Origin of the sequence: Vibrio aestuarianus (genome assembly GCF_012395185.1) — a bacterium.
Taxonomy (GTDB): domain Bacteria; phylum Pseudomonadota; class Gammaproteobacteria; order Enterobacterales; family Vibrionaceae; genus Vibrio; species Vibrio aestuarianus.
On the sequence record NZ_JAAZTU010000012.1, the window covers coordinates 57,672 to 110,491 of the forward strand.

The 52,820-nt window shown below is 42.8% G+C and carries 49 protein-coding genes and 2 pseudogenes (1 of these 51 only partly in view); 27 read left to right on the forward strand and 24 right to left on the reverse strand.

Translation table 11 applies throughout. The features are described 5' to 3' along the window. Nucleotides 1-438, forward strand: partial view of a magnesium transporter gene (locus HGG78_RS07790; RefSeq protein ID WP_172532533.1) — the 3' portion only. It extends 909 nt beyond the left edge of the window; the window shows 438 of its 1,347 coding nt (coding positions 910-1,347); the start codon falls outside the window, past its left edge; the stop codon is at nucleotides 436-438. Between the two features lie 191 nt (nucleotides 439-629). Here the strand turns inward: HGG78_RS07790 and HGG78_RS07795 are convergent, their stop codons facing one another. From HGG78_RS07795 to HGG78_RS07820, 6 genes are all read right to left on the reverse strand, one after another. After that, entirely contained in the window at nucleotides 630-2,060 is a 1,431-nt protein-coding gene (locus HGG78_RS07795; RefSeq protein WP_172532534.1) for an aspartate kinase, read from the reverse strand. 82 nt (nucleotides 2,061-2,142) lie between these two features. Then, a complete protein-coding gene (locus tag HGG78_RS07800; protein ID WP_172532535.1) occupies nucleotides 2,143-2,529 on the reverse strand; it encodes an ectoine synthase in 387 nt (128 codons plus the stop codon). Between the two features lie 9 nt (nucleotides 2,530-2,538). Further along, nucleotides 2,539-3,804, reverse strand: a complete 1,266-nt coding sequence (ectB, locus tag HGG78_RS07805) for a diaminobutyrate--2-oxoglutarate transaminase (RefSeq protein WP_053311065.1) — start codon at nucleotides 3,802-3,804, stop codon at nucleotides 2,539-2,541. An 11-nt stretch (nucleotides 3,805-3,815) separates the two neighbouring features. Beyond that, nucleotides 3,816-4,382: a diaminobutyrate acetyltransferase gene (ectA, locus tag HGG78_RS07810; protein WP_172532536.1), complete on the reverse strand. Its 567-nt coding sequence runs from the start codon at nucleotides 4,380-4,382 to the stop codon at nucleotides 3,816-3,818. 425 nt (nucleotides 4,383-4,807) lie between these two features. Next, on the reverse strand, nucleotides 4,808-5,299 hold the full coding sequence (locus tag HGG78_RS07815) for a hypothetical protein (RefSeq protein WP_172532537.1): 492 nt from the start codon (nucleotides 5,297-5,299) through the stop codon (nucleotides 4,808-4,810). A 40-nt stretch (nucleotides 5,300-5,339) separates the two neighbouring features. Beyond that, nucleotides 5,340-5,852, reverse strand: coding sequence for a nicotinate-nicotinamide nucleotide adenylyltransferase (locus HGG78_RS07820; RefSeq protein WP_172532538.1), 513 nt, complete (start codon nucleotides 5,850-5,852; stop codon nucleotides 5,340-5,342). Between the two features lie 105 nt (nucleotides 5,853-5,957). On the opposite strand from HGG78_RS07820, the gene nadE reads away from it, so the two are divergent. Then, a complete protein-coding gene (nadE, locus tag HGG78_RS07825) occupies nucleotides 5,958-6,788 on the forward strand; it encodes an ammonia-dependent NAD(+) synthetase (RefSeq protein ID WP_168524254.1) in 831 nt (276 codons plus the stop codon). A 93-nt stretch (nucleotides 6,789-6,881) separates the two neighbouring features. Here the strand turns inward: nadE and HGG78_RS07830 are convergent, their stop codons facing one another. After that, on the reverse strand, nucleotides 6,882-7,343 hold the full coding sequence (locus HGG78_RS07830; RefSeq protein WP_053311070.1) for a TetR/AcrR family transcriptional regulator: 462 nt from the start codon (nucleotides 7,341-7,343) through the stop codon (nucleotides 6,882-6,884). 497 nt (nucleotides 7,344-7,840) lie between these two features. Between HGG78_RS07830 and HGG78_RS07835 the strand changes: the two genes are divergently transcribed. Continuing rightward, the gene (locus tag HGG78_RS07835; RefSeq protein WP_053311071.1) at nucleotides 7,841-8,143 is read left to right on the forward strand and encodes a YfcZ/YiiS family protein; all 303 of its coding nucleotides are present in this window, start codon (nucleotides 7,841-7,843) and stop codon (nucleotides 8,141-8,143) included. Between the two features lie 132 nt (nucleotides 8,144-8,275). Continuing rightward, nucleotides 8,276-8,881 (forward strand): hypothetical protein, encoded by a 606-nt coding sequence (locus tag HGG78_RS07840; RefSeq protein ID WP_168524255.1) that lies wholly within the window; start codon nucleotides 8,276-8,278, stop codon nucleotides 8,879-8,881. Nucleotides 8,882-9,091: 210 nt separating this feature from the next. Here the strand turns inward: HGG78_RS07840 and HGG78_RS07845 are convergent, their stop codons facing one another. Beyond that, nucleotides 9,092-10,198: a 1-acyl-sn-glycerol-3-phosphate acyltransferase gene (locus HGG78_RS07845; RefSeq protein ID WP_172532539.1), complete on the reverse strand. Its 1,107-nt coding sequence runs from the start codon at nucleotides 10,196-10,198 to the stop codon at nucleotides 9,092-9,094. Between the two features lie 176 nt (nucleotides 10,199-10,374). On the opposite strand from HGG78_RS07845, the gene HGG78_RS07850 reads away from it, so the two are divergent. Both HGG78_RS07850 and HGG78_RS07855 read left to right on the forward strand, forming a co-directional pair. Then, nucleotides 10,375-10,983, forward strand: a complete 609-nt coding sequence (locus HGG78_RS07850; RefSeq protein WP_053311074.1) for a hypothetical protein — start codon at nucleotides 10,375-10,377, stop codon at nucleotides 10,981-10,983. A gap of 107 nt (nucleotides 10,984-11,090) precedes the next feature. Continuing rightward, nucleotides 11,091-12,959 carry a methyl-accepting chemotaxis protein gene (locus HGG78_RS07855; protein ID WP_172532540.1) on the forward strand — a complete coding sequence of 623 codons (1,869 nt, stop codon included), beginning with the start codon at nucleotides 11,091-11,093 and terminating at the stop codon, nucleotides 12,957-12,959. A gap of 93 nt (nucleotides 12,960-13,052) precedes the next feature. Here the strand turns inward: HGG78_RS07855 and HGG78_RS07860 are convergent, their stop codons facing one another. Continuing rightward, entirely contained in the window at nucleotides 13,053-14,405 is a 1,353-nt protein-coding gene (locus tag HGG78_RS07860; RefSeq protein WP_168524259.1) for an alpha-amylase family protein, read from the reverse strand. Between the two features lie 259 nt (nucleotides 14,406-14,664). Here HGG78_RS07860 and HGG78_RS18915 point away from each other — a divergent pair. Next, nucleotides 14,665-14,742, forward strand: a pseudogene (locus tag HGG78_RS18915) (disulfide bond formation protein DsbA); the annotation flags it as partial. 193 nt (nucleotides 14,743-14,935) lie between these two features. Here HGG78_RS18915 and HGG78_RS07865 read toward each other — a convergent pair. Both HGG78_RS07865 and HGG78_RS07870 read right to left on the reverse strand, forming a co-directional pair. Then, nucleotides 14,936-15,136, reverse strand: a complete 201-nt coding sequence (locus tag HGG78_RS07865) for a restriction endonuclease subunit S domain-containing protein (RefSeq protein ID WP_172532541.1) — start codon at nucleotides 15,134-15,136, stop codon at nucleotides 14,936-14,938. 58 nt (nucleotides 15,137-15,194) lie between these two features. Continuing rightward, nucleotides 15,195-17,111 (reverse strand): methyl-accepting chemotaxis protein, encoded by a 1,917-nt coding sequence (locus HGG78_RS07870; RefSeq protein ID WP_172532570.1) that lies wholly within the window; start codon nucleotides 17,109-17,111, stop codon nucleotides 15,195-15,197. Nucleotides 17,112-17,390: 279 nt separating this feature from the next. Between HGG78_RS07870 and HGG78_RS07875 the strand changes: the two genes are divergently transcribed. From HGG78_RS07875 to HGG78_RS07915, 9 genes are all read left to right on the forward strand, one after another. After that, nucleotides 17,391-18,347 (forward strand): AAA family ATPase, encoded by a 957-nt coding sequence (locus tag HGG78_RS07875; protein ID WP_172532542.1) that lies wholly within the window; start codon nucleotides 17,391-17,393, stop codon nucleotides 18,345-18,347. Nucleotides 18,348-18,361: 14 nt separating this feature from the next. Next, on the forward strand, nucleotides 18,362-19,330 hold the full coding sequence (locus HGG78_RS07880) for a DUF58 domain-containing protein (protein ID WP_172532543.1): 969 nt from the start codon (nucleotides 18,362-18,364) through the stop codon (nucleotides 19,328-19,330). Then, nucleotides 19,327-19,797, forward strand: a complete 471-nt coding sequence (locus tag HGG78_RS07885) for a DUF4381 domain-containing protein (RefSeq protein WP_172532544.1) — start codon at nucleotides 19,327-19,329, stop codon at nucleotides 19,795-19,797. The genes HGG78_RS07880 and HGG78_RS07885 overlap by 4 nt, the downstream gene beginning before the upstream one ends. A 7-nt stretch (nucleotides 19,798-19,804) precedes the next feature. Further along, nucleotides 19,805-20,773, forward strand: a complete 969-nt coding sequence (locus HGG78_RS07890) for a vWA domain-containing protein (protein WP_172532545.1) — start codon at nucleotides 19,805-19,807, stop codon at nucleotides 20,771-20,773. Next, nucleotides 20,766-22,715 carry a vWA domain-containing protein gene (locus tag HGG78_RS07895; RefSeq protein WP_172532546.1) on the forward strand — a complete coding sequence of 650 codons (1,950 nt, stop codon included), beginning with the start codon at nucleotides 20,766-20,768 and terminating at the stop codon, nucleotides 22,713-22,715. Before HGG78_RS07890 ends, HGG78_RS07895 begins: the two co-directional genes overlap by 8 nt. 2 nt (nucleotides 22,716-22,717) lie before the next feature. Then, the gene (locus tag HGG78_RS07900; RefSeq protein ID WP_216835500.1) at nucleotides 22,718-24,367 is read left to right on the forward strand and encodes a BatD family protein; all 1,650 of its coding nucleotides are present in this window, start codon (nucleotides 22,718-22,720) and stop codon (nucleotides 24,365-24,367) included. 75 nt (nucleotides 24,368-24,442) lie between these two features. Beyond that, complete coding sequence (locus HGG78_RS07905) at nucleotides 24,443-25,162, forward strand: SIMPL domain-containing protein (protein ID WP_172532548.1); 720 nt, start codon at nucleotides 24,443-24,445, stop codon at nucleotides 25,160-25,162. A 98-nt stretch (nucleotides 25,163-25,260) separates the two neighbouring features. Beyond that, on the forward strand, nucleotides 25,261-25,740 hold the full coding sequence (locus tag HGG78_RS07910) for a L,D-transpeptidase family protein (RefSeq protein ID WP_172532549.1): 480 nt from the start codon (nucleotides 25,261-25,263) through the stop codon (nucleotides 25,738-25,740). Between the two features lie 276 nt (nucleotides 25,741-26,016). Then, nucleotides 26,017-27,009, forward strand: coding sequence for a sensor domain-containing diguanylate cyclase (locus tag HGG78_RS07915; protein ID WP_172532550.1), 993 nt, complete (start codon nucleotides 26,017-26,019; stop codon nucleotides 27,007-27,009). Nucleotides 27,010-27,092: 83 nt separating this feature from the next. Here the strand turns inward: HGG78_RS07915 and HGG78_RS07920 are convergent. Further along, nucleotides 27,093-27,212, reverse strand: a pseudogene (locus HGG78_RS07920) (putative quorum-sensing-regulated virulence factor); the annotation flags it as partial. 368 nt (nucleotides 27,213-27,580) lie between these two features. Here HGG78_RS07920 and HGG78_RS07925 point away from each other — a divergent pair. Continuing rightward, a complete protein-coding gene (locus HGG78_RS07925) occupies nucleotides 27,581-28,315 on the forward strand; it encodes a hypothetical protein (protein ID WP_172532552.1) in 735 nt (244 codons plus the stop codon). Between the two features lie 376 nt (nucleotides 28,316-28,691). On the opposite strand, the gene HGG78_RS07930 is transcribed toward HGG78_RS07925, so the two are convergent. Beyond that, on the reverse strand, nucleotides 28,692-31,139 hold the full coding sequence (locus HGG78_RS07930; protein ID WP_172532553.1) for a beta-mannosidase: 2,448 nt from the start codon (nucleotides 31,137-31,139) through the stop codon (nucleotides 28,692-28,694). A gap of 365 nt (nucleotides 31,140-31,504) precedes the next feature. Here HGG78_RS07930 and HGG78_RS07935 point away from each other — a divergent pair, with 365 nt between their 5' ends. Further along, nucleotides 31,505-31,744 (forward strand): hypothetical protein, encoded by a 240-nt coding sequence (locus HGG78_RS07935; protein WP_053311091.1) that lies wholly within the window; start codon nucleotides 31,505-31,507, stop codon nucleotides 31,742-31,744. 85 nt (nucleotides 31,745-31,829) lie between these two features. Further along, nucleotides 31,830-32,414: a hypothetical protein gene (locus HGG78_RS07940; RefSeq protein ID WP_172532554.1), complete on the forward strand. Its 585-nt coding sequence runs from the start codon at nucleotides 31,830-31,832 to the stop codon at nucleotides 32,412-32,414. A 317-nt stretch (nucleotides 32,415-32,731) separates the two neighbouring features. Here the strand turns inward: HGG78_RS07940 and HGG78_RS07945 are convergent, their stop codons facing one another. From HGG78_RS07945 to HGG78_RS07955, 3 genes are all read right to left on the reverse strand, one after another. After that, a complete protein-coding gene (locus HGG78_RS07945) occupies nucleotides 32,732-34,183 on the reverse strand; it encodes a Tle-like phospholipase domain-containing protein (protein ID WP_172532555.1) in 1,452 nt (483 codons plus the stop codon). 336 nt (nucleotides 34,184-34,519) lie between these two features. Continuing rightward, complete coding sequence (locus HGG78_RS07950; RefSeq protein WP_172532556.1) at nucleotides 34,520-35,629, reverse strand: hypothetical protein; 1,110 nt, start codon at nucleotides 35,627-35,629, stop codon at nucleotides 34,520-34,522. Nucleotides 35,630-36,193: 564 nt separating this feature from the next. Beyond that, nucleotides 36,194-36,409, reverse strand: coding sequence for a DUF3820 family protein (locus HGG78_RS07955; protein WP_053311095.1), 216 nt, complete (start codon nucleotides 36,407-36,409; stop codon nucleotides 36,194-36,196). A 214-nt stretch (nucleotides 36,410-36,623) separates the two neighbouring features. Between HGG78_RS07955 and HGG78_RS07960 the strand changes: the two genes are divergently transcribed. Continuing rightward, nucleotides 36,624-36,968, forward strand: coding sequence for a YajD family HNH nuclease (locus tag HGG78_RS07960; RefSeq protein WP_053311096.1), 345 nt, complete (start codon nucleotides 36,624-36,626; stop codon nucleotides 36,966-36,968). A 70-nt stretch (nucleotides 36,969-37,038) separates the two neighbouring features. Here HGG78_RS07960 and HGG78_RS07965 read toward each other — a convergent pair whose 3' ends face one another. Then, nucleotides 37,039-37,329 carry a YkgJ family cysteine cluster protein gene (locus HGG78_RS07965; protein ID WP_172532557.1) on the reverse strand — a complete coding sequence of 97 codons (291 nt, stop codon included), beginning with the start codon at nucleotides 37,327-37,329 and terminating at the stop codon, nucleotides 37,039-37,041. Nucleotides 37,330-37,557: 228 nt separating this feature from the next. Here HGG78_RS07965 and HGG78_RS07970 point away from each other — a divergent pair, with 228 nt between their 5' ends. After that, entirely contained in the window at nucleotides 37,558-38,196 is a 639-nt protein-coding gene (locus tag HGG78_RS07970) for a tRNA (adenine(22)-N(1))-methyltransferase (protein ID WP_254068166.1), read from the forward strand. Nucleotides 38,197-38,324: 128 nt separating this feature from the next. On the opposite strand, the gene HGG78_RS07975 is transcribed toward HGG78_RS07970, so the two are convergent. From HGG78_RS07975 to HGG78_RS07985, 3 genes are all read right to left on the reverse strand, one after another. Further along, nucleotides 38,325-38,579 carry an HP1242/YdcH family protein gene (locus tag HGG78_RS07975; RefSeq protein WP_171375523.1) on the reverse strand — a complete coding sequence of 85 codons (255 nt, stop codon included), beginning with the start codon at nucleotides 38,577-38,579 and terminating at the stop codon, nucleotides 38,325-38,327. Between the two features lie 184 nt (nucleotides 38,580-38,763). Then, a complete protein-coding gene (tdh, locus tag HGG78_RS07980) occupies nucleotides 38,764-39,795 on the reverse strand; it encodes an L-threonine 3-dehydrogenase (RefSeq protein WP_171981223.1) in 1,032 nt (343 codons plus the stop codon). Next, a complete protein-coding gene (locus HGG78_RS07985; protein WP_172532559.1) occupies nucleotides 39,792-40,988 on the reverse strand; it encodes a glycine C-acetyltransferase in 1,197 nt (398 codons plus the stop codon). Before HGG78_RS07985 ends, tdh begins: the two co-directional genes overlap by 4 nt. Before the next feature lie 296 nt (nucleotides 40,989-41,284). Between HGG78_RS07985 and HGG78_RS07990 the strand changes: the two genes are divergently transcribed. Next, on the forward strand, nucleotides 41,285-42,214 hold the full coding sequence (locus HGG78_RS07990) for a LysR family transcriptional regulator (protein ID WP_172532560.1): 930 nt from the start codon (nucleotides 41,285-41,287) through the stop codon (nucleotides 42,212-42,214). Between the two features lie 3 nt (nucleotides 42,215-42,217). Continuing rightward, nucleotides 42,218-42,604 carry an SMU1112c/YaeR family gloxylase I-like metalloprotein gene (gene gloA2 / locus HGG78_RS07995; RefSeq protein ID WP_172532561.1) on the forward strand — a complete coding sequence of 129 codons (387 nt, stop codon included), beginning with the start codon at nucleotides 42,218-42,220 and terminating at the stop codon, nucleotides 42,602-42,604. Here the strand turns inward: gloA2 and HGG78_RS08000 are convergent. Beyond that, entirely contained in the window at nucleotides 42,581-42,979 is a 399-nt protein-coding gene (locus HGG78_RS08000) for a hypothetical protein (protein ID WP_171981232.1), read from the reverse strand. The genes gloA2 and HGG78_RS08000 overlap by 24 nt on opposite strands. Nucleotides 42,980-43,324: 345 nt before the next feature. Between HGG78_RS08000 and uhpT the strand changes: the two genes are divergently transcribed. From uhpT to uhpC, 4 genes are all read left to right on the forward strand, one after another. Beyond that, on the forward strand, nucleotides 43,325-44,719 hold the full coding sequence (gene uhpT / locus HGG78_RS08005; protein ID WP_172532562.1) for a hexose-6-phosphate:phosphate antiporter: 1,395 nt from the start codon (nucleotides 43,325-43,327) through the stop codon (nucleotides 44,717-44,719). Nucleotides 44,720-45,010: 291 nt separating this feature from the next. Beyond that, complete coding sequence (gene uhpA / locus HGG78_RS08010) at nucleotides 45,011-45,616, forward strand: response regulator transcription factor UhpA (RefSeq protein WP_053311105.1); 606 nt, start codon at nucleotides 45,011-45,013, stop codon at nucleotides 45,614-45,616. Continuing rightward, entirely contained in the window at nucleotides 45,616-47,139 is a 1,524-nt protein-coding gene (gene uhpB, locus HGG78_RS08015) for a signal transduction histidine-protein kinase/phosphatase UhpB (RefSeq protein ID WP_172532563.1), read from the forward strand. The genes uhpA and uhpB overlap by 1 nt, the downstream gene beginning before the upstream one ends. An 8-nt stretch (nucleotides 47,140-47,147) precedes the next feature. Further along, complete coding sequence (gene uhpC, locus HGG78_RS08020) at nucleotides 47,148-48,485, forward strand: MFS transporter (RefSeq protein ID WP_172532564.1); 1,338 nt, start codon at nucleotides 47,148-47,150, stop codon at nucleotides 48,483-48,485. Between the two features lie 36 nt (nucleotides 48,486-48,521). On the opposite strand, the gene HGG78_RS08025 is transcribed toward uhpC, so the two are convergent. The 3 genes from HGG78_RS08025 to HGG78_RS08035 all read right to left on the reverse strand — a co-directional run bounded on the left by HGG78_RS08025 (nucleotide 48,522) and on the right by HGG78_RS08035 (nucleotide 52,680). Continuing rightward, nucleotides 48,522-48,908, reverse strand: coding sequence for a cytochrome b562 (locus HGG78_RS08025; RefSeq protein ID WP_172532571.1), 387 nt, complete (start codon nucleotides 48,906-48,908; stop codon nucleotides 48,522-48,524). A gap of 100 nt (nucleotides 48,909-49,008) precedes the next feature. Next, a complete protein-coding gene (locus HGG78_RS08030) occupies nucleotides 49,009-49,752 on the reverse strand; it encodes a phosphatase (RefSeq protein ID WP_172532565.1) in 744 nt (247 codons plus the stop codon). 171 nt (nucleotides 49,753-49,923) lie between these two features. Further along, a complete protein-coding gene (locus HGG78_RS08035) occupies nucleotides 49,924-52,680 on the reverse strand; it encodes a glycoside hydrolase family 18 protein (RefSeq protein WP_172532566.1) in 2,757 nt (918 codons plus the stop codon). Nucleotides 52,681-52,820 lie beyond the last annotated feature (140 nt).

Genomic DNA, 52,820 nt, shown 5'->3' on the forward strand with positions numbered 1-52,820 from the left:
TTATTTGAGGATGTGATTTCGCAAGTCGTGGCCTTAGCGGTACTTATGCCAATCGTTGCTTCCATGGGTGGCATTGCGGGCAGTCAAACCTTAACCTTAATGGTTCGCGCCATGGCATTAAACCAAATTACGCCGGGTAACCGTTTCGCTCTACTCAAAAACGAAATTGGTATTGGTTCTATTAATGGATTGCTATGGGCATTAATCATCGGCGCGTTAGCTGGCCTGTGGTTTCAATCCACCATGATCGGCGCAACCATTTCCCTCGCTATCGTTGTGAACATTATAACAGCGGCAATGTTTGGTGTTTTAATCCCGATTACTTTAGATAAATTCAAACTGGACCCAGCGCTTGCAGGATCTGTAATTTTGACTACGGTAACAGACGTCGTCGGCTTTTTCGCTTTTTTAGGCACTGCTAGTTTAGTGATGTTGTAGATAAAAAACAGGTTGTTCTATACCCAAACCATTTGAAGTTGCAGGTAGGCGGCAAGTAAGTTCATCCCCATGAGCATAGATAAACTATGTGATTGGGGTGAGCGAATGTAGCCAACACCGCTGCAGCTTCAAGTAGGAAGGGTATAATGAACAGCCTGCTTTTATTCAAACAAATGAGTTGATACTTAAGCTTAAGCTGCCGCTTTATTTTCTGACGATACTGCTTCTACTTTATTAACAATCAACATCTGATGCAGCGCACAAATTGCACTGTTGTAATCTTGATCTTCTACTACAAATTGCGCATTAACGTTACGCATCGAAGAGTGCGCGGCAATAGGATTAACATCCGCTTTGGTTAGAGCTTGCATACCTTGGCTTAATGCAGCATTGGCATTAATAGAAGCACCAATGGCAGAAATCAGTGCCACCATTTTTCCTGATACCGATGCATTTGGGTAACTCTTTTCTACCTTGTATAACACGTGATTCAAATTTTCACTATTACCGCTCAGATAGTAGGTCATCGAATTGGCATTCATCTCTTTCCCAACTAAATACACCTTAGCATCTGCAATAACTTCCATTAATTCATAGCTCGCATTGTCAATCTTTCCAACCATACTCTGATCAAAGATGTGTAAAGCGAATACTTTATTGCGACCTGCAATAATTTCTACTTTATTGTCGACGGGTTGGTGAGCATTGGTAATTAAAGTCCCTTCATGTTCAGGTTCGAAGGTATTCTTGATGCGCAACTCAATACCTTTTTTACGCAAACCCGCAGCCGCATTCGGATGAATGGCTTCCATGCCAAGGTTAGCCAGTTGGTCTGCAACATCAAAGTTAGTCAGTCCCATCGGGCTCACTTTTTCAGGACCGACAACACGGGGATCAGCAGAACTCAAGTGGTATTCTTTATGAATGATCGCTTGGGTTGCTTCAGTCAGTGCTGCAATACGGCTAAATGTCATTTCACTGTAGCCACGATCATAGGTTTTCATTAGTCCTTCATCGCAATACGCATAACCAGTCACAATTGGCAGTTCGGTGCTCACATCAATGTCCGAAAAAGCCATAAGAATCACTTCATCCAAAGTTCCCGCTTGTCCACTATTCCAACCTGACAGGTCTACAAATCGGGCATTTACCCCAAGAGTTTTTAGCTTCAGACTCGTATTGTAAGCACTGTGTGCTTCTCCTATCGAAGATAAAAATTCTCGTATTTGCGGTAAATAATGACGCAGAGAAAACTGCCCGTACTGACATGTTTCCAAAATATTAGTGATACAATTTACAGCTTCTGCAATGCGCGATCGAATGAACTTATCAGCGCGAATACGGCTAATCGGATCAGCAAACAGATTGTCGTTGATCAGTAACATTCGTTGCTCAAGTTGATGTATGGCATCTTTCCATTGCGCATCATGCTTAGCGATCATTTGATAAATTCCCGGTTTACCCGTTCGCTTACACTCTAATAATGCATCGGTGATGGTGGCATATGCCGACACCACAAACACTCGCTGATAGGGGTCATTAGGTCGTAATAAAATATTGTCCAGAACAGCGTCAAACGCGCTCATCGAAGTTCCACCGATTTTCTCTACGGTGTAAGACATGAGATCTCCTTTGGTTATTAAATACACTTTATAAATCAATAATTCATGAAATAGATTGACGACGAATTGTGTTCAGAAAACCCTATTCTACGATGGGGTACACACCATTTTCGTCATGAACTTCAGCACCTGTAATCGGTGGGTTGAAAACACAAGCCATGACCATGTTTTCGTCTTTATAAGCCCTTAAATAGTGCTCATCGTGTTTATCTAAAATATACAAAGTCCCAGGCTGAATCGGATACGTTTCACCATCAACGACTTCGATTTCACCCTCACCAGATATACAAAACACAGATTCCAAATGGTTTCGGTAATGAATGTGGGTTTCGCTATCTTTAAAGATGGTAGTGATATGGAATGAGAATCCCATATTGTCATCTTTCAAAAGCATGCGAACGCTTTCCCACGTCGGTGCAACAACACGGCGTTCACTTTGGCGGCATTCATCTAATGTTCTTACAATCATCGTTTATCCTTATGATGCTTTTTTAATCAATTGAGCGGCAATATCTTCTACCGCTTGTTCAAAAATATCCAAACCCTGCTCTAATTCAGCTTCACTAATGGTCAGTGGACAGAAGAATTTAATCACTTCATCTTCCGGTCCTGCGGTTTCAATCACTAGGCCAAGTTCAAAACAACGCGCGGTAATTTTGCTTGCGAGTTCACCACTACAACATTCAATTCCTTGCATTAACCCTCGGCCTTTTTGGCGGTTAAATAGCGTTGGCTCTCGGCGTAACGTCATTTGAATACATCGAGTAACCTGCAGCGCTCGCTGCTGGATATGATTTGAAAGATCATCGTTTGACCAGTAAACCTCTAACGCTTTCGCTGCGGTGACAAAAGCATGGTTATTACCTCGAAAAGTACCGTTATGCTCTCCTGGTTTCCATTCATCTAATTCAGGACTAAATAAGACGATAGCCATCGGTAATCCATAACCACCAATCGACTTTGATAGCGTAACAATATCGGGTTTGATACCTGAAGGTTCAAAGCTAAAGAAAGTCCCTGTTCGACCACAACCCGCTTGAATATCGTCAACGATCAGTAAGATATCGTATTGTTTACAGATCTGGCTTAAACGTTGTAACCACTGGTCTGATGCGACATTAAGTCCACCTTCACCCTGCACAACTTCCAACAAAACTGCTGCTGGTTTATCAAGACCAGAAGAGTTATCGCCCAGCATGCATTCAAACAGTGTTAGACCATCGATATCGGCATAGCCATCGTAAGGAATACGAGTTATTCCTCCTAGACTGATACCAGCGCCACCTCGATGATGCTGGTTACCTGTAGCAGCAAGTGCTCCGTATGAGCAACCATGGAATCCATTAGTGAACGCCACCACATTGGTTCTTTTCGTTACCTTACGTGCGAGTTTCAATGCCGCTTCAACTGCATTAGTACCCGTTGGCCCTGTAAACTGGACTTTGTAATTTAAATCTCTTGGCATCAAAATACGGGCTTGTAGCGCCTTCAGAAAATCGGCTTTCGCTGATGAGTGCATGTCTAGACCGTGGGTAATACCATCTTTATCAATGTAATCTAATAACGCCTGTTTTAAGATCGCATTATTATGTCCATAGTTCAGTGAACCCGCTCCAGCTAAGAAATCTAGGTATTGTTCTCCCTCTTCGGTGTATAACCAACTGCCTTTCGCGGTAGAGAAAACCACAGGAAAGTGGTTAGCATAAGATTGAACGTTTGATTCTTTCTTTTTAAAAATATCCATAACGTTTGAAATTATCCTTCGTTTTTAGAGTGTTGTTTTAGCGGAATTCGGTAAAGGTATTCAGTCGCATGTTGGCCATTAAAGTGTCGAGTCTGGTCGAGGAATGTTGAAACTTCACCATGCTGACCATGCGCTTTATCAAGCTTCTTAAATAAACTCCATGATCCCTGATTATCTCGTGTGATTGTCGTCTCCAATGTGCTCACATCCTGCAGCGCATCCCTCTCTAAGAGTTCATTGAGCATTTGAAAGGCAAGGCCAAGGCCACGTGCATCTGGGTGTACCGCAACTTGCCAAACAAACAGTTCATGTAAGTTATCGGGTTTTAAATACGCAGAAATAAAACCGACCACTTCACCATCTCGTTCAGCAACAATGCATGTATCTTGAAAATGAATCGCCTGTAAAAAATTGCAATAGGCCGAGTTTTCATCGAGTGGAGGAGACAGCGCAACCAAATCATGAACTTTTTGTCCATCAGCTTGGTTTGGTGTACGGAATGTCCATCTATCATCCTTCATGTGCATAATTTCAGGGTATGCGACCCAAGGTGCTGCTGTAATCATTGCTCGCCACATAAATAGTTAGAACTCTAATGAATTTTCTTTATACCTTAACAACACTAACGATAAATTCAACTATAAAATTCATAAAAATGACCAAAGAAAAAATAACTTACTGTTTTAAAATAAGTTAAATAACATGACGAACAAAAATGACAGAACGAATTTATTTAGATGTGTAAATATATTTCAATTAAAAGGAATACTATGAAGTGAGAGTATTCGGATTTCTCTCCATTTCTCAGGCAGAGACCATCACTAGCGGAGAAAAATCGATTCAATAAGGTGGTAGCGGATAAGGGAGTGATCAGAAATAGCGTAGAGAAATGATTGAGTATTTAAACAAATTAGAATGAACTCATTTGCCGCATCCCTGCAGCTTCAAGTGGTTTGGGTATATGGGGCGAGTATTAACAAATGATAAGAAAAGTATTAAACAACTAGAAAGGAACTTCAATTTGCATCATTACGTCGAGATCGTAATCTTCATGCCAGCGATAATCAATACGCATGCGAGGCTCGCCAATTTTCTTTTCACCAAACCCAAAGCTTATTTGAATACCATGGCTCATTAGCCATTCTTCGGTAGACATTTTACTCTTTTCTTCATGCAGCTCTTGAGGCATCCACACCCCAAAACCGATGTAGCTTGTCGCTAACTTTTGAGTGAAAATTGGATCATCGTCAGTTTTTAAAACCCAGTCAGACCAATATAAAGAATTTGTGGATTTATTATCATCCGTCAAACCGAGAGCCGAGAGTTGAGCCGAGCCATAGTCGATACCGTCCAGCATCGAAAAACAGATACCCGATGCTTGAAACATTACAGAACTGCTGGTGCCTTCTTCTAAAAATGAGTTTGAATAGAGATCGCACGCTTTCGTTACTGACGAAAACAAGATCAATACTAAAACGGCAACATTTAATTTCATTAACAACAACTACTCCGACCACTTTGAGGTTGTGGATTTTCTAGTATAGGCGCCTTTGTTGCAAGATCATTTCCACAGACTTGGTTGTCAAACCACTAATATCAGAATTCTCTGACAGACAATGTCGAATATCCGTACTTCTTATTGCCACTTTTTCAGGGCACGCCATCACCGACCAACGCTGTAAAATTTCCCGAGCCTTATAAAATTTGTCAAAATTAAACAGATTATCAGGGCCAATAACAAAAGTAATGTCAGCGTCAGGAAATTGTTTTTGCAGTAATGACAAAACCGCATAAGTCGTCACACTTTCACCAGGTTGCTGTAAATGCTCTTCAACTGTCGATCTTTTTACATTACTTAATGCTAAATCACTAATAAAAGCATCAATAAGTTCACAGCGGGTCTCATAATCTAGCATTGATTTACCCCAAGCGTGTGAAATGCTCGGCACCAGAAGCACCAAGTCAAAATGGCTTAAAGAATCAATCACACTTTTATGACCTAAGCTCGGCGGGTTAAAAGCACTTCCAAAGACAGCGATTTTTGTCATAGCAATCCTTATTCAACGTTGAAAACTACTTTCTCGGTTTTCTAATTTCGTGATTTAGGTATGATACACGAAAGATTTATTTTGCTTGCAGGAAAAGGAACTCTAATGGAAAAAATGATCCGTGATGAGATGCGCGTTCTCCCATCCATTGACCCAGCGTATGAAGTAGAACGCCGAGTCGACTTTATTAAACGTAAACTTGTTGAATCTGGCTGCAAATCGCTCGTGCTCGGTATTAGTGGCGGTGTCGACTCAACCACATGTGGTCGTTTAGCTCAACTTGCGGTTACACAGCTAAACCAAGAACACAATGTTAATGACTACCAATTTATTGCCGTACGTTTGCCTTATGGCGAACAGAAAGATGAAGAGGAAGCACAAATTGCCCTTTCTTTCATTCAACCGACGCATTCTGTTTCCGTTAACATTAAAGCGGGAGTTGATGGCTTACATACAGCTTCTCTTGAGGCACTGCAAGGGACCAGTTTAGTTCCAACCGATGCGGCTAAAGTTGATTTCGTGAAAGGAAATGTCAAAGCACGTGCACGTATGGTTGCACAGTATGAAATTGCTGGTTTTGTTGGAGCCTTGGTTCTCGGTACCGACCACTCAGCCGAAAACATCACAGGTTTTTACACCAAATTTGGCGATGGCGCATGTGACCTTGCTCCTTTATTTGGCCTAAGTAAACGCCAAGTACGCGCCGTAGCAGCTCAATTGGGTGCTCCGCAATTATTAGTACAAAAGACACCCACAGCGGATCTAGAAGAGCTTGCACCTCAGAAAGCCGATGAAGATGCTTTAAACCTAACTTATGACCAAATTGATGATTTTCTTGAAGGTAAGCAGGTAGCGCAGCATGTCGTGGAGCGTCTAGTCGCTATCTATAAGATGACTCAGCATAAACGCCAACCGATCCCGACTATATACGATTAAGCCATTAATCGATTTGGCTATCCATCAAATTGGTAGCGTAAACAATAAAGCCAACCGGATGGTTGGCTTTATTTTTCGAATCTGAATGACAAATTATTGACTCATTTTGATCAATGATTTACCCACCAGCCATTCAAGCTCTCTTGCACTTTCGTTACCAAATTGTGCTGCCGTCGTTTTGTATAAGCGGTCAATACCATTTGCAGCGAATTCATCAGCACATTCGCTCGTGACAATGTGATGAAAAAGCAATCGCAAAATAGCTAAAAACTGCGCATTATTTAATGCTGTGATCCAACTCTTTGAAAATTGAGCAAGATCATTTTCAAAATCTAAATATTCAACGAAAAGTTTGAAAATTCGACCATCTAACGCGGCCGTAAAATCCGTTTTCTTTGGAAAGTGATGGCTAATCCCTGTACGAGATACACCCGTTTGTTGACTCAAAGTGGTGTATGACATTTTGTCATAACCCAATCTCAATAGCTGATCAACAACAGCATCCATTATTTTTTGGATGGTGATTTCAGTATCTTCTTTACTACGCTTTGGCATGGTTTAAGCTCTTCTATTTATTAATCCATCAATTGTGATGATAGTGTTATTAAACGTCTCATCATTGCAGTGCGTTTTCCCTGTCTAAAAATCGCACAAAAAAAATAGCAACGCCTATCCAGAGCATTTTGCTAAGTCATATCTGCTAGTTTGGTGTTACTTTCCTTTAGCAATCGCTAATAAAGTTAACCTACTCCGTAATATCAACCAGTAAACGAATGAATTAGGCGCAATTTATAATAGTAATAATTACATCAATCGCATAATCTAACAATCACTGCCAATTCGCAACGAACTCAACACTGTTCTGACAAAATAATGACACGAAAACTAGTGATTCTTTGACTGCCATCACACTCTATGGTTACATTATCTTTCAATATAGTTTCAAACCATCAACATGACGTACTGTTTTAATGTAGATATGTTCTGCTTTTTTGTAGCTAGTCGACCATTTGCTCGCTAGAATAACCACACACTAAATATGAGGATTCGAAATGAGTATCGAAAACGACGTAGATATCCAAGTCTGTGAAGCATGCGGCTGCGCTGGCGAAATTGGTTTTATTATCAAAGAAGGTGATGAAGTTGCAGAGGTCATGGTTATGGCTCCTAACAAGATTCAGCTTGAGGCCGAGTTTGAAAAATACTTAGCATTAGCCCAACAAGTATCAAGCAACGTTGAATATGAAGCATCTCCTATCGAGGAAAATTCAACTGAACTGCACGCGCGTTTTAAATTTGAAGTCAGTGCAGAAAAACTCATTTTCGAATTAAAGTCACGATCTTTGGCTCGCTAATTACGCCTTGATAATAATGACCAAAAGCGAGCAACTATCAGCTCGCTTTTTTTCTATTTGCACTAAACAGATATTGAAGCAAAGTAGCAATCGGCCGATACTGTTAGCAAGTGTTTTGGATAAGTGAATGCTATGAACGGAATCCGGCTTTTATTTTTATTATTCACCCTCATTTTTTCCAGTTTTAGTTGGTCACAATCCTTGGATCAATACAAAATCCTCAACCACCTCGATAACTACGGTAATTTGGATTTACGTAATAAACCTTATACCTCCCTACCTGATGATCTCACGCTCAAAGGCAATTTAAACATAGCGAAAACTTCTATTCTGTCATTACCTAAGGCGCTAAACGTACAAGGTAGTTTAGATGCATCAAATAGCTTGTTAAAAAACGTACCTAAGGGAACCACCATCCGTGGTTACGCCAATTTACTCGGTAGCCAAATCAAATCGTGGCCAGGAGGGATAAAGGTTGGTGGCTACATCAATTTCACCGATACTCAACTCGAGAAATTACCCGCTAATTTCAAAGTAAAAGGTGATCTCAGTGTCATTCGCACCCCATTAACCACTCTACCGGAAGGGTTAACAGTTGAAGGCAGTTTGTTTATTGGTGGGTCTAAAATAACAGAATTCCCAGACACCATGACCGTCAATGGGAATATCTACTTAGGGGGCAATGTTATCAGTAAGTGGCCAACTACTTTAACACTAGGTGGTGCTGTAGCACGCTAGTAAAAACATACGCAGATCGCAGCAACAAGAAACAAACTATACCCAAACCACTTGAAGTTGCAGGTAGGCGGCAAGTGAGTTAATCCCCATGAGCATAGATAAACCATGTGATTGGGGTGAGCGAACGTAGCCAACACCGCTGCAACTTCAAGTAGGAAAGTAAAAGAGAAGCGCCTCACTCCTCTTTTCTATTAGGGCGTGTTGACCCCGTTATAACTGATTTTTTGCTGGATTTGCATAGCTATCGAGCAGATAACGTTGAGCCCCTTCTGGTATCTGAGTCAACTTACGCTCTAAATGTGCTCGGACATCAGGGGTGATATCACTACTTTCCATACCCGCTGCTAATTTATTGATTGGAAATAGCTCATAGTTTGCGTGTATTTGGCGATCAATCTCTTGCGCGAGTGCATCTGGCGTCTCAAACGCTTGATCTATAACCTCACCAAACGCGACATGAACACGACCTTTCTCTCCAACGATCCCTTGAACGATGCTTTCAATATCTTCAAACTCACCTTTTTCATAGCGACCGCTAGAGGCTTTTTCGTACAATTCACACGCTTTTGCAATATCACAAGGATCATTCTCATAGGAAATCGCAACCGGCACGATCCTCAGAGACTGAATGTAGCTGGCAAAATCAATTTTCTGCTTACGTCCTTCAACATGAAACATTTTCAAAATGGCGGGATCAGTGAAATCATTGCCATCTTTAGCTCGACCTTCTTTTTGAGCTATCCATATCGAATTACCAGTATCCAAGGAATGCTTAATGTAGGCCGATAGTGTCCCTAATGCCTTCATCATTTCACGAGGCCCTTTCGCAGAACGTTTTACAATGAAGCTTTTATTTAACCTCATTAATTCTGTCGTGCAGGGTTTTTTCAATAGATTGTCACCAATAGCAATCCGCACCGTTTTGTGGCCAGAGGTATTAAGACCATAGTTAACCAACGCTGGGTCCATCGCGATATCGCGATGATTAGAGACAAATAAATAAGCCGTCTGCTTATCCAGTTTGTCCAAGCCACTAAAGGTAACCCCTTGAGTAGTCGATGCTAATGTCTTAGTTAAGTATTTCTTAACTTCCAACTGAATGGCTTCAACTGACTTTAACTTTGACCATTTAAATTTTAGATACACTTTCACAAACGGACTAAGCATTGATTTTAGCCAAGCAGAACGCTTATCAAATCGATGTTGCAAAATCGCTGCAATAAATTCTTCATCATTAATCAAGCGGTCAATCGCCGCCGGAATTTCATCGTCATTGTATGGACGGATGTCTACATAAGGATCAGTTGTGGTGGTCATATTTTTATACATCAAATAAAAAACTGGCTTATTCTACGCGTAGTTGGCGCAGCTCGCAGCTACAGTCGTAACAGATTCGTGAAGGTCAGACCAGACTTAGTGCAAATTAGTTCGTCTATTTGGCATTTTCTGTGAGACAAGGTACTCTTAGCGCCCCGAAATTGGTGAGAACAAACATGAACTACGCGATTCATTTTGAAACGTTACTGCAAGTAAACTTAGTCGTTACTCCTCGTAAAAAAGTCATCAAACACAGCTTAGTTCGAGTCACAAGTGGCTTGGCCTTGTGTAAATTGGGTAAACACGAGTATTCGATTGAAGCAGGACAAGCATTTTGGATACCTTTAGACTGTTTGTGCTCACTGACTTTTTTTCCAAACACACAAATCCAAAGAGTAGATTTCTCGGCACGTCTTTGCGTAACGTTTCCACATCAAGCCGGCTACGTAACGCTTTCGGAGCTAAGTTTAGCTGCCATCGACAAGCTAAACCAGTGCAAGCAAAATGACGAGATTTACACTCACCTACTGCAAGTGCTTAAACTGGAAATTGCCCAACTTAAACCAAAAATTGAACTGAATCGTTTAAGTCATGATATTTCGACATGGCAACCACACAAAGAGAGCCACTTATCGGCAGAATGCCAAATGGTGTTAAGGGTACGCGAGGCTCAAAAACGCAAGCTATCTGGTACTAAAATATCACAGATCATTAGCGAACTATTTAATGATGATATGCAACAATATCATCAGCTTTTTTCTTTAGTACTAGGCGAAAAAGGATAAATTTACCAACTAAAGTTCGCGCTTTTACTGGCTGAATGTCTAATCCCTAACTATACATTTACTAATAATATTTTTATTACTAGTTCATTAGATAGAAGGGACTGACTATGAAATTCAGCCACAAGATTGTTGCTGCGTCCTCATTACTATTACTCGCCACCGTGACTTTGCTTACTACACAGCAATATTTAACCGTTCAGGAAGAAATAAAATCCCAAGTAGAAGCAAGTGTAACGGAAATCGTTGATGGGGTTCGTAATACTGCAGGAGCTGAGATTAATAGCCGTAAAGCTATTGCCGCCTATTCAACCAGTATGCTTGAAGTGGATTTATCACCTAACAGTATCTCAAACGTAATTACTCGGCCTGTGGTTAAAAACACCTTCCTGCTTGCTGGTATCGGCTTTGAAAAAGATGGCTCCTACATCAGTAATGACCCATCGTGGAACCCCGGCTCCAGTTGGAACCCACGTATTAGGCCCTGGTACATCGATGCCAAAAATGCAGATAAACTCATCATTACCGCCCCTTATGCCGACTCTGCGACGAATGAAATTTTGGTCTCTATTGCTACCCCGGTAAAAGACAATGGCAAATTTATTGGTGCCATCTTTTACGATGTGAGCTTGGCAGGTCTGGCTGAACTGGTGAATACCGTCAAACTGTTTGATGCTGGTTATGTGTTTATTGTATCTGGAGATGGAACCACCATTGCTCACCCTAAAAAAGAGTTCAATGGTAAACCAATGAAAGATTACTTAGGTGGGACACCTTTGGTAGAAAAACCTCAGCAAGCTGTAATCAATGATAAAACTTACACTGTCGATTTTTCTAAAGTACCTGGTGAAAATTGGTATGTAGGTGTGGTTCTTGATGAGGAGATAGCTTATGCCTCATTAACTAAACTCCGTAACAGTTCAATTATCTATACCTTGATAGCGCTAGTGCTCAGCATTGCGTTACTCTTAGTACTGATTCGCATATTGATGCGTCCGCTCGATGCGCTCAATGAGGCAATACAAAATGTGGCTTCAGGTAACGGAGATTTAACTCAACGCCTTGCAACTGATACTGACCAAGAATTCTCTGTTTTAGCGGTCGGATTTAATACCTTTACTGAAACTCTGCAACAGCGACTGATACAGTCAAAAGCCATTGGTTCAGAAATTCTAAGAGGCTCTGAAATAACCTCGATTGGCTTACAAGAATCAGCTGAAGCGATGCGTGATCAACTGCATGAGTTAGAGCAACTTGCTACTGCCATGCATGAAATGGCAACCACATCCGGTGATGTTGCTAATAATGCCCAAGGTGCAGCATCAGCAGCCAAAGATGCCGATGATGCAACGCAAATAGGTACCAATGTTGTAGCTCAAACAACTCAAGCTATTGATAATCTATCCGCTCGTATTGATGAGGCAGTAACCGAAGTGAGTGCTTTGGAAGGTGCAACATCAAACATTGAAACGATTTTAAAAGTGATCAACGACATTGCGGATCAAACCAACTTATTGGCATTGAATGCGGCTATTGAGGCAGCTCGTGCTGGAGATTCAGGTCGCGGCTTTGCTGTGGTAGCGGATGAGGTTCGAACGCTTGCCCAGCGAACTCAACAATCAACCACCGAAATTCGTAATATGATTGAAAAACTGCAATCAAGTGCCACCTCCGTTGCAAGTGCTATGAATCACAGTAAGAATACGGCTGGCGAGGCGGTAAATAGTGCACAAGAAGCTAACGAAGCGCTACTGCAGATTCGAAATGCAATCCAGCAAATCAGCGATATGAATATTCAAATCGCTTCTGCCGCTGAAGAGCAGAGTCTAGTTGCCGAGGAGATAAACAATAATACGGTAAAAATTAAAGATCTTTCTGTTCAAGTCGCAGATGCAGCTGACAGCGCTAACATCGCGATGCAGTCTCAAACCGAGAATATTCGCGAGCAGGATGCCATTTTGAATAAATTTACGGTGTAATTGTTCATATTGAAACTCATCGCTTAGCACTAAATGAGTTTATTAGATAATGGCGCAAAATCTGCGCCATTGTTTGATGAGAAAGATAAATCGCTATTTAGCCCACAGCATACAACTTGAGCGGCCAACCATTTCAATCTTAATGTTTTTCTCTTTTGGAACAAACACCTGCTGCGATAGAAGATCTATCATCGAACTATCCCACTTAATTTCGACGGTTTGATTACGCAGTGACTTATTCAATACCACTAAGCCTTGATCGCCCCGACTGAACACCAGAAGATCATCATTCGCTTCTAGCGTTTTCATCGGTAGCCCATGCATTTTATTGTGAAATGCAATTCTCGCGGCCATCAAGGGTGTACACCACGCATCTTGCCAACGTGGCAGACCTTGCTTGTTGAGGATACCACTGGTGTTTAAATCAGTATAAATCAAAGGCACGCCACCATCTCGCCCAAGAACGTAGCTATAAGCGAGATCTTCTGAGGCTTCATCCATCACCGAGTCTAAAAACACGTCGTTGTTCGGTATATCATGAGTGATGGCAAACGTAATCGCGCGGCTGTTAGACAGTGCTTGTCCAAAACAATATGGGTCAATGAGCCACTTCAGGCTACCTTTCTTTTGCAGCGCATCAAACACCGTTTGAAACAGCGGAAAATCATAAGCACCCAGCGTAGTTTCCTTTAAATAAGGCTCTAAGAAGATCTGGTATTCTTCTTTTGTTGCGCCGCCATCGGTAATGATTTCACCAAAAATATGCATATCTTGCGTAATGTCATCAACCCACACTTTTTTCAGATGTTCAATGGACATATGTTTTGCCGCATCGATCCTAAAACCTTTTACACCCAACTCTTTTAAGGCTCTTAAATAAGCTTGCTGCTGAGACACCACATGATCATTGTCTCGCAGAGTCGGTAAACCAGGGTCGTGCGCTCCGCCAGTAATGCGCCCATGCTGAACTTGCCAACGGTCTTTCCAATCTTTAATGCCGAAAGCTTCAACAAAATCATCTTCGTCAAATAACGGCTCTTGCAAGTCACCAAATAGACGTATTTTTTGATAATACTCGTGCTTCTGTTGGTAAAGCGTTAACTCTTGGTTACTTGGATACTGTAGATCTAATCGCAGCTTCGATTCATTTGCCATGTGATTAAACACTACATCGACATAGGCTCGTAATCCATGCTCGGCTAGAGCTGCAAGCATCGCTTTAAAGTCATCGGTATCTCCCAGTTGGTTATCAATGACACGATAATCTTGTGGCTGATAACGCTGCCACCACTGAGTACCTTGATCGTTTTTCAACGACTTCATGGCAGGAGAAACTAATACCGTTTTATAGCCTAGTTTAAAAATCTGCTCTGCACGCTCTGCCACTAGGCGATATGGCCAGTCAAACGCATGCAAAATAACATCTGTTGATTGAACATTTGTCATACTTCTAATGTTCCTATTCGTCATGAACGATTTACAAGTTGAAAGAGGCCGAACCTCTCAATGCTTCACTTGCTTCCTTGAGCACGCATCAATATCGCGCACTAAACACTTGTTGAATTATAGGCAACCTAGACACCACGCCATCAGCCTTAATTGAATAAATTTTGTATGAGGTAGAAGGCGTAGAGCAAGATGAAATTGCGCCTAACGAAATACTGGCAAGGTTATCATCAACCAAGATGAGTAATACCGAAAGATGAGAAGATGGTTAGAAGCGGGGATTCTAGCGGTTCCTGCTTTGATAATAGAACAGCGTCATTTAATTTCAGGAGCGTAAACAGCAGAGAGGCTTCAAAAAGTACTGCAAGACATCGCACAGCAGATGCCGACAACACATTAACTCTAGCTATCAAAAAGGGCACAAACGCTATGTTGTGCCCTTTCTATACCCAAACGCGTTAAAGTTGCAGGTAAACAAGCGTATCTAACACCGCTACGGCTGCAAATAGGAAAGGGATAATAATGGTTTGTTAATGAACCGGTGTATCGGTATCAGCAAAGAACTGTCCAAAGTGCTTTTCAAGTACTTCAGGGGTTAATTTGCCATCCGCTTCCAACTGCTTCAATTCTGCCACTATCGCTTTTTGTTCTTCCAACGATGGTAGCTTAACTTCTGGTTCATCAGTTACTTGCTGAGATAGTTGCTCTAGCTCTTTTTCAAAATCGCTCATTGTACTTACCTAAAATTAACGCAATAAGGGGAAGTGTACCGATTTCCCCTTTATGATTCTAGAGCTTAAAGCTACCAACCATTTTGTCTAGACGACCAGAAAGGTCACGCAGTTCTTGGCTCGCTTCTGCAAGTTCTTCTGCAGTACTGGTCGTCACCTCATTGATAGAGTTGATCTCTTCAATATTTTGGTTGATGGTATGAACCACGGTTGATTGCTCTTCAGTTGCGGTTGCAACTTGTGTGTTACGATCCGAAATATCATGGATACGATCAGATATGTTAACCAATACATTCACCGCTTCATCAGAGGCGGATACACCTTCTTGCGTCACTACCTTACCTGATGCCATCGCCGTTACCGCATCTTTTGCATCATTTTGTAACTGGTTAATCATCTTCTGGATCTCTTCCGTTGAGGAAGCAGTACGGCTTGCTAAGTTACGAACTTCATCAGCAACCACAGCAAAACCGCGCCCTTGTTCACCCGCACGTGCCGCTTCGATTGCCGCGTTCAATGCTAGCAAGTTCGTTTGATCTGAGATATCACGGATAACATCCAAAATTGATCCGATATCTTGCGTGGTTGACGCTAGTTGCTCAACGACCTTACCAGTATTTTCAATATCTGCCGCCAAGCGACTGATCGCATCTTTGGCTTTATTGACAACGGCACGCCCTTCATCGGTATTACCAGAAGCTTGATTCGCCGTTTCAGCAGCCGTCGCTGCGTTAGAAGCAATTTCACTAATGGTCGCGCCCATTTGGTTGATCGCGGCAACAACTTGAATCGTTTGATCGCGTTGCTCTTGGCTGTTGTTGTGAGTTCGGTTTGATTTTTCAGAGACACTTTCCGCTGCCGATTGAAGAGCATGACTTGTTGACGCTACTTCTTTCATCGATTGGTGGATTTTCTCAATAAAACCATTAAAGCCAGTAGAAAGCTGAGCTATCTCATCGTTACCTTTCACTTCAATACGTTGAGATAAATCACCGTCACCTTTACCTAAATCGGTAAAACGTTGAGCAATCTGCTTGATTGGGTTGGCAATACTGTTGGCTAAGAAGATACCCATAAAGATGAAAATAGCTGCAACAATCAGTGTTGTGATCAGCATTTTTTGCGCCACAGCTGTCAGGTCGGCAAACACTTCAGCAACAGGTACCGAACCAATAACAAACCAATCCATTGATTTAACATAAGCGCTAGCCACAAACACTTCTTGGCCTTCATAAGTTGCCGTAATGAGGTTAAAGCTGCCTCTGTTCAATAATTGACTGGCTTGTGAACCATAGAGCTGAGTCAACGACGATCTGGCTTTATCCTTGCGCTGATGGATTTGCACAGCACCTTTTGAGTCAGTCAAAAAGACAAACCCCGAATCCTCGATTTTAAAACCATTGAGTAAGTTAACCATGTCGTCCATTGATTTAGACAAACCAGACATGGTATCGCCGCTCACATTTTGGTAGTTGGCGAACATTTTTACCTCACCAGAGGCTTCTTGGAACATACTCACCATGGTGCTTTGCCCTGACTGAGTAAAACCGAAGAACCAACCATCTTGCTGTTGAGTAAGCTGACGCAGAAACCCATTCTGGTTCCAATAATAAGCGGTTTCACGGTTTGCCACTGAAGCATCATTCAATGAGTACTGATTACGCACATTGTTAAGCTGCTTAACCAGCATCGCTTCTGTCGCAGCGTCAAGTTCTGTTTGCTGAACCGCTTGTTTAATAAATTCATTATTGGCGAGTTGTTCTGCAGAAAAGAGTAGCTGCGAAACCTCTCGATCAATCTGACTACTAATTTGTTCAAGCATCGTAGGTAGTTCGATGTCGATTAAGCGGTGCTCTAACACTTCACGGGCTTGGCGCTGCGCCATAACCCCGACAATAATGGTTGAAGCTAGTACAGCAAAGGTAATGCCTATCACCACCTTCTTTTTAATACTCATTGAATTCAATTGGAACATCATTTCTGCCCTTAATTAATGGCTAATTGGGAATAACTGTTACTTATCGCCCGCGTAGGAATTTTCTTGATATTTTTATTGATAAAAACTTATGCGCAAGCATTACCTTTAGAAATGGATAATTGGCCCCCATAATGATAGACGAATATGGCATGATTGCTGAGCTTAGACTAAGTAATCGCTCAACAATTAACCGAACAGTCCGTACTTCACACTTTTAACGGAACTTTTTTAGAAGATAATTCACTAACTGTTCAAAAATTGGGAGAACCAAACCTTATGCAGTCGCTTGCTTTTCAGTCTTTACAACAGCATTTAAACCAACAAGTTATTGGTCAGCAATCGTTAGTAAAACAGTTGCTCGTCGCACTTCTTGCCGATGGGCACATTCTGGTCGAAGGGCCTCCTGGTTTAGCAAAAACACGAGCGGTAAAATCCTTAGCAGACTGCATAGAAGGCGACTTTCATCGTATCCAATTCACACCAGATTTACTGCCTGCAGATCTCACGGGCACGGATATCTTCCGCCCTGAAACAGGCGAGTTTATCTTTCAAGCTGGGCCAATTTTTAACTCTCTCGTCTTAGCCGATGAAATCAACCGCGCGCCAGCTAAAGTACAAGCGGCAATGCTAGAAGCCATGGCAGAGAAGCAAATTACCGCCGGTAGAAAAACCTACCCTCTGCCTGAACTTTTTTTAGTGATGGCGACACAAAACCCGATTGAACAAGAGGGCACCTACCCTCTGCCAGAAGCGCAGCTTGACCGCTTCTTACTGCATTTAAATGTTGACTATCCAGATGCTGAGAATGAACTCGCCATTCTACGCTTAAACCGTGGTGAGGCTCAGGGCGTTGAACAAACCGCACCACCTAAATTGACACAAAGCGATATTTTTGCGGCGCGTCAGGAAGTACTAAATATTCATATGGCTGAACCGATTGAACAATATATCGTACGCTTGGTGATGGCCACTCGCCAACCAGAAAGCTATGACGCGAAACTGGCACAGTGGATAGAGTTAGGAGTAAGTCCACGAGCCACTATTGCTCTTGATCGCTGCGCTCGTGCCCACGCTTGGCTGAACGGTCGTGATTTTGTAAGCCCTGAAGATGTTCAGGCGATGGTCTTTCCTGTATTGCGTCACCGCTTGTTACTGACCTACCAAGCGCAAGCAGAAGGAGTCCATCCAAACCAAGTGATCTCCCATTTACTTTCGTTAGTTGGTAGTGCCTAGCATTAAGGTTTTGTATGCCTAATTCACAGACAAAACATCGTTCTCAGCTCAAAGACAGCGCCCTGCCAGAATATAGTAATGGCGTCAGTTTATCGCTCGAGGAACTGCTTCCATACAAGCAGCAAGCGATACGTTGGTTACCACCAGCGAAAAGCTTGTGGGCTCAATTACTTGGTCAGCATCAAAGTCAACAACTCGGGAGAGGCATGGACTTTGCCGAAGTGCGCCAATATCAGGCGGGTGACGATATCCGCTCGATCGATTGGCGAGTCACTGCACGTACTGGGAAGCCTCATACTAAGTTATTCAGTGAAGAGCGGGAAAAACCCGTCATTTTGTATGTTGACCTCAGCGCATCGATGCAATTTGGCTCTCAATTAATGTTGAAATCGGTGCAAGCCGCGCACATGGCTAGCTTACTCAGTTGGCTAAGTGTGGCGAAAAATGACCGGGTAGGTGCCGTGATCGATACCGGAAATGCGTTAGTTGAACTGAAACCGACCAGCCGTCAAAAAGGTCCGTTGCAGTTGATTCAGCAATTAGTCACGATACAAAACCAGCAGCTCAGTAACCTCACCTCAATCAAGCGAGATGCTCACTCAATGCACAACGGTTTGCTGGCATTGAATCGTTTATGCCCTAAAGGCAGCGAAGTTATTTTGATCAGTGACTTTGTCCATTTTGATGAATCGCTAACCCCATTAGTCAACCAATTGCATCGTCACAACCGTGTGCGAATGGTGCACATTTATGATCCGTTAGAGCAAGGAGAGACCCAATTTCGTGGTTTGGAGCGGGTAACCGATAACCAACAGACGAGCTGGCTCAACTTTTCGACAAATAGTACACGCTTAGGGTTAAAAAAAGCCTTTGAATCTCAAAAAGAAAAACTAAAATCATTGAGTCAATCTATGGCAATTTCTTATACCTCACTCTCAAGTGAGAAACCTTTGCTGCAACAACTATCCGGATATAAAGAATGAAGGAATCATCAACCGCTACACCTTTAGATTTAAGCGCCATGCAACTGCCAGAATTACCATCTTGGTTTCCATTGGCTTGGGGCTGGTGGGCAAGTGCGGCTGGAGTGCTACTTTGCCTGCTGCTGATCGTGCTAGCGATTCGTTGGCGTCGTAAGCGTCTTGCACCGAAAAAAACCGCGCTGCGTTTGCTTAATTCACAATTTAGCCATTTAACACCTTCATCTGCGATTGAGCTGCTTCGTCAAGCGGCTTTGTGTTATTACCCTCGAATGGAAATAGCGCATTTAACCGGGAAAGAGTGGTACACCTTTTTAGATTCTCAAATTTCTGACCCTCTTTTTGTACCTAATGAAAACTTGTGGCAACAGGCTTTATACCAAAAGCAAAATACTGAACAGAACAAAGAACTGATTCAGCATTGCTATCAATGGGTTAATGATGCGTTGCCGCCAAAGAAACGGAGATAGCTAAACTTTGGCAAATATAGAGTTATTGTGGTGGTGGGCGTTAGTGCTGCTACCACTACCGCTGGTTATTTATCGATTCTTACCACCAGTAAAAGAAAGGGCAGCTATTCATCTGCCCTACCTTCCAAAACAAAACCAGATAGCGTCACCACGCAATATCACCATAAAAATTATCGCTACTGCAATTTGGTGTTTGCTGATCCTCGCTGTTGCTCGCCCTGTCTGGTATGGTGACCCGGTAACGACACAGCCTAAGCACCGTGATTTAATGCTTGTGGTTGATCTCTCCTACTCCATGAGTCAAGAAGACATGCAGCAAGGCGGACAATACATAGACCGACTGACTGCGGTCAAAAATGTTCTATCTGATTTTATTCAAAAGCGCGAAGGCGATCGTCTTGGTTTAGTGCTGTTTGCTGATCACGCCTATCTGCAAACGCCATTAACCTTGGATAAAAACACGATTAGCGAGCAGCTAAACCAAGCGGCGCTCAAATTAATTGGTACTCAAACGGCAATGGGTGAAGGCATTGGACTTGCCACCAAAACCTTTATTGATAGTGATGCGCCACAGCGCGTCATGATTCTTCTCAGTGACGGCAGCAACACCTCTGGGGTTTTAGACCCATTAGAAGCTGCGAAGATTGCTAAAAAATACAACACCACCATATACACCGTTGGCGTTGGTGCTGGTGAAATGATGGTCAAAGAGTTTTTCATGACTCGTAAAGTCAACACCGCTCAAGATCTTGATGAAAAGACACTGACTGACATTGCCAACATTACCGGGGGGCAATACTTTAGAGCGCGTAATAGCCAAGACCTCGCCAACATATACGACACCATTAACCAGTTAGAGCCGATTAGCCAAGCGACGCAAACATGGCGTCCTCAAACTGAATGGTTCGGTTACCCGCTTTTGGTAGCACTGATGCTTTGTGTAATTTTGATCGTGATGAGGAGAAACCATGTCTGATTTTGTTTTTCTCAATCCATTATGGCTAATGGCGTTTTTTCCTTTGGCGGCGATTTTACTGTGGTTGACTCTGCGCTCGAAGCAGCAGACCCTTATTGCTCCTCATTTAGCTAAAGCACTAGGCATAACCAACCACAAACGCCAATCGACAGCGCTTTCCTTGCTTGGGCTTTGTTGGTTACTTGCTGTTGTGGCACTTGCCGGACCCAGTTTTCAAACCGAAGCTCGCCCTAGTTACAGTAATAGCAATGCACGTGTACTGGTGATGGATATGTCAATGTCGATGTATGCGACTGATATTAAACCCAACCGTTTGACACAAAGCCGTTATAAGGCGCTCGACTTACTCGCTCACTGGAAAGAAGGCAGCACAGGGCTCATCGCCTATGCCGGTGATGCATTTACCGTGAGCCCACTGACCAGTGACAGCGCCACTATTAGCAATTTATTGCCCAATCTTTCACCGAACATTATGCCTTACTTAGGGGCTGATGCTGCCAGAGGCATTCAATTGGCGATAGAAACGATGACCAATGCTGGCCTTGCTCAAGGGGATATTGTTCTGCTCACCGACGATATTGACTCACAAGAACAAGATGAGATTGAAAAGCTACTCGCAGGGACCAATTGGAAGCTGATTATTATGGGGATAGGAACTCAAGCAGGTGCCCCGATCGTATTGGCCGATGGCTCGATGCTTAAAAATGACGCTGGACAAACCGTGGTCGCTAAGACCAACTTTGCGAATATGCAATCCCTTAGCCAATCAGTGCAAGGTATCTTTACACCAATTCGTCTCGACAATAGCGATATCGATATTATCGTCCGCCTTACTCAAGCAGAAAACCCCAATGTTGGTGCTCAGAACAAACAAACCGTCGAGGACAGAGTGAATAATGGATACTGGTTACTCCTATTGCTTATTATTCCCTGCTTACTTTTATTTCGTCGTGGCTTTATTTTTTCCCTCGCCATCTTGTTTCTTCCGATGCTGCAAAGTCCAAATGCCGAAGCTTCGCCTTGGCTCAACCAAAACCAGCAAGCAAAACAAGCCTTTGATAACGACGACTATCAAGGTGCCAGTGAGCAATTTACTGATTTAGAATGGAAAGGTATTGCCCAATATCAAGCTGGGGATTATGCAGCAGCGGTTAAGACGCTTTCTCAATTACCCAATACAGATGCCCGTTCTCAGTACAATCTCGCTAACGCTTACGCGCAAAATGGCGAGTTAGTAGAAGCCAAAAAACGTTATGAGCAAGTGCTACGCCAACAACCAGACCATGCTGATGCTCAGCACAACCTTGATGTTGTGACTAAAGCTTTACAGCAACAGCAACAGCAACAGCAACAGCAACAGCAACAGCAACAGCAACAGCAACAGCAACAGCAACAGCAACAGCAACAGCAACAGCAACAGTCTGAATCGCAGTCCAATAAGGATCAACAGCAAAACTCACAACAAAACCAAAACAGCGAACAAGATTCTTCCTCTCAGCCATCTGATAGCAACAACGCAGATAACCAGCCAAGCCAATCCCAAAATTCAAAGGGACAGAGTGAGGAACAGCAAACGGCGCAAGACAACCTGCAGCAGTCTGCGGAACAATCGCCCGCAGACAGCAAACCCAACACCGAAGCACAAAAATCTGAGCCATCTCAGCGCGAGAGCGAGCAGGAAAATGCAGACAATTCTCAATCTGCTGATGCCACTCAAACTCAAAACGCCTCAAGTGATGCAGAAAAGGAACAACAATCTGTTGCGGCACAAGCGATGGAAGCTGATAGCAGCCAAACCATTGATCCAGAATTGCGAAAGTTAGAACAAGTGGAAAGCGCCCGTGACCCGAGCCGCTTGCTCAAAGCACAGATGTTCTTACAAGCGAAACAAAGAGAAGAAAGCCAAGTTCAACCTCCACAAAACAACGGTAAAAAGTGGTAATCATGAAACAAGTTAATCGTTCATTTTTTGCTGTCATCATCAGCTTATTCATTGCGCTGAATGCGTTTATCTCCACCGCCTATGCGACGACGCTTTTCGCAAGTGTCAGTAAAAATAAAGTCGTCAAAAATGAAGTCTTTCAGCTGCGAGTCGTAGCTGATGAAAAAGCGTCATCGGACGCGATTGATTTTAGTGTGCTAGAGAATGATTTCTTTCTGGGTCGTCCCAGTTTTGGTACCTCAATGAATATCATCAATGGAGACAGCAGCACCCGCAGTGAATGGAACGTTTCGCTGGCCGCGAATAAGCTCGGAATTATTACTATCCCAAGCTTCACTTTAAATGGAGCCAAAACGCAGCCCATTTCTATTCAGGTTGCCGCTGACACTCAAGAGCCTGAGCAGTCAGATTTGGTTGAAATGCAATCTCATTTAGAACGTAAAGAGCTTTATCCGAATGAAAGTACTTACCTTAATGCGCGCTTAATCATAAAAGCCGATCCTAGAAGGCTGCAAAACCCTCAAATTGCTGCTCCTTCAGCTCAAGGCGTTGAATTAAAGCCAGCCGGAGAAGCAAACCAATATCAAAGCGTATTGGATGGCATTGAAGTCACCGTGGTAGACCAAAAATTCCAAGTCACGGCAAAAGAATCTGGTAGCTTTACTGTATCGGGGCCTGCATTTAAAGGCGGCCTAGTTTATGGCAGCAACCAAACTGGCAATACTCGCCTGATCCAACTTGATGTCCCCGCCAAAACGTTCCCTTTAACCGTATTGCCTAAACCAGAAACTTACCAAGGTACATGGCTACCAACATCTCAATTAACACTTGAGCAAACATGGCGTGATGCAAGCGGTAAAGTGACAACTGACTCCCCCTTCCACACGAAAGTAGGTGAATCATTAACACGTGAATTAGTGTTAACGGTCAAGGGGATCACCCAAGAGCAGCTACCTAATTTAGCCATCAATTATCCTGACACCATACGTGTTTACGCAGAGAAACCGCAATTCACAACATTGGACAATGGTGACGTTAAAATGACGATCAAACAGGTGCTAATTCCGAATACGATCGGCAATATCCAACTTCCAGAAGTGAATGTCACCTGGTGGGACACTCAAAGCAAATCGCAAAAATATAGCAAAGCAAGTGCATTAACTTTGAATGTTGAGAAAGGAGAATGGCTTGATCAATCGTCAGCGACACCGATTACACCACAAAATGTGCAGACAGTGACCGTTAAAGATGCTGGATATTGGCCTTATTTTACCGCTTTCTTCGCCCTACTTTGGGTAGCAACCATGATCGTCGCTTGGGCATTTAGAAATCAATCCTCAGCTCCTACAACAAATTCATACTCGGATCTTAATCAAGAAGATAGCAATGAATACACTCTGCTAAAAAAAGCATTATCCCAAGGTGATGGCGTACAAATCAGTTACGGTTTAACGCAATGGCGCGCTGTCGTTCAACTAACCGAGGAAGAAAAAATAACATTGGATAACGAATTAAACGCACTCAACAAAACACTCTATACAACACAAGAAAGCCCTTGGGATCCTGGAAATTTAGAGAAACTGGTCACTCGTATTCAAAAGCAACAAGCTAAGCGCGCTAAAAATAAAGCGCAACCTCTTGCAAAACTCTAGCGTGCACTTCACGCTTTTAACGCAATGATACGCATATAATAAAGCGTCCCAAAGCCAACATAAGGAAACAGTGACATGCAAATTAAGAGTACATCCTCTGCATTAATTATGGGGTTAAGCGTGATCCTCGGGCTCGGTGTGCTAGGCTTTTTTGTTCAGCAAACTGCCATCAAGTATAAAGAATACGAACGCGTAGTTACTGTAAAGGGGCTCTCCGAAAGAGAATACCCTGCTGATACCGTCATCTGGCCTATTCAATTTACCGTAGCAGACAATGATTTACCGACCATGTTTGCCACCATCGAAAAGCAAACCCAAATGGTGACAGATTTCTTAGCCACCCAAGGTATTGCAGAAAACAACGTTTCTTTATCTTCGCCTGCCGTTATTGATAAAAAAGCGCAGCAATACGGTGGAGACAACGCGGTTGAATTTCGCTATTTAGCCAATCAAACCATCACGGTTTACAGCAATCAAGTTGACTTAGTTCGTGCCGCCATCAACAAACTCGGTAACTTAGGTAAACAAGGTATTGTATTCAACCAAGATCCTTACAACAACCGGGTCAATTACTCATTCTCAGGGCTTAACGACATTAAGCCAGATATGATTGAAGAAGCGACAAAGCAAGCAAGAGAAGTGGCTGAGAAATTCGCCAAAGACTCACAGAGCTCATTAGGCAAGATTAAAAGAGCTTCTCAAGGACAGTTCAGCATTGTTGATCGAGATGACAACACGCCTTACATCAAAAAGATACGAGTAGTTTCGACAGTAGAATATTACCTATCAGATTGATAAAGCCCCAGCATAGGCCAAGAGGAAGACTAGAAATATCTGACTATTCGACACATAATAACGGATATTTCTATTACTTCTGACCATGCAGTATTTCTATGATACGAATGCTATACCTAATTTCGATACTGTCTTGGCCGCTTGTTAGCTACGCTGATGTTGATCTTGTCAAAGTCGATAAATCCAAACGTAGAATGTACTTGCTCGATGGGCAAACCGTAGTTCAGGAATACCGAATTGCTTTAGGAAAAAATCCGCAGGGGCATAAGTTTAAAGAAGGAGATCAACGTACACCAGAAGGTCGCTATTATCTTGATTATATTAGCAATGATTCATCATACTACCGCTCAGTCCACATTACCTATCCGAATCATCAAGATACCATCCTAGCCATGCAAGCTGGGGTGAACCCCGGTGGTGACATAAAAATTCACGGCTTAAAAAACGGCTTTCAAGCAAAGCCAGAATTCATTCAAAGCTTTGATTGGACTGATGGGTGTATTGCCATCACCAATGATCAAATGGATGATTTTCTCAGTCGAGTAAAAATTGGTACCCCCATAGATATCGAGTGGTAGTAAGCGTTCAAAATCGCTCTTCCCTATACCTAAACCACTTGAAATTAAAAGGTTTAAAAGCAAACCAATGAAAGTCTTGCTATATTGATAATTATGCTTTTATACCAAAATTGAAGTTGCAGATAGACAGCAAGTAAATCCAACTCCATGAGCATAGATAAACGATGTAATTGAGTTGGCAAATGTAACCAACACCGCTGCTGTAGCAAATTAAGAAAGATACCGAGCTTTTATTTTATGTATTATTGGTAATAAATACCAAGGAGTAACTGATACATGGACAGTGCAGAAAGTAAGAATAAGTGTTTGAATATTATATTAAATGCAGTACCTGACCATGTGTTTATTTTTTCTGAATCCGGTGAATATCTCAATGTATTTGGTGGAGAAGACAATAACCTTGGTTTCGACTGCAAAAGCTTTATAGGTAAAACCCTCTATGATGTTATGCCCCACACGATGGCACATCAGTGTCATCAATTCATAAAAAAGGCTTTAGAAGGTGAAGATTCACTCGTTATTCAATACAGCTTTAATGAAGAGAATATGATCACCCTACCCGAAGATGTGACTATCAGTGAGGAAGTATGGTTTCAAGGTATTATCAAACCTTTGCCAATGGTCTGCCTAAAAAGCAACCAACGCACCGTGTTATGGACCGCACGCAATATAACCCACCGCTACAACCTAGAAAAAAAACTGAAAACATTAAGTGAAACGGATGAATTAACCGGTTTATTAAACCGACGGGCTTTTATGGCACTGCTCTCCCAAGATATTGAAAACCATCCAGCAATTAGCAGTAACACCTCATTATTAATGCTCGATATTGATCTATTCAAAGAGATTAATGATCACTTAGGGCACTTAGCAGGTGATTACGTTATTAAACACATTACTAGCATTTGTAGTGAAATGATTCCAGCACCACATTATATCGGCAGAATCGGGGGTGAAGAGTTTGCTATTGTATTAAATGAAACGTCAGAGTCTCATGCCTATGACATAGCCGAGAAATTGAGAATCGCGATTCAAAACACCCCTTGTGAAGTTGAAGGTTATATTGTGAATGTCACGGTAAGCATTGGCGTGTCTCAGCTGTTTGAATCTGATACGTCGAGCAAGTACATCCTTTCTCGAACCGACCAAGCTATGTATTACTCAAAGCAACATGGCCGAAACAGAGTCACTATTTTTGATGATGAGGTCGCCAAGCACGCTCAAAATAAAAGTACTCCCACACAAATCAGTTTTAGGAGAGCGACTTAGCTTGATATTTGAATAATTAATCCCCGGCGACTTTTACATCGCTACTATTTAAAATGGCTCTGTATTCAGTCACCACAGTTCAATTACATTCGCTTTAACGGCTTGACGACACCATCTAAACCTTCGATTTTTAGTGCTAAACATAACTTAAGCAACTCTCCCAGTTCAGCGCTTGGCCAACCTTTCTTGTCAAACCGAAGCAAAACAACTGTTTTTGGGGAATTTCTGTATCTCTATCACTTCAACTTACAATTGGACAATTCCTTCTTCACCGCTTCAGGCGATATCCACCCATCGGATAACTTTTGGTATTCCAAAACGCCAAAGGCCACTGTTGTCAGTGGTGGTCTGTTTGCTCGGAAATGGACAAAAGCTCTCACTCACGTTATCCATTGCTGTACTTAGTTTATGCAGAATTTTCGACAAATAATGCCGCATATGACTCTCATGTGAAACATAACGATAATAAATGAGTCCCAAGGCACAACTTGATAATGCGACGGCACACACAAATTGATCAAACCATGTTATGTAGACTGACGCATAAAACCTTAACCAATTAAATAATAAAATGTTTTCTGCTATAAAAAGAATTTTCAGCAAGACCAAACCAAACGACACTCACGAGCAAACCGAACCATGCGCAATACCTTATGATGATTTTTGGAATAAGTTTACTGAGACTTATGCAAGCTTTGCTATCAGAGAAGACAACTTACCAAAACTTGATGGTAGTGCGCGAATCACTATTGAAGGAGTTCTCAAACCTATCATAGTGGCAGATACGTTAAAGGCACAAAGAATCGAGTTACGTCAGATAGGAAAGAAGATCATTTCACATAGATCCTACGTAATGGCTTATTGTAATAACACTGAGAAGTTCAGCTCGTTAGATCAGTACTTGAGCATACTCAATAGTATTAAAGTCGAGTTACCTATAGAAAATCAAAGCGAATTGATATCAGCGATAAGAGAATTATCTCTTTGGTATGCTGTAGTAGCAATCACAGCAGTAGTACTAGATGATTACCATGAGAACGGCTGGTTTCAATGCTACGAACTTCTTTATGATCACCATGCGGATCAATTAGTTGAGCATGGTGAGGCTTTGCAGGAATTATTGAATAGTGCGACAAAGAAAGATGAGTCAAGTCCCGCACACGCAAATGCTCTCTCCAGCCTAATATTGTTGGAAAGATTTATGGAACCATTCCTCAAGAACAACTTGCAAGGTGAGCCTGTAAGCTACAGGTTGCATTCAGTAGCAAGCGCTTTGGAAATGAAAGAGTACATGAAAGAACAGTAGTCGTTAATTAGATAAGAATGATTTTAATCAGGACTCCAGATCTGAGTTACGTCTTTCAACTGAAATTCATAACAATGCAGGCGATGATTTTAGATTAGGAGTTCTGTTTTTGAAAGAAATTGGGAGTTTTCTGTCACGGCCTCTCTGTTGGTAATCATGAACAAAAGTACGGTGATTTCAGTGCCACGATTTACCACTGAGTAATTACGTTAACACCGAATGGGGCAAAACCTTGCTAGCAATGATCGCGCTGAGAAGTGTCTGGGCATTATCGAGTTAGGGAGTGCTATCTACAATGGAGCATTCTTAGTAGGGCGTAAAAGAGCTAGTGATACAATCACAGGCTCTTTTATCTTACGTAGCTCAACCTTCGATTTTAGCTTAGGTAGCTGCCGGCCAAATGGTAAATGTGCAGCTCGGCTTGCAACTCTTCTGCTGTTGCATTACCAATGTAATCGATGGTGACAGGATGGTGAGGTAAAAGGGTAAAACTGGCATCACTGAATCGACCTTTACCGGTAAACTCAGGGTGAACAAAGAAAGCTGGTGCATCAGTTTTGAGTACAACTTGTATCCCTTGATCATTTTTAATTACGTCTGCTGTGATGTTAGCAGCGGCGAGTGGCAAGCGTTTAAATAAATCATCAAACCAAGTGTTGTAAATGACCTCACCTTGGCAGTTCAGCTCGACATGATAGAAGCCTTGCCCTTGGTGTTTTTTTAATGCCTCAGGACTTAATCGCCATAATACCTTGTTGCCGTCTTCTTTAATGACATCAGAGACTAACCAAGCCTCAAGAATGTTCCCTTGCCAGTCGATTAAGGACACTTGCCCTTCTATTTTTCGGACGGCGTGTTCATCATTCAACCCGTGTAAACGCAGCCCACTCTCATCATGAACGAATGTCGTCATTTGCGGAGCAAAGAAGCGTTTGGCATGGTAGTGCAGTTGTTTCCAGCGACCTGAATACTCAATGCTCGACCATGAACTTACAGGCCAGCAGTCGTTCAATTGCCAATAGAGAATACCTCGGCAAATGGGTTTGTTGGCGCGCCAAAATTCGCTGGCGGTTTTTATTGCGAGTGCTTGTTGCACTTGGCTGAGGTAAAGCATTTGTTGAAAGTTGGATGGAAAGCGGAAATAGCGCGTAAACATTTCGGTGATGATGCTATTACCACGGCCGTTTTTTTGGTGCTGTTCAAACGTTGGAGAGGTCACATTCCAATCGCTAGGCTCAGCGAAGGTTTTGACTTCCGGCAGTGATGGCCATGATTGATAACCAAATTCGCTGCAAAAACGTGGTTTAATGCTGTGGTACGCATCTAAGGATTTGCCAGAATGCCATACATCCCAGAAGTGCATATCGCCTTTGTTGTCATCGTGCCAAGCATCACCAAAATCTAGTTCGCCATTGCATGGAGAGCTCGCCCAGAAGCGGCGCGTTGGGTCTTCGGTTTCGACTATTTGTTGCAACACGCGATTAAGCCTGTCGTAGTTCACCACATACTTTTCACGATTGGTACGAGACTCAGGATACCAACCAATGGCACCAATCACTTCGTTGTCACCACACCAAAGTGCGAGACTTGGGTGATCTCGTAGGCGTTTCACTTGGTCACGCACTTCCAGTTCGACATCGGCTAAGAAATCTGGCGTTGATGGATACAGTGCGCAGGCAAACATCAGATCTTGCCAGACCAATAGCCCAAGTTCATCACACAGATCGTAAAACTCGTCTTGCTCGTACATACCGCCGCCCCAAACACGAATCATGTTCATGTTGGCATCGACCGCATCTTGAAGCAGGGTACGATAACGGTCTGAGGTATGCAGCGCTGGCATGGCATCAAGTGGAATCCAGTTCGCCCCTTTGGCCATGATGGCCTTACCGTTGACGATAAAGGTCATCGACGATCCCACTTCGTCTGCTAAAGTTTCGAGTTCTAACTCGCGTAAACCGATTTTCTTGGTGATAGTCTGGCCATCAATTGAGACGACTAACGTGTAAAGAGGCTGCTCGCCATAGCCTGCTGGCCACCATCGCTGCGGGTTCTCAATACTAAAGTTGAGTTGTGTATCGGTTGTGGCTGAGGTTTGCACGTTTAATACGTCTTCACCTAACGGAGAGGTGAGAGTTGCTTCGATCAATGCGCTGGATTCTGAATCTAATACTTCAAGGTCAACACTCACCGCGAGTTCGCACTGTTTGTTTTGCCATATTTGTTTGGTCGTGATGTTGTTAAGTCGATATGCTTGGCGGGCAATCAACTCGATTGGTGCATATACGCCGCTGGTTAGCAAGCAAATCCCCCAATCCCAGCCTGAATGACATTGGGTTTTGCGCAAAGTATTCATATGCGGAATTTGGTTATTACCCACAGCCCAAGGAACCGGGAAAGGCAGCTTTTCAGCGCGAGCGGCAGCCTCTAGATCTGCACGTCTAATCGTGATGGTGAGCGTGTTTTCCCCTTCAACTAAAAATGGGCGAACATCCGTTTGATACAGGCGGAACATGTTGCTGCATTCCAGTACGGTTTCACCGTTGAGCGTAATCTCTGCCATGGTATCGACCATGCTCATGGAGAGGTCGATTACCTCATGGGCAAGGAGTTCTGAAGATACCTCGAAGCTTCGGGTTATTTGCCAGTCGTGTTCAGAGACCCATTGCACGTCTTTTTCATTGGTTGCCCAATAAGGATTGGGGATGAACTCGGCAGTAAGTAAGGCTGAATACACATCGCCCGGTAGTGTTATGTCGGTTTGAATTTCTGAGTTCGTTAGGGATGCTAGGCGCCAATTTCCATCAAGAATTAAACGAGTCATGCCCACTCCTGTATTAGGTTAGATTGAAGTCGTGCCATCATACGAAGCGGTGCCTTTGAATTGGGTGCGCATGAGCAAACATTGATCAAAAACTAAGCCAATTTAATTAAAAATTGGAGCTGGTTCATAGTTTTATCTACAAGTGGAATTTTTGTATATCAAAGTTACCTGAACATAGTTGTTCGAACTTCGAAGCGTACCCCTTCAAATATAGGAACCACTTTACGAAAACGACTTGGGTTCTCAGCCTATAAAATAAGGTATTTTCTTACAGGATTTATCGCTAAAGTTTATCTATGCTCAGCGCGTACAAACTTTCGTATCTTTTACTACGGTTCACTTTTAAGTATCTAACGGAGTACAAAATGAACAGTGACCAAAGAGTAGAAAATCACATAGCTTGGTATTATCGCAGTGGCTTTGTGATGACGCTGATTTTTGTTATCGGACCTCTGGCATTGCCTCTCGTCTGGCTCTCTCCGATAGTCCCTCGATTAACCAAAGGCATTGTTACTCTGGCGATGGTAACGCTCAGTATTTTGTCATATCAAGCATGGCTTGATGTTGAACCTATGGTTACAGAGCTAATGAAGTTGATAAGATGATATCTTTCATTGAGCAATAGAGTAGCACCTAGCCACAATAACCTTCTAAAGCAGCAGTGATAACGATGAAGGTAAAAGAGTATTTATGTGTAATTCTTCATTAATCAGAACTCAATCTTCACCGTCATTACCCCTTTATGGTACTGGAAATAGTGCATATTCTCTCGCTGTAAAAGGCGTAACTAACACTGGCATGAAGAAATTGCCACTTCACCGACCAGACTCTGCTCATGAACAGAAGCTTTTTGAAAATAAAAGGTCTGAAAATCTTACAGGTGGCAAAAATGAGTTAGGCCGTTTAGAAAATGCGATTAGCAGTGTCAACTCCACCACACAAGCATTTATCGTTTCTAAATCTTCGGATTTGAATGTAATACACGATAAGTCGATTAATAAATTTGTATTTCATTCAATTTTTGGGTTTGGAATAAGCCATTCAGATTCATTTGAATGCTATAAAAACCAAAAAATAACTCATGCTGCATTAGCTAAATACTTATTCGGAACGGCCAAATTTGTAACGAGTGCCGGGATGATAAGAAAAGGCAGAGACGGTTGTTATGTCATCGATAATGATTCAGGCCATTATAATCCGGATGCTGAGTCTTTAATGAAGGTTCAATCTGTTCTTGAAAGTTTAGGTTGCTCTGTAAAAATTAAGGCTCGGTGAAAGGTAGATCAAACAAACTGACATATTGACACCAACATAAGATAATAGAGTTTTATTCAATTTAAATGCAAGTAAAGCGGGTTTAAACTAAATAAATATCGCCTTACTTACTCATCATTTATACCCTTCCTACTTGAAGTTGCAGCGGTGTTGGCTACGTTCGCCCACCCCAATCACATAGTTTATCTATGCTCATGGGGATGAACTCACTCGTCTCCTACCTGCAATTTCAAGTAGTTTGGGTATATACAGCCAGTTTCGAGATTGCTGGCTGTTTATCAGGGATGAGTTTGACTCTCAGCTAGCGCTAGGCATCACTACAACAGCGCCCACCTTTCAATGTGAGCATAGAAACGGTCATGACAACCAACTATATTATTGGCACCTCTTATATCGAACCTAGGCAATGTCATCACCTTACCTATGTGACTCAGTGTAGGACGAACTCTATGCATATTAGGAACTACGTCTCCTTGAATCTTATAGTGCTTAATACCAGAAACCGCTTTTTTTGCTTGTTCTGGACCATAGGGCGCTAACTCCGAATTCACTTCAGTCAATATGGAATGACTAAACTGTGCACTACTAAAACACTCTGCCTTGACAGGATTTTCAGGAGTAGACACCATTGCAGCGGCATAAGCAGCCTCTCCACCTCCCTTTGAGTGGCCGGAAAACGATAAGCTATAATCCTTATACTTTTCCCCTTTCATAGCCGTTACTATTTCTGTAGCTAAACATTTCGCCTGCTGATAACTAGCAGGTTTTTCGCCAAGTATTGCATTCTTCGCATTTGCTTGCCATTGTCGAGCGGTAGTAGTTAAATTCCCCATGGTTCTTTCCTTTAACCCACCTGTTTTCTCTCCACTGCTCGTGCCACCAAATACAACACGCAATTCCTTGGATGTATGGTTAAAGAAAATAAATCCAACTAAACCACTTTTCGAGTCGCTAAACATACCAGTTAATGGCGAAATTTTTAGATCTAAGCCTTCAACAACCTTTTTACAATCAGAATGATTACCCAGTAAGTCCAATTCCCAGAGCCCATCTGTAGCACGACGCAATGCAGCAAGATCTTGCTGATATGGGTAATTTGCCAATGCTGCGCTTTGTCGAATATCTTTCTTGTGATTACTATCCTGCGGCGCGTTAACCTTTTCCATCAAACAAAGATTCAGCTTTGCACCTTGCAGTTTCGAGCTTCCTGCCAACCCTGCCAGAGGAAGCGCAACCAGAGGAACCGCAACCAGAGAAGATTGACTAGCTGCACCTGCTGTTTTTTTGTCGCGCAAACGCTCTACAAGACTCGGAGTCTCAGGTGGCTTCAGAAAGGTATGTCGCCAATTAGGTTTACTCGCTGCGCCTGCTGTTTTTTTGTCGCGCAGACGCTCTATAAGACTCGGAGTTTCAGGTGGCTTCAGAAAGGTATGTCGCCCATTAGGTTTACTCGCTGCAGCTGCTGTTTTTTTGTCGTGATTGGATTGTGGATGTACTACAGGATTAGTATCCGGTTGCTTCATAATAGCATCTAACCAAGTTTGTGGACGTTCTCCCCTTGGAGCGCACATCTGAGCACTACGATACCAAAGTTCCTTCGAAGAAGACGGTGAAATAGAAGGCGAGTTCATCACGCTATGTACAGAAAGATGCCTAGGGTCTCTTTTATCTTCTACATCAGATCTGTGTACATCATATCTGTGTCCTGCTGTTTTTTTGTCGTGCTTGGATTGTGGATGTACTACAGGATTAGTATCCGGTTGCTTCATAATAGCATCTAACCAAGTTTGTGGACGTTCTCCCCTTGGAGCGTACATCTGAGCACTACGACACCAAAGTTCCTTCGAAGAAGACGGTGAAGTAGAAGGCGAGTTCATCACGCTATGTACAGAAAGATGCCTAGGGTCTCTTTTATCTTCTACATCAGATCTGTGTACATCATATCTGTGTTTTTTTTTTAACGTCTGAGATTGAAAACATTTATTACTCCAATAAATTAATATTATGACTATACCCTTCCTACTTGAAGTTGTTTGGGTATAGCGGAGAACGTCTATTCACAAGGTGGAAAGGGCTTGGTGCAATACCCCCAAACCATAACGTACCTAAACATAAAAATGCGGCACATCTCTAGGTTTTGAATATATTAGTTTATCTGAAGGTATATGAATGCTTATAGGAAATAACATTTGAGGCCTAAAGAATGAATTTAATATAGCGTTGAACTCATCAGGAGTTCTTGCTAATAAAATGTTATTTTTCGATTTATCAGTTAAATACCTAGAGTCCTTAATTATACACAAACCTAATCCTTTAATAACTTCATTCCCTTTGAAAACTAGGCTTTGTGGTCTTCTTTCTTTTAGATTGTCACCTTCAAAAAAAGCATCATAATCGACCTTTCCTGACAAGAAATCAGGAATATTATCAATAGGTCTTTCGTCAAATCTCCCAAAATCACAGGCTTGACAAAATGCACGTGACATGGTTTTTTTATCAATATCACTGAATTTCACTTTATATACATAATTCCCAAACCTGCTATATTTTTTGCCGGTGTTACCACACTCTAGACCCATGAAAGAAAATCCTGTAGTAGCAAAACATTCAATATCTAATCTTTCGGTATTATTTTCATCAAAAAATTTTCCCCTTTCGACCATTTTATCTCTAGACAGAATATCTACTGAACCATCTTCATTCCTGAAATCCGAGTTACTAAAATGACTTAAGTAGAAATCTTGTTTACAGAATAATGCTAAAAATTGTTGTTCAAGCTTAGATAAAGGGTATGCAGTGTTTACATTCTTTAATGATAATTGATCTACGCTTTTTTCCCCCATACATTTATCTAGGCCTTGCCACACTCTCCCTTTACCTATCATAGATGAATATATTTTTTGAATATTAGCATTTTTTTTATTGTGTTCGTGGCTGTATGAGTGATTTGCCAATACCACCTGGGGAGGTTCCCCAAGTCTCAAACTTTTTCCGTTACGATTCAGCCATGAAGGTACAGGATTCAAAGTGGACACCACATCAGGTCTCGTCATACAAGCATGTAACCAAGTAGATTTAGCTGTGGACGAGGATTGTGGACATTCTACAATCCTTGGAGCCTGAGTAATTTTATGTACTAAGAGAGGCTGAGAGGTTTCTTTATCTTCTATATTTGGCTTTCTTTGTGTAACTCCAGAAATTGGATATGCAAACATTTATAGGTCCATCAAATTAATAGTATAACTATGAAATCGTATATTCCGTTGAGTTTTGTTCCTTGAAGATATCTTATTTCAAAAAATATCATTGATTGTTTGGCATCACTAACCTTGGGAAATACTGGTGTCAGTGTAATCATAATTTATATAATCTTTATTGAAGCGCTAATATATTTATCACTTTAATTATTAATAATTAAGTCATCTCAATTCTTCATTAATTGTGTGTCATAGGGTTAACTAATCTTGGTGTTTCAAAAAGCATAAGCAAGAGATAACATCGTTTCTGATTCACTACTTCGATCATTGTTGCCACAAAGGTGATCTATTGCAGGTCACTCAAGCGCTGATGATCATGGGTCACGTGGAATTAAAGCAATAATCTAGACTACAGAGCGTGAGTCATTATTTATTAGCATCTCTCTAACACAAACTGAGTTATCAATGTCAGAGCGTAACTCGATAATTAATGAGATGGTAAAAATATTTTTGAAGAATATTCGGTAAAATAGCCGCATAGTACATATCAAGTCGGCTGAGAGTCTCAGGGTTTCTAAGGAATTACATTCGCTTTAACGGCTTGACGACACTATCTAAGCCTTCGATTTTCAATGCTAAGCACAATTGCAATAAACGACCTAACTCCCCCTCTGGGAATCCTTTTTTATCAAACCACAGTAGATATTCTTCTGGCAGATCGATAAGTACTCGGCCAGCATATTTACCAAATGGCATTTGCATGCGCGCAAGTTTTATCAAGTTTTCTTTTTCTAGCATTTCGTATCCACATGAATGACTAACCATTTGAGTTTCTTAAGTTTACTTTTCTCTGCTTAGTTACGGTAGTTTTTTGTTATTCACTCTCTTTGGAAACCAGTCACCTTGTGGTCTAATATCGGACATCGGTTCTCCGCCCAAGTTTTGATTTGCAGCGGATACTGGTTTTTAATATCGTAATAAGACTTTCAATAAACCAATGGTTGGAAATAGCATGTCATCAGATTTTTATGGTTCAAGTGCGAGCTATGCTCGTCAAGAAAGTGGCTACAGAGAAAAGGCACTCAAGCTCTATCCGTGGGTGTGTGGCAACTGTGCTCGTGAGTTCGTTTACTCAAATTTGAAAGAGTTAACGGTCCATCATAAAGATCACGATCATACCAATAACCCGGAAGATGGCAGTAATTGGGAGCTTTTATGTTTGTATTGCCACGACCACGAGCACTCTAAATATTCTGACCATGATCGATTCGGTGCCGATCCAGTCGCAAGGTTAGATGATCATCAAAGCGCTACCTACAACCCTTTTGCTGACCTAGCAAAGATGATGAAAAAGTAATGCAGATTGCTGTAAGGTACTCCGTTCGCCCCCCGAGTACCTATATGCTTAAACGCTAAACGAATAAGGCTTACATGAACTCTGCTCTTTCATCGCGACACTCATATGAGCCCATTTCAAATTCTCGGCAAATCCAAGGACGATTTTCATAAATCGTGCACATGAAAGTCTCACGGTCTAATGCCGAACACCAACCATCAGCCAAACGTCGCATAGTTTCCCCACCCCACTCATCAAAAGCGATATGTTGCTTAGGTACGCCAGTATCCGTAATAATCATCACTTCTAAACGGCAGCAACAAGCCTGACAATTAGAACAAGAAACCTCTGGGGTGGTTACGTTTTTAATCGGTATCGACATCGGGTATCTACCATCAATTGAATTAGCGCATAGTACTCTAAATTACGTTATGTTACCGACATTCTTGTGCGATGTGTCTTGCTCTCACCACTTTAACTTCGCAGATAAATCCATTATCTTCTCGCCAACTTCGCTAAAGAGAAGAAAACCATTACAATGCGCCCGTTTTTCATCGTTATATGGGCATTTTTCTTGAAACTGAGTAAAAGACTAGAACAAATAGAACAAATGGTGACAGCCGACTATACCCACATTTGGGATTGCTGCTGTGATCATGGGTTACTTGGCGCAGCATTATTGTCTCGCCTGGCTGCGCCAAATATACACTTTGTGGATATAGTTCCCAAGCTAATGGATGAGCTAGAAGGCAAACTGCAACGCTTTTATTCACACTCACTTTCTCGGTGGAAAACACACTGCATTGATGTAGCAACATTGCCATTGGATAAGCATCAAGGAAAACACTTAGTCATTATTGCTGGCGTAGGTGGTGATTTAATGATTAAGTTTGTTGAGGCTCTTCATCATAAGTACCCAGAGTTAGCCATTGATTTTCTGCTGTGTCCGGTTCACCACCAATTTGCACTGCGTCAGAAGCTCATTGAACTTGATTTTTCTTTGAAGGATGAAGTGTTGATTGAGGATAATCAACGTTTTTATGAAGTGATGTTGGTTACATCAGTAACCGATGAAAACGCGCCAATTAGCGCTGTTGGTGACAAAATTTGGCAATCAACCTCACTCAAACAAGCTAATATTGCCGAAAAATACTTACGTAAAACACTCTGTCATTACCAGCGAATTGAACAAGGAAATAGCAACAGCGTGACACACATTATTGCTGCGTACCGTACTGTAGTGCTTTAATCTAACCTTGAAAGATAAAACTTGAGTGGAAATTGATGCTAAAGGCGTTTTATTGATCAACCCAAAATGGATCTGACGGCTAGCATTTTTTATGTGCCCTTCGTCAGATCAAATATGGGAAAACACCGTTAGATAGCTTGCTGATGATGCTTGGTTAGCCTTTTGTATAACATGTCTTTTAACTCGACACGCTGAAACTTGAGATCATTCATATTGTCATCATCAATAGGACTGCCCGATATCTCTAGCTGACGGATATCATAATCCAATTGGTGATACTGCTGTAGCTTCGCTTTGAATGTAGGATCATCATGGTTAAGCTGAACAATATCTAATTTAAGCTCAGGAAATTCTAAGATAAAAGCATGATTTTCATTAAGCATCGGCATTCCCTCTTCAGTTGAATTAATCACAGTATAGAAGGAATGGTGACAAAGAAATGTGGCTTAAAACGCAAAGCAGTGATGTGACAAAACTCATTTTAATCGACCATGAAAGGTGATTACAGATATAAAAAAGGCGACAAGTTAACCTGTCGCCTTATCTATTTCTAAGCCAGCTTCTTGCTTATTCCCAATCAAGAATAACTTTACCAGAAAGCCCGCTGCGCATCGCGTCAAAGCCTGCTTGGAAGTCATCAACCTTGAAGTGGTGAGTGATGATTGGCGTTAGATCTAAGCCAGATTGAATCAAAGATGCCATCTTGTACCAGGTTTCAAACATCTCACGACCGTAGATACCTTTGATCACTAACCCTTTGAAGATCACTTGGTTCCAGTCAATCGCCATATCTGATGGTGGAATTCCCAATAGCGCAATACGACCACCGTGATTCATGGTTTTTAGCATTGAACTGAATGCACTCGGTACGCCCGACATTTCAAGACCCACGTCAAAACCTTCGGTCATACCTAGCTCGCTCATCACATCTTCAAGTTTTTGCTCTGCGACGTTGACTGCGCGAGTTACGCCCATTTTACGAGCTAGATCAAGGCGGTATTCGTTTACATCAGTAATCACAACATGGCGAGCGCCAACGTGTTTCGCCACGGCTGCCGCCATAATGCCGATTGGCCCAGCGCCGGTGATCAATACATCTTCGCCAACTAAATCAAATGACAACGCCGTATGTACAGCGTTACCAAATGGGTCAAAGATTGATGCTAAGTCGTCTGAAATTCCATCTGGGATTTTAAAAGCATTAAATGCAGGGATCACAAGGAATTCAGAAAAAGCACCGGTGCGGTTTACCCCCACACCCACAGTATTGCGGCATAAGTGCGTACGACCACCACGACAGTTGCGGCAGTGACCACATGTGATATGACCTTCACCAGAAACGCGGTCGCCCAATTCAAAACCACGTACTTCTTGACCAATACCAACCACTTCACCGACGTATTCATGACCCACAACCATAGGTACCGGAATGGTTTTTTGTGACCATTCATCCCAGTTGTAAATATGCACATCAGTACCACAAATGGCGGTTTTCTTAATTTTAATGAGCAGATCATTGTGGCCAAGTTCTGGCATGTCAACGTCTGTCATCCAAATGCCTTGCTCAGGCTTTAATTTTGATAATGCTTTAATTTTCATTTAATTAGTCCCATGTCTTGACCAACTTCGATAAATGCATCAATGGCGCGATCTAACTGCTCACGGCTGTGTGCTGCCGACATTTGTGTACGGATACGAGCTTGACCTTTTGGCACTACTGGGAAAGAGAAACCAATAACATAGATACCTTTAGCAAGCGCACGCTCTGCAAACTCAGCCGCAACTTTAGCATCGCCCAACATGATTGGGATAATCGCGTGATCAGCACCGCCCATAGTAAAACCAGCCGCTTCCATACGAGTACGGAAATGGGTAGCATTATCCCATAATTGGTCACGTAGCGAACCGCTTTCAGCCAGAAGATCTAACACTCTGATTGAGGCCGTCACAATCGCAGGAGCCACAGAGTTAGAAAACAAATAAGGGCGTGAACGCTGACGTAACCAGTCAATCACTTCTTTCTTACCAGACGTGTAGCCACCAGAAGCACCACCCATCGCTTTACCTAAAGTACCGGTAATAATATCGATACGGTCAATTACATCATGATATTCATGTGTACCACGACCGTTTGCGCCCATGAAACCCACGGCATGCGAATCATCGACCATCACCAACGCATTGTATTTATCCGCTAAATCACAAATAGCAGGTAGGTTGGCAACTACACCGTCCATTGAGAAAACGCCATCAGTTACGATAAGCTTATTACGAGCACCGGCTGCATCTGCCGCGATCAATTGCTCTTCTAGCTCTTGCATGTTGTTGTTTGAGTAACGGAAGCGCATCGCCTTACACAAACGTACCCCATCAATAATCGAAGCATGGTTTAACGCGTCAGAGATGATCGCATCTTCTTTATCTAAAATCGTTTCAAAAAGACCGGTGTTCGCATCAAAACATGAGGTGTAAAGGATCGTATCTTCCTGACCAAGAAATGCTGACAACTTATGTTCAAGCTCTTTATGAATATCTTGTGTGCCACAGATAAAACGCACAGAAGCCATACCAAAGCCGTGCTTTGCCATACCGTCTCGACCCGCTTCAATCAGCGCAGGGTGGTTCGCAAGACCCAAGTAGTTGTTAGCACAGAAGTTCAATACTTCTTCGCCAGTAGAAATGGAAACGGCAGCTTGCTGTTGTGAGGTAATAACACGCTCTGATTTGTATAAACCTTCAGCTTTCACTGTTTCAAGTTGCTGCTGGATCTGTTGGTAAAATGCAGAAGACATTACTGATTCCTTCTTTGATTTATATCGCCTATGACTGGCTTTGTAGGGTGGTATTGATAGTCTTTATTTACACTGTAAACACATCGATTAATCATCTCCGTATTTAGCTATAGGTGTCACTAATACCAAGACAATAAATGAGATAAATATAGTTTAATCCAAGCTCATCATGACGATAATCCCTCAAAGTGGAAAACCATTCGTGAATTATAGGCACAAATGGTCATTGAAAACTGGCTGCAATTCTGAGAAAGTGACGTCCACGTTGCCCTTGACGCTATTAATGTCTGATTCTTATGCTGCACCCAAAACTAATTGCTCTGTTACCTGATCTTGCTACTTTTATTCTTGTCGTTAACGAATGTAGTTTTACCGCTGCGGCCCAAAAATTAGGAGTTACCCCTTCAGCGCTCAGTAAGCTGATCACTCGCCTTGAAGCAGCGCTGTCCGTAAAGCTGTTTGAACGCACCACTCGTAAATTGATCATCACTCAAGCAGGAAAACGCGTCTATGACCAAAGTTTACTGATGGTCAATGCCGCGCAGCAAGCTATCGAACTGTCCACGTCGGATCACACCGAGCCAGCGGGTTCGCTATCGGTGGCAGCACCGGAAGCATTTTTGAACTCGGTATTGCAACCCTTAGTTGTGCCTTTTCTGACTCAATATCCTGAAATTCAACTCAAACTTAGGGCGGCGGATGGTGAAATCGATCTCTTCAAACACAATATCGATGTCGCGTTTCGTCTTACCGATAAACCTGATGAAAACTTAGTACTGCGGGAAATAGGCAAAACCAATTTAGTGCTATGCGCCAGCCCTGACTACACCGCGTTACGCGGAACACCAACCCACCCAACCGAATTAAGCGAGCATGATTGCTTGTATCTTGCGGAAACGGAACGTGACCATATTTGGAATTTCCTCAAAGACGATGAATTTCATACCATTGCAGTTTCTGGGCGCTATGCAGTTAATCACTCTCAAATGCGTTTAAATGCGGTAAAAGGTGGTCTAGGTATCGGTATCTTTCATGACTTTGTTATTCAAGAAGCATTAATTGAAGGTAAAGTCGTACAATTGTTAGAAGATTGGACCATAAAAAGTAATTATCACGGAGTAGTAGCGATGCAATACGCACAAACCAAATACATGCCTGCTCGCTTACGAGTATTCATCGATTATGTGGCGGAACACTTGATCACCAAACTCAATACCAAAGGTTAACCGATGCTAAAACGAATCCACCACGCAGCGATCATTTGTTCTGACTACGCTCGCTCAAAAGCCTTTTATACCGAAGTGCTTAGGCTTGGTATCCTCGCTGAAAATTATCGCCAAAATCGTGACTCTTACAAACTTGATCTTGCTTTACCTGATGGGGGACAAATTGAGTTGTTCTCGTTTCCTAACACACCACCAAGACCGAGTTTTCCAGAAGCTCAAGGTTTACGTCACCTAGCGTTTGTTGTTGATAGTGTCTGTGAGGTAAAAGCGTATTTAGAATCACAAGGGGTGGATGTTGAACCAATCCGTATTGATGAATATACCGGGCGCGAATACACTTTTTTTGCTGACCCAGACGGTCTGCCGCTAGAGCTGTACTCGGAAATGTAGATTAGGGCTATATCGGTTTTTTTTAATCGAAAGTGTTGGCGGTGCCCTAGGAACTTGCTGTTCAAATCGCACACTTAGAGCCAAAAAAGTGTAACTGTCTGAAATGAGCAAGCTCAGTCGTGTCAGTAAAGGTGTCGTTGGAAGTGAATCTTGATGAAAAGTAGAGAAATGAGCAAAGGGGCACGGCTTACTGTGCTGAGGTTGCACTTTGCCCTCTTCAATTTGAACCAGTTCAAAACCATTGATGGTACACAGCGTCGCCCACACCCCTGCCGTATTGCCATGTGCATTGATCACGGGCATTAACGCAACCAATACCCAACTCAGGGCACTGGTTATCAGCATCATTTTGTTAAAACGACTTTGGCGAATCATAGCAACACTCAACATAAACTTGCGCTCACTATATAACCCATTGATAAAAATAACAGTGCGTTAGCACTTAAAAATTAACAAACACCCAGAAAACGCTACAAAACCAATAACTACGCGCTTTGGTTCATGATGCATAACAATGTGATTCCATTCACGCTTTACCCACCAGCACAGCAAAACTAGGAAATATTCTTAACTTTTCTAGGCCATCCCCTCATGTCAACTCTTAGCGCTGTTTTTACAATCATCCCACTATGTAGCCGCAGCCTTTTGCTGCTATCGATTCGACTTTGTTGTCACGTAAACAACAGAGATTTCATTGACGTAAATTCCCTAGGATTTCACATGCTAAAACTTCTGGAACAAGTTCGGAAACCGACTTTAGATATACCAGCAGCAGAACGCCGCAAAATGTGGTTCAAACCTTTTTTACAATCTTATCTTGTGGTGTTCATCGGCTACATGGCGATGTACTTGATTCGTAAAAACTTCAACGTTGCACAAAACGATATGATTTCAACCTATGGCTTGTCAATGACACAACTTGGGTTGATTGGCCTTGGCTTCTCCATCACTTACGGAATTGGTAAGACCGTTGTTTCTTACTACGCCGATGGAAAAAACACTAAGCAATTCCTACCGTTCATGCTCATTTTATCTGGTATTGCTATGCTCGGTTTCAGTATGAGCATGGGTGGATCAAGCGTTAGCTTATTCTTGATGATTGCTTTTTACGGCTTAAGCGGCTTTTTCCAAAGTACAGGTGGCCCTTCAAGTTACTCTACCATTACGAAATGGACCCCGAAAAACAAGCGTGGCACCTATCTTGGTTTGTGGAATATGTCGCACAACGTCGGTGGTGCAGGGGCTGCAGGCGTTGCACTATTTGGTGCAAACTATTTCTTTGACGGCCACGTCATTGGTATGTTTATTTTCCCATCGATTATCGCATTAGTAGTTGGTTTTATTGGCCTACGCTACGGCAGTGACTCACCAGAAGCTTATGGTCTTGGTACCGTTGAAGAATTGTTTGATGAAGCGGTAAGCGAGGAAGATATTGCTGCTGAAGAAAACCAAATGACCAAGCGTGAAATCTTTGTTGAATACATTTTGAAAAACAAGGTGATTTGGTTACTCTGTTTTGCCAACATTTTCTTGTATATCGTACGTATCGGCATCGACCAATGGTCTACTGTCTATGCCTATCAAGAACTTGGCTTATCAAAAGAAGCGGCCATTTCTGGTTTTACCTTGTTCGAAGTTGGCGCATTGGTGGGCACCTTAATGTGGGGTTACCTTTCTGACCTTGCTAATGGTCGTCGTGCCTTAGTGGCCTGTGTTTCATTAGGTTTGATCATCCTAGCTCTCGAGTTTTATCAACATGCTACCAGTGAATTCATGTACCTTGCTTCATTGTTTGTACTTGGCTTCCTAGTGTTTGGCCCACAATTATTAATTGGTGTTGCAGCTGTTGGTTTTGTACCGAAAAAAGCGATCAGTGTGGCTGATGGTGTCAAAGGTACGTTTGCTTACTTGATCGGTGATAGCTTTGCCAAGCTGGGGCTAGGTATGATTGCTGACGGCACACCAATCTTTGGTTTAACCGGCTGGAAAGGTACCTTTGCCGCCCTCGATACTTCAGCGGTGATCTGTATCGTATTGCTGGCATTTGTTGCGATTGCAGAAGAACGTAAAATACGCCACGAGAAAAAACTGCTATTGGCAAGTGCAGACGCTTAACGAAAAATAAAGAAATCACGCGACGTTTGGTTTTATTCAGCGTCGCGTTTTTATATCTGTAATATTAAGATCAACAGTCCTATTAGCTCATTTAGCTATATCCAAACTATTTGGAGTTGCAGGTAGGCGGCAAGTGAGTGAATCCCCATGAGCATAGATAAACTATGTGATTGGGGTGAGCAAACGTAGCCAACACCGCTGCAACTTCAAGTAGGAAGGGTATATATTGGTTGTTTAATTGACCAGCTAGAGTTAGTTTATGCCCCTTTTCTTATTTGCTGAGTTTTATCGATGATCAAAGTAGCCTTAGTGGATGACCACATTATTGTGCGTTCGGGATTTGCTCAGTTGATGAGTTTAGAAGCCGATATAGAAGTGGTCGGCCAATTTAGCTCTGCGGCAGAAGCCCGTAGCGGCTTGCCTGGCTCTGGCGCAACGGTGTGTATTCTTGATATATCAATGCCTGATGAAAGCGGTTTATCTTTACTGCAAGATCTCCCTTCTGGCATGGCGTGTATCATGCTCAGCGTACATGACTCTGCAGCCATGGTAGAAAAAGCTCTTGAAGCTGGCGCACTTGGTTACCTCAGCAAGCGGTGTAGCCCCGATGAATTAATTCAAGCGGTGCGCACCAGTGCATCTGGTGGCTGTTATTTAACGCCAGAAATTGCCCTTAAAATCGCATCACCTAAACGCGGTAGCCACAATTTAGAAAAACTGACTAAACGTGAACGACAAATCAGTGAAATGCTTGCTTGTGGTTTAGATGTCAAAGCCGTCGCAACCGAACTTGGATTAAGCCATAAAACCGTTCATGTGCACCGCGCCAACGCCATGGATAAACTGGGCGTGACAAATAATGTCGCCCTCGCCAAATATTTCCCTGACTCACTATAATGCATCGCTACCTTATCACTTCGATCTGCGCTTGGTTTCTGCTCTCTTGCAGCTGGTTTTGCTCATGGGTCATCGCTTATTACTTCGTCAACGATCCTGAACTTGCAATTCTTTTTTTCCCCTTTGCGCTGCGTTTAGGTATCACGCTACACACTCCAAAATACTACTGGCCGGCTATTTACGCGGCAGAGTGGTGGTTAACCGTTGCTTTAGCGATATTGATGGACCAACCACAGTGGCTAACTGTATTAGCTGCCAGTGCTGCTAGTATTCCATTGATAGCCGTTGCACAACGCTACTATTACGGTTCACAACAGCGTCGTTTAACTGTAATGGGAGTAATTATTGTGCTCAGTGCACTGACTAATACCCTCGCCGTCAGTCACCATGACATTGCCGCTTCAATGGTCGCTTTAGTCAGCATTACCGCTGGTTTAATGATGGTGCCTAGCTGTTACTTAGTATGGAATTACCTTTTCCAAAGTACTTGGATACCACTAACGGCCAATTTAGTCTCACGCCATATTGAGTTTAGAGCTCGGCACATCGTCTTTTACAGCTTGTTATTTGCTCTTAGCATCGCGCTACAAATTGGTTTACCAGACGAACTCCGGCGATTTGCCCCTTTTTGTTTGGCCATTCCCATTATTTTACTTGCCTTTCGTTATGGTTGGCAGGGAGCCTTGCTTGGTACACTGCTCAACAGTATTGCGCTTATTGCCGCACGAAGCGGTGTTTCCGGCATAGAAATTACCGACCTATTACTGTCGCTATCAGCGCAAAGTTTGACAGGAATTACTCTTGGCATGGCCGTTCAGCATCAACGAGATCTCAACACCAAACTGCGCCAAGAGCTCGACCGCAATCAAAACCTTTCACGCCAGTTAGTCAAAGCCGAAGAGTCGGTAAGGCGAGATATTGCACGTGAATTGCACGATGAAATCGGCCAAAACATCACCGCAATTCGAACCCAGGCCAGTATCATTCAACGCGTTGAAACCGAGCCTGTCACCACTCACTGCGCCAATACTATTGAAGCATTATCGCTCAATGTTTATGACACCACTAAAGGACTGCTCACTCGTCTTCGCCCCAAAACACTCGATGACCTGGGGCTTGAAGAGGCCATTGAACAATTACTGCGTGATTTGGAATTCAGCGCCCATGGCGTTCAAACTCATGTCGAATGGTGTGACAACAGCGCGCTAAAACTTAAGGCTTTGAGTGACGCAACCAAAGTCACCCTATACCGTTTGTGCCAAGAAGCATTAAATAACGCCTTGAAATACGCACAAGCAGAGCATATCCACATTCACTTTTCGTTGGGTTCAAGTGTGACATTGCATATCACAGATGACGGTATTGGCCTTAAAGCAGAAGACCATTTGAAAGGGTTTGGCTTACGAGGCATGCGCGAACGGGTGCAAGCCCTAGGCGGACAATTTCAACTACACAGTGAGTGTAAACAATCAAACGTCTCGACCCATGGAACCCGACTGACAGTTATTCTGCCTAATTTATAGAGTGAAACATGATAGGTTTTCTTCAATCTAAACCCCACATTAACGGCCAATTATCGCCCGATGAAATTGATCGTCATTATCGATATTGGCGTCGTCACATCATGCTCGCTATGTATGTGGGTTATGCAATGTTTTATTTCACGCGTAAAAGTCTCAATTACGCGATGCCAGCCATGATTGCCGATCTCGGTTTGGATAAGAGTGATATCGGCATGATGGGCACGCTCTTTTATATCACTTACGGCTGCTCTAAATTCGTGTCTGGTATTGTATCTGATCGCTCAAATCCTCGGTATTTTATGGGCTTAGGGTTAATCGCAACAGGCATTATTAACATTCTATTTGGACTCTCTAGCTCTATCAGTGTGCTCATCTTTTTGTGGGTATTAAATGCTTGGTTTCAAGGCTGGGGTTGGCCTTCTTGCTCTAAACTACTGACCACTTGGTATTCACGATCCGAGCGGGGATTATGGTGGGCACTTTGGAATACCGCCCATAACGTAGGGGGCGCGTTGATCCCCTTGTTGGTTGGTTTTGTGACTCTACATTTTAGTTGGCGAGAAGGGTTTATTGTCCCTGGATTTTTAGCAGTGCTGACCGGTGTGTTTTTATGCTGGCGACTGCAAGATAAACCCGTGACTCTGGGCCTACCAAGTATCGGTCACTGGCGAAACGATGCACTAGAACTGGCTCAGGAAAATGAAGGCGTGGGGTTAAGCACCACTCAAATTTTGCACAAATATGTTTTACGCAATAAATACATCTGGTTACTCGCCTTGAGCTATGTACTGGTATACATCGTCAGAACCGCCATTAATGACTGGGGTAATATCTATCTAACCGAGCAGCACGGGTATGATTTGATCACCGCTAACGGGGCATTATCGCTGTTTGAAGTGGGCGGTTTTGTCGGGTCATTAGTTGCCGGATGGGGCTCAGATAAATTGTTTGGTGGTAACCGAGGTCCAATGAACTTAATTTTCTCGATGGGCATTTTCATTTCCGTTGCAGCACTATGGCTGATGCCTTTAACCGGGTTTGTCCTACAAGCAGCTGGTTTTTTCACCATTGGCTTTTTCGTTTTTGGCCCGCAAATGTTGATTGGAATGGCAGCAGCAGAGTGTTCTCATAAGAATTCAGCAGGCGCTGCAACAGGCTTTGTTGGGCTATTTGCTTACATGGGAGCAGCATTGGCCGGCTACCCTATCGCCATCATTGTTGAGCATTTCCATTGGAATGGTTTTTTTGTCACCATATCCATTTGCTCTGCCACCATTGGTTTGCTCTTGCTGCCATTTTTACAGGCTCAGTTTGCGGATAGTCGCCACGCAGCTTCCCTTGATTAATTGCACTAAAGAAAACCGCATGGAAACAACCACGGCTTAACCGAATAAGCGTTTCCAAATACTTGGGTTACGCTGTTCATGGTATTCAATACGCAGCTCATCAACCGTGCGTAATGTCTGTTTTGCTTGTTCTAACTGCCCTTGTTCAAGGTCAACTTCAATTTGCTCCAGCACAACGGATAATTTATTGAATCCTTCCAAGTACAACGCTTCTTTTTCTGGCGGATAGTTGCCTGATTTTGAGTTTTCGACCAATTCACTGAGTTTTAACACTGGCGCTTTCATCGCTTCAACCGATGTCGCTTCAGCAGCTTGTTTAAACTCAAGCTTCATCTGTTTCATGTTCTGCTTCAGGTCAACACTCGCAGCCAAAACGTTTGCAGACAATGCAACGCAAGCTGTTAAAATAAGAGCTTTTTTCATCATAATTCTTTCACTAAAACAAGGAATCGTTAGTGTAAATGAAATGCAGCTTAAAGCGGGAAGAAAATTGTTTCATTTGTTAAACCCCCTCCCCCTCACTTTACAATGAACGATATTCTTCAATAGCTGGGCGACCGCGCTGCGCCAAAAAAGCAAGAAACTGCATCACACTGTGCGTGATGACTTTATCTGCTGAAATACCAACACTGTCTAGCAAATCACTGGCTAAGTGTAAATTACCTACATCGTGACAAAAATGCGCATCACTGCCCGTCGTAATATACGCACCATGAGCTTTTGCCACCTTAGCAATCTCATAGCAGCGATCAACGCTGCCTACGCGACTGTGACCTTTCAAAGTACTATTGTTAATTTCTATTGCAACATTATGCTCGACAGCACAAGCGATAACCGCATTAAAATCAAAATCAAAATTAGGATTACCTAAGTGTCCTAACGCATCAACTCGTCCACTTTGAATGGTGTTGATTAACGCCTCGGTATGCGCAGCTTTATCCGCAGGCTGGAACACCGGCTCATGGAAACTGGCGATTACCCAATCCAAATTTTGGTCAACCGAAGGGTGGATATCAATATCACCTAAACGGTTAAGAATGTTGGATTCAACACCACGAATAATGGCAACACCATCTAAAAAGCGTGGTAAAACTCGCTGGTTAGAGAAGAACCAATAGTGTGGAGCACCTGGCATAGATTCAGCGTGATCGGTGGTGCAAAACATAGCTAAACCATTTTCTTGAGCTGATTTCGCGTTCTCGATCAACGTGCTATAAGCATGACCACTGGCATAAGTGTGTGTATGAGTATCGACGACAAGTTTCATTTTGATAATTCCATTACAACCGAGATAGTTAAGTGTAACAGCCAGTCTAAGGACACATCAATCAAATGGCTTACAATCATACCTTTGAGTTGCTTACGAAGCTGAAAGTAAAAGCCAGCGCTTTATCACGCTGGCTTTATTTAGCTTAGTCCGAACTAGTTATAGTTGATGCTAATCATGCATAAATCGCCACTGCTGAGTAATCCAATTAGGATCAGCTGCAACACCCGGTAGGAATGAGGAGGTATTACAATGCTGAGCCCACGCTCCAAAACATTGATACACACCTTGACCTGGGAATTTAACTATCGTTCCATCGGCATAAGAGCCAAAACCCGCGGGATATTCATAATCGTAATCACCACCAGTCGCGGCCTCTGTCACGTTCACTGTGTGCTGTTTCTGAGCAGATAAGTTCTCCTCATCCCACACCGTTAGTGTGACGGTGTAATTACCCGCTGTCGCTGGCACAAAACTACCACGCTGTGCATCCGCACCTGTTACAGAAACCGATTGGTTGGCGCTGTCTTTTACCACCCATTGATAACGACTAATACCTTTGTCGTCGGTCGAAGATGACCCATCTAGCTGGATCACTTTCCCTACCTGTAACTGACCAGACACAGTGAAGTCAGCGTGTGGCGCTAGGTTATCAGGAGCGCTACCCGCAACTTCCACAGTAACGATATCGGACGTGTCGCTTTCTAAACCATCGCTGACGGTGAGTTGGAACTGAAGCGCATGATCTTGATTCGCTAACTCAGTGATGTCAACCGTCAGGTTTCTTCTTCTGCCGTTATAAGGTAGCGTGATTGACGCTCCTGCCACTTGTGTCCACTGATAACGCAGTGTGTCATCCTCGTCTAGGTCGTAAGAATCTTTACCTAGCAGCTTGAAGAGCTCACCGTGATTCACGTGATCTTTGTTGACACTTGCGATCGCCACTGGTGCACGGTTATCGCCGACATCTCGCAACGTCAACACAGCACTATCGACAGAGGTATTGCCATTGCTATCGGTCACGGTAAGTTTTAATGGGATGCGGACTGTACTATCGGCCCCTTCTAGGTCTGTAATCGTAACTTGAAGGAGCGAACTCGTTGTTTGAGTCAACTTCACTTTTTGAGCGTCAATCCCAGTGATCTGTTTCGCCTTCTTCGCCCATTTGTAAGTGATGCTCTCACCAGTACTCGCAGATCCATCAATCTCATAGGCGTTATTAGCGATAAGCGCAGCGGAGATATCAGGCCCCGCGTTCGCCTGCAATGTAATACCAGGCTCTTCGCCACCCGTTAAGTTGGTTAAATCTCTACACTCCTGTTGACTGGTCACGTTTTCGCCACACGAGTAGATAATCGGTGCCATATCAATGCCAGATTGTTTGGTATACCCCAAACCTTCACGGGCCGAGTTCACTAAATAGCCGGTATCGTAGTCTGCCATCCAGTTAAAGATACCGCCAAGGCCCTTATTTTTAACGTAACGCGCTTTCGCAAACACAGAACGAGGGGTATCGAAAGACATAAAGAACTGTCCATCTTCACTATAGATGTAATCCGCATTCGCCTCTTTGTCGGTCAGCAATTGATAACCTGGATGTGAATTATTCACCTTCAGACCGTTTGCACCAATCTCAAGAAACTCTTGTTGAATGTCATACCATTCATAGACACCGCGCTCCCAAGAGCCACCTGTGTATCGACCATCGTCAAACGTTGGAATGCCATTACTATCCGGGTGCGTTGGTTTAACAAAAGAACCTTTTAGTGGAGAGATACTGGTTACATTCGCATACGCAGCGTTACGTGAGTAGTTGGCGTAACCAATATAGATATTTTTAGGATCGATGCCGAGCTCATCGATCATGTAAGAGACAGAGGTATCAACAGACCAATCTCCTACAGCGTACAGGTTCGAATGATGATTAAGTCCCTCTGCCCATTCGTTGCCAAAGAAGTCGTACGTCATCAAATGGATAATATCAACGCCATTGTCAACGAGCCCTCTCAAATCACTGGCATCCATTTTGTCTTTTGGCGCACCAGCCGCGATCGCGATTTTAACGTCTCTCTTACCTGCGTTGTTTAATGCGATTCTGAGTTCTTTAATCAACTCTTTATAATTATCTGAATCCTCTGGTAACCATGAGTTTCCGCCAACTCGAATTCCGGGGTATTCCCAGTCGATATCGACTTGTGAAAACATCGGGTAATTTCTAAAGATGTTCACAACACTTTCAACAAAGATATCTCGATTTGCTTTCGTTGCAGCCATGCGACTAAACGGTTCTGATAGCGACCAACCACCGATACTAAATGCCATTTTAGTGCTTGGACTCAGCTGATTTAGTCTCTTCAATGCGCCCAGATAGCCATGGTCAATGGCGTTTTGGCCTTGATACCACTTTTGCATCAGAGTCGGCATTTCCATTTGCTCCCAATCGATTAAACCAACCAGGCCTGGAATCGCAGCAGCAATATCGCCCCACGGGTCGGTCGTGATTACTTCAAAATCTTTAGCTGAAGGGTTATTCGTGGGATTACATGCATAATTTTTAAGAGACTCTACCGCACTGGTGATCTGCGAGTCACCGACACCAGTACCACACATGGCCATAAATGAAAATACGATCGTATCGTAAACCCCTGCGAGATCCTTAGGGCTCCATTGACGGCCATATTGCCCCCAGTTAGACATATAAGCCGTGACTTTGGGCAGCTCTTCACTCTTTGTGTACTGGTTATACACTGACTCACTATCTTTACTTAGTGGACCTCTAGGCGCAGATAAATGTTGTCGTTCCGCTAACTCTTGCTGAGTCATAAAACGCACATCGCCACGTGTGAAAGTCGCCCCAGTCGCTGAAGCTAAACCAGTCATTAAGGTTAACCCAACCAATATTGACAGTTGCGTTTTTTGCAATTTCATAAAGTATCCTTTTATTAAAAACAACAGGCAATATGAAGATATATTTTCAATATCATCTGTCTGTGTAATAGGTAGTATTAGTAAATTAATTTCAAGAACATTTTCGCCAGTAATTAACCTATATTTAGGTAGCCTAGCAA

Coding starts and splice junctions, on each gene's coding strand:
- HGG78_RS07905 (WP_172532548.1), top strand. CDS start 24,443: ATGCAAATTAAGAGTACATCCTCTGCATTAATTATGGGGTTAAGCGTG.
- HGG78_RS07925 (WP_172532552.1), top strand. CDS start 27,581: ATGTTTTCTGCTATAAAAAGAATTTTCAGCAAGACCAAACCAAACGAC.
- HGG78_RS07965 (WP_172532557.1), bottom strand. CDS start 37,329: ATGTCGATACCGATTAAAAACGTAACCACCCCAGAGGTTTCTTGTTCT.
- uhpB (WP_172532563.1), top strand. CDS start 45,616: ATGCATCGCTACCTTATCACTTCGATCTGCGCTTGGTTTCTGCTCTCT.
- HGG78_RS07850 (WP_053311074.1), top strand. CDS start 10,375: ATGAACTACGCGATTCATTTTGAAACGTTACTGCAAGTAAACTTAGTC.
- HGG78_RS07800 (WP_172532535.1), bottom strand. CDS start 2,529: ATGATTGTAAGAACATTAGATGAATGCCGCCAAAGTGAACGCCGTGTT.
- HGG78_RS07870 (WP_172532570.1), bottom strand. CDS start 17,111: ATGTTCCAATTGAATTCAATGAGTATTAAAAAGAAGGTGGTGATAGGC.
- HGG78_RS07855 (WP_172532540.1), top strand. CDS start 11,091: ATGAAATTCAGCCACAAGATTGTTGCTGCGTCCTCATTACTATTACTC.
- HGG78_RS07845 (WP_172532539.1), bottom strand. CDS start 10,198: ATGACCACCACAACTGATCCTTATGTAGACATCCGTCCATACAATGAC.
- nadE (WP_168524254.1), top strand. CDS start 5,958: ATGGAAAAAATGATCCGTGATGAGATGCGCGTTCTCCCATCCATTGAC.
- HGG78_RS07840 (WP_168524255.1), top strand. CDS start 8,276: ATGAACGGAATCCGGCTTTTATTTTTATTATTCACCCTCATTTTTTCC.
- HGG78_RS07795 (WP_172532534.1), bottom strand. CDS start 2,060: ATGTCTTACACCGTAGAGAAAATCGGTGGAACTTCGATGAGCGCGTTT.
- HGG78_RS07935 (WP_053311091.1), top strand. CDS start 31,505: ATGAACAGTGACCAAAGAGTAGAAAATCACATAGCTTGGTATTATCGC.
- HGG78_RS07950 (WP_172532556.1), bottom strand. CDS start 35,629: ATGTTTGCATATCCAATTTCTGGAGTTACACAAAGAAAGCCAAATATA.
- HGG78_RS07815 (WP_172532537.1), bottom strand. CDS start 5,299: ATGAAATTAAATGTTGCCGTTTTAGTATTGATCTTGTTTTCGTCAGTA.
- HGG78_RS07945 (WP_172532555.1), bottom strand. CDS start 34,183: ATGAAGCAACCGGATACTAATCCTGTAGTACATCCACAATCCAAGCAC.
- HGG78_RS07955 (WP_053311095.1), bottom strand. CDS start 36,409: ATGCTAGAAAAAGAAAACTTGATAAAACTTGCGCGCATGCAAATGCCA.
- HGG78_RS07835 (WP_053311071.1), top strand. CDS start 7,841: ATGAGTATCGAAAACGACGTAGATATCCAAGTCTGTGAAGCATGCGGC.
- HGG78_RS07830 (WP_053311070.1), bottom strand. CDS start 7,343: ATGCCAAAGCGTAGTAAAGAAGATACTGAAATCACCATCCAAAAAATA.
- HGG78_RS08025 (WP_172532571.1), bottom strand. CDS start 48,908: ATGAAAAAAGCTCTTATTTTAACAGCTTGCGTTGCATTGTCTGCAAAC.
- HGG78_RS07900 (WP_216835500.1), top strand. CDS start 22,718: ATGAAACAAGTTAATCGTTCATTTTTTGCTGTCATCATCAGCTTATTC.
- ectA (WP_172532536.1), bottom strand. CDS start 4,382: ATGTGGCGAGCAATGATTACAGCAGCACCTTGGGTCGCATACCCTGAA.
- uhpA (WP_053311105.1), top strand. CDS start 45,011: ATGATCAAAGTAGCCTTAGTGGATGACCACATTATTGTGCGTTCGGGA.
- gloA2 (WP_172532561.1), top strand. CDS start 42,218: ATGCTAAAACGAATCCACCACGCAGCGATCATTTGTTCTGACTACGCT.
- HGG78_RS07970 (WP_254068166.1), top strand. CDS start 37,558: ATGGTGACAGCCGACTATACCCACATTTGGGATTGCTGCTGTGATCAT.
- HGG78_RS07880 (WP_172532543.1), top strand. CDS start 18,362: ATGCCTAATTCACAGACAAAACATCGTTCTCAGCTCAAAGACAGCGCC.
- HGG78_RS08030 (WP_172532565.1), bottom strand. CDS start 49,752: ATGAAACTTGTCGTCGATACTCATACACACACTTATGCCAGTGGTCAT.
- HGG78_RS07895 (WP_172532546.1), top strand. CDS start 20,766: ATGTCTGATTTTGTTTTTCTCAATCCATTATGGCTAATGGCGTTTTTT.
- HGG78_RS08000 (WP_171981232.1), bottom strand. CDS start 42,979: ATGATTCGCCAAAGTCGTTTTAACAAAATGATGCTGATAACCAGTGCC.
- uhpC (WP_172532564.1), top strand. CDS start 47,148: ATGATAGGTTTTCTTCAATCTAAACCCCACATTAACGGCCAATTATCG.
- HGG78_RS07875 (WP_172532542.1), top strand. CDS start 17,391: ATGCAGTCGCTTGCTTTTCAGTCTTTACAACAGCATTTAAACCAACAA.
- HGG78_RS07990 (WP_172532560.1), top strand. CDS start 41,285: ATGCTGCACCCAAAACTAATTGCTCTGTTACCTGATCTTGCTACTTTT.
- uhpT (WP_172532562.1), top strand. CDS start 43,325: ATGCTAAAACTTCTGGAACAAGTTCGGAAACCGACTTTAGATATACCA.
- HGG78_RS08035 (WP_172532566.1), bottom strand. CDS start 52,680: ATGAAATTGCAAAAAACGCAACTGTCAATATTGGTTGGGTTAACCTTA.
- HGG78_RS07985 (WP_172532559.1), bottom strand. CDS start 40,988: ATGTCTTCTGCATTTTACCAACAGATCCAGCAGCAACTTGAAACAGTG.
- HGG78_RS07915 (WP_172532550.1), top strand. CDS start 26,017: ATGGACAGTGCAGAAAGTAAGAATAAGTGTTTGAATATTATATTAAAT.
- HGG78_RS07885 (WP_172532544.1), top strand. CDS start 19,327: ATGAAGGAATCATCAACCGCTACACCTTTAGATTTAAGCGCCATGCAA.
- tdh (WP_171981223.1), bottom strand. CDS start 39,795: ATGAAAATTAAAGCATTATCAAAATTAAAGCCTGAGCAAGGCATTTGG.
- HGG78_RS07860 (WP_168524259.1), bottom strand. CDS start 14,405: ATGACAAATGTTCAATCAACAGATGTTATTTTGCATGCGTTTGACTGG.
- HGG78_RS07975 (WP_171375523.1), bottom strand. CDS start 38,579: ATGCTTAATGAAAATCATGCTTTTATCTTAGAATTTCCTGAGCTTAAA.
- ectB (WP_053311065.1), bottom strand. CDS start 3,804: ATGGATATTTTTAAAAAGAAAGAATCAAACGTTCAATCTTATGCTAAC.
- HGG78_RS07940 (WP_172532554.1), top strand. CDS start 31,830: ATGTGTAATTCTTCATTAATCAGAACTCAATCTTCACCGTCATTACCC.
- HGG78_RS07820 (WP_172532538.1), bottom strand. CDS start 5,852: ATGACAAAAATCGCTGTCTTTGGAAGTGCTTTTAACCCGCCGAGCTTA.
- HGG78_RS07865 (WP_172532541.1), bottom strand. CDS start 15,136: ATGAGCGATTTTGAAAAAGAGCTAGAGCAACTATCTCAGCAAGTAACT.
- HGG78_RS07910 (WP_172532549.1), top strand. CDS start 25,261: ATGATACGAATGCTATACCTAATTTCGATACTGTCTTGGCCGCTTGTT.
- HGG78_RS07930 (WP_172532553.1), bottom strand. CDS start 31,139: ATGACTCGTTTAATTCTTGATGGAAATTGGCGCCTAGCATCCCTAACG.
- HGG78_RS07960 (WP_053311096.1), top strand. CDS start 36,624: ATGTCATCAGATTTTTATGGTTCAAGTGCGAGCTATGCTCGTCAAGAA.